Source organism: Microbacterium sp. MEJ108Y (assembly GCF_000834175.1).
GTDB classification, from domain to species: Bacteria; Actinomycetota; Actinomycetes; order Actinomycetales; family Microbacteriaceae; genus Microbacterium; species Microbacterium forte.
In genome coordinates this window covers 1-54888 of the sequence record NZ_JXQX01000015.1, presented here as the reverse complement: position 1 = coordinate 54888, position 54888 = coordinate 1, and the positions used below count along the sequence as shown (strand labels likewise).

At 68.6% G+C, this 54888-nt stretch carries 59 protein-coding genes, 1 tRNA gene and 1 pseudogene (1 of these 61 only partly in view); 30 read left to right on the top strand and 31 right to left on the bottom strand.

Annotated elements, in window-relative coordinates:
* On the bottom strand, positions 1–517 hold the 5' portion of the coding sequence (locus RU09_RS09655) for a WcbI family polysaccharide biosynthesis putative acetyltransferase (RefSeq protein WP_042539997.1). It extends 413 nt beyond the left edge of the window; only the first 517 of its 930 coding nucleotides appear in the window; it begins with the start codon at positions 515–517; its stop codon lies off the left edge, out of view.
* An 85-nt stretch (positions 518–602) separates the two neighbouring features.
* Between RU09_RS09655 and RU09_RS09650 the strand changes: the two genes are divergently transcribed.
* From RU09_RS09650 to RU09_RS09635, 4 genes are read left to right on the top strand one after another with little or no spacing between them, the layout of a single operon-like run.
* The gene (locus tag RU09_RS09650; RefSeq protein ID WP_197065993.1) at positions 603–1715 is read left to right on the top strand and encodes a glycosyltransferase; all 1113 of its coding nucleotides are present in this window, start codon (positions 603–605) and stop codon (positions 1713–1715) included.
* Complete coding sequence (locus tag RU09_RS09645; RefSeq protein ID WP_052492923.1) at positions 1712–2857, top strand: glycosyltransferase; 1146 nt, start codon at positions 1712–1714, stop codon at positions 2855–2857. Before RU09_RS09650 ends, RU09_RS09645 begins: the two co-directional genes overlap by 4 nt.
* The gene (locus tag RU09_RS09640; protein ID WP_042539995.1) at positions 2854–3879 is read left to right on the top strand and encodes a glycosyltransferase; all 1026 of its coding nucleotides are present in this window, start codon (positions 2854–2856) and stop codon (positions 3877–3879) included. The genes RU09_RS09645 and RU09_RS09640 overlap by 4 nt, the downstream gene beginning before the upstream one ends.
* The gene (locus tag RU09_RS09635) at positions 3876–4727 is read left to right on the top strand and encodes a galactosyltransferase-related protein (protein ID WP_231567501.1); all 852 of its coding nucleotides are present in this window, start codon (positions 3876–3878) and stop codon (positions 4725–4727) included. Before RU09_RS09640 ends, RU09_RS09635 begins: the two co-directional genes overlap by 4 nt.
* On the opposite strand, the gene RU09_RS09630 is transcribed toward RU09_RS09635, so the two are convergent.
* Positions 4713–5327, bottom strand: a complete 615-nt coding sequence (locus RU09_RS09630; protein WP_042540139.1) for a cyclodeaminase/cyclohydrolase family protein — start codon at positions 5325–5327, stop codon at positions 4713–4715. The genes RU09_RS09635 and RU09_RS09630 overlap by 15 nt on opposite strands.
* Positions 5328–5345: 18 nt before the next feature.
* Entirely contained in the window at positions 5346–5738 is a 393-nt protein-coding gene (locus tag RU09_RS09625) for a hypothetical protein (protein ID WP_042539993.1), read from the bottom strand.
* Positions 5739–5865: 127 nt separating this feature from the next.
* Between RU09_RS09625 and RU09_RS09620 the strand changes: the two genes are divergently transcribed.
* The 3 genes from RU09_RS09620 to RU09_RS09610 are packed head-to-tail and all read left to right on the top strand — an operon-like array spanning position 5866 to position 7682.
* A complete protein-coding gene (locus tag RU09_RS09620; protein ID WP_042539990.1) occupies positions 5866–6117 on the top strand; it encodes a hypothetical protein in 252 nt (83 codons plus the stop codon).
* Entirely contained in the window at positions 6077–6838 is a 762-nt protein-coding gene (locus RU09_RS09615) for a histidine phosphatase family protein (RefSeq protein ID WP_042539988.1), read from the top strand. The genes RU09_RS09620 and RU09_RS09615 overlap by 41 nt, the downstream gene beginning before the upstream one ends.
* Positions 6822–7682, top strand: coding sequence for an ADP-dependent NAD(P)H-hydrate dehydratase (locus RU09_RS09610; RefSeq protein WP_042539986.1), 861 nt, complete (start codon positions 6822–6824; stop codon positions 7680–7682). The genes RU09_RS09615 and RU09_RS09610 overlap by 17 nt, the downstream gene beginning before the upstream one ends.
* 45 nt (positions 7683–7727) lie before the next feature.
* Here RU09_RS09610 and RU09_RS09605 read toward each other — a convergent pair whose 3' ends face one another.
* The 8 genes from RU09_RS09605 to RU09_RS09570 all read right to left on the bottom strand — a co-directional run bounded on the left by RU09_RS09605 (position 7728) and on the right by RU09_RS09570 (position 14926).
* Complete coding sequence (locus RU09_RS09605) at positions 7728–9392, bottom strand: alpha-amylase family protein (protein ID WP_042539984.1); 1665 nt, start codon at positions 9390–9392, stop codon at positions 7728–7730.
* On the bottom strand, positions 9389–10354 hold the full coding sequence (locus tag RU09_RS09600) for a TIGR03885 family FMN-dependent LLM class oxidoreductase (RefSeq protein ID WP_042539982.1): 966 nt from the start codon (positions 10352–10354) through the stop codon (positions 9389–9391). Before RU09_RS09600 ends, RU09_RS09605 begins: the two co-directional genes overlap by 4 nt.
* Positions 10355–10442: 88 nt before the next feature.
* A complete protein-coding gene (locus RU09_RS09595) occupies positions 10443–11132 on the bottom strand; it encodes a response regulator transcription factor (RefSeq protein ID WP_042539980.1) in 690 nt (229 codons plus the stop codon).
* Positions 11129–12316, bottom strand: coding sequence for a sensor histidine kinase (locus RU09_RS09590; RefSeq protein ID WP_042539978.1), 1188 nt, complete (start codon positions 12314–12316; stop codon positions 11129–11131). Before RU09_RS09590 ends, RU09_RS09595 begins: the two co-directional genes overlap by 4 nt.
* Entirely contained in the window at positions 12313–13155 is an 843-nt protein-coding gene (locus RU09_RS09585) for an ABC transporter permease (protein WP_042539976.1), read from the bottom strand. Before RU09_RS09585 ends, RU09_RS09590 begins: the two co-directional genes overlap by 4 nt.
* Complete coding sequence (locus RU09_RS09580) at positions 13152–14084, bottom strand: ATP-binding cassette domain-containing protein (RefSeq protein WP_042539974.1); 933 nt, start codon at positions 14082–14084, stop codon at positions 13152–13154. Before RU09_RS09580 ends, RU09_RS09585 begins: the two co-directional genes overlap by 4 nt.
* Positions 14085–14267: 183 nt before the next feature.
* A complete protein-coding gene (locus tag RU09_RS09575; protein ID WP_042539972.1) occupies positions 14268–14711 on the bottom strand; it encodes a BLUF domain-containing protein in 444 nt (147 codons plus the stop codon).
* A complete protein-coding gene (locus RU09_RS09570) occupies positions 14708–14926 on the bottom strand; it encodes a hypothetical protein (protein ID WP_042539970.1) in 219 nt (72 codons plus the stop codon). The genes RU09_RS09575 and RU09_RS09570 overlap by 4 nt, the downstream gene beginning before the upstream one ends.
* A gap of 117 nt (positions 14927–15043) precedes the next feature.
* Here RU09_RS09570 and RU09_RS09565 point away from each other — a divergent pair, with 117 nt between their 5' ends.
* Both RU09_RS09565 and RU09_RS09560 read left to right on the top strand, forming a co-directional pair.
* On the top strand, positions 15044–15484 hold the full coding sequence (locus RU09_RS09565) for a hypothetical protein (RefSeq protein ID WP_156145898.1): 441 nt from the start codon (positions 15044–15046) through the stop codon (positions 15482–15484).
* Between the two features lie 38 nt (positions 15485–15522).
* Complete coding sequence (locus RU09_RS09560; RefSeq protein ID WP_042540138.1) at positions 15523–15840, top strand: NIPSNAP family protein; 318 nt, start codon at positions 15523–15525, stop codon at positions 15838–15840.
* 21 nt (positions 15841–15861) lie between these two features.
* On the opposite strand, the gene glsA is transcribed toward RU09_RS09560, so the two are convergent.
* Entirely contained in the window at positions 15862–16794 is a 933-nt protein-coding gene (glsA, locus tag RU09_RS09555) for a glutaminase A (protein WP_042539966.1), read from the bottom strand.
* An 88-nt stretch (positions 16795–16882) separates the two neighbouring features.
* Here glsA and RU09_RS09550 point away from each other — a divergent pair, with 88 nt between their 5' ends.
* A complete protein-coding gene (locus tag RU09_RS09550; RefSeq protein WP_042539964.1) occupies positions 16883–17386 on the top strand; it encodes a hypothetical protein in 504 nt (167 codons plus the stop codon).
* Between the two features lie 79 nt (positions 17387–17465).
* On the opposite strand, the gene RU09_RS09545 is transcribed toward RU09_RS09550, so the two are convergent.
* Positions 17466–18077 (bottom strand): hypothetical protein, encoded by a 612-nt coding sequence (locus tag RU09_RS09545; RefSeq protein WP_042539963.1) that lies wholly within the window; start codon positions 18075–18077, stop codon positions 17466–17468.
* Positions 18078–18298: 221 nt separating this feature from the next.
* Between RU09_RS09545 and RU09_RS09540 the strand changes: the two genes are divergently transcribed.
* Positions 18299–18967 carry a GOLPH3/VPS74 family protein gene (locus RU09_RS09540; protein WP_042539961.1) on the top strand — a complete coding sequence of 223 codons (669 nt, stop codon included), beginning with the start codon at positions 18299–18301 and terminating at the stop codon, positions 18965–18967.
* A gap of 29 nt (positions 18968–18996) precedes the next feature.
* Here RU09_RS09540 and RU09_RS09535 read toward each other — a convergent pair whose 3' ends face one another.
* Positions 18997–19725, bottom strand: coding sequence for a MerR family transcriptional regulator (locus RU09_RS09535; protein WP_042540137.1), 729 nt, complete (start codon positions 19723–19725; stop codon positions 18997–18999).
* A 199-nt stretch (positions 19726–19924) separates the two neighbouring features.
* Between RU09_RS09535 and RU09_RS09530 the strand changes: the two genes are divergently transcribed.
* Both RU09_RS09530 and RU09_RS09525 read left to right on the top strand, forming a co-directional pair.
* A complete protein-coding gene (locus tag RU09_RS09530) occupies positions 19925–20467 on the top strand; it encodes a hypothetical protein (protein WP_042539959.1) in 543 nt (180 codons plus the stop codon).
* 4 nt (positions 20468–20471) lie between these two features.
* Positions 20472–21056: a TetR/AcrR family transcriptional regulator gene (locus RU09_RS09525; RefSeq protein WP_042539957.1), complete on the top strand. Its 585-nt coding sequence runs from the start codon at positions 20472–20474 to the stop codon at positions 21054–21056.
* Between the two features lie 112 nt (positions 21057–21168).
* Here RU09_RS09525 and RU09_RS09520 read toward each other — a convergent pair whose 3' ends face one another.
* Genes RU09_RS09520 through RU09_RS09505 form a run of 4 tightly spaced genes read right to left on the bottom strand, consistent with a single transcriptional unit; the run spans position 21169 to position 26524 of the window.
* Positions 21169–22077: a carbohydrate ABC transporter permease gene (locus tag RU09_RS09520; RefSeq protein WP_042539955.1), complete on the bottom strand. Its 909-nt coding sequence runs from the start codon at positions 22075–22077 to the stop codon at positions 21169–21171.
* Positions 22077–23015, bottom strand: coding sequence for a carbohydrate ABC transporter permease (locus RU09_RS09515; RefSeq protein ID WP_082041078.1), 939 nt, complete (start codon positions 23013–23015; stop codon positions 22077–22079). Before RU09_RS09515 ends, RU09_RS09520 begins: the two co-directional genes overlap by 1 nt.
* A complete protein-coding gene (locus tag RU09_RS09510) occupies positions 23012–24307 on the bottom strand; it encodes an ABC transporter substrate-binding protein (RefSeq protein ID WP_042539952.1) in 1296 nt (431 codons plus the stop codon). Before RU09_RS09510 ends, RU09_RS09515 begins: the two co-directional genes overlap by 4 nt.
* Before the next feature lie 36 nt (positions 24308–24343).
* Positions 24344–26524, bottom strand: a complete 2181-nt coding sequence (locus tag RU09_RS09505; RefSeq protein ID WP_442922299.1) for an alpha-galactosidase — start codon at positions 26522–26524, stop codon at positions 24344–24346.
* 110 nt (positions 26525–26634) lie between these two features.
* Here RU09_RS09505 and RU09_RS09500 point away from each other — a divergent pair, with 110 nt between their 5' ends.
* From RU09_RS09500 to RU09_RS18495, 3 genes and pseudogenes are all read left to right on the top strand, one after another.
* Positions 26635–27750 carry an ROK family protein gene (locus tag RU09_RS09500; protein ID WP_042539948.1) on the top strand — a complete coding sequence of 372 codons (1116 nt, stop codon included), beginning with the start codon at positions 26635–26637 and terminating at the stop codon, positions 27748–27750.
* Between the two features lie 181 nt (positions 27751–27931).
* Entirely contained in the window at positions 27932–28615 is a 684-nt protein-coding gene (locus RU09_RS09495) for an SGNH/GDSL hydrolase family protein (RefSeq protein ID WP_042539946.1), read from the top strand.
* 97 nt (positions 28616–28712) lie between these two features.
* Positions 28713–28987: pseudogene (locus RU09_RS18495) on the top strand (tyrosine-type recombinase/integrase); the annotation flags it as partial.
* Positions 28988–29049: 62 nt separating this feature from the next.
* On the opposite strand, the gene RU09_RS09490 reads toward RU09_RS18495, so the two are convergent.
* A tRNA-Ser gene (locus RU09_RS09490) sits at positions 29050–29140 on the bottom strand.
* A 125-nt stretch (positions 29141–29265) separates the two neighbouring features.
* Between RU09_RS09490 and RU09_RS09485 the strand changes: the two genes are divergently transcribed.
* On the top strand, positions 29266–30042 hold the full coding sequence (locus RU09_RS09485) for a hypothetical protein (protein ID WP_042539944.1): 777 nt from the start codon (positions 29266–29268) through the stop codon (positions 30040–30042).
* A 333-nt stretch (positions 30043–30375) separates the two neighbouring features.
* Here RU09_RS09485 and cydC read toward each other — a convergent pair whose 3' ends face one another.
* The 5 genes from cydC to RU09_RS09460 all read right to left on the bottom strand — a co-directional run bounded on the left by cydC (position 30376) and on the right by RU09_RS09460 (position 37056).
* The gene (gene cydC, locus RU09_RS09480; RefSeq protein WP_042539942.1) at positions 30376–32043 is read right to left on the bottom strand and encodes a thiol reductant ABC exporter subunit CydC; all 1668 of its coding nucleotides are present in this window, start codon (positions 32041–32043) and stop codon (positions 30376–30378) included.
* Complete coding sequence (gene cydD / locus RU09_RS09475) at positions 32040–33608, bottom strand: thiol reductant ABC exporter subunit CydD (RefSeq protein WP_442922305.1); 1569 nt, start codon at positions 33606–33608, stop codon at positions 32040–32042. Before cydD ends, cydC begins: the two co-directional genes overlap by 4 nt.
* Positions 33609–33816: 208 nt before the next feature.
* Positions 33817–34839 carry a cytochrome d ubiquinol oxidase subunit II gene (cydB, locus tag RU09_RS09470; RefSeq protein WP_042539938.1) on the bottom strand — a complete coding sequence of 341 codons (1023 nt, stop codon included), beginning with the start codon at positions 34837–34839 and terminating at the stop codon, positions 33817–33819.
* A gap of 14 nt (positions 34840–34853) precedes the next feature.
* Positions 34854–36269, bottom strand: coding sequence for a cytochrome ubiquinol oxidase subunit I (locus RU09_RS09465; RefSeq protein WP_042539936.1), 1416 nt, complete (start codon positions 36267–36269; stop codon positions 34854–34856).
* A gap of 109 nt (positions 36270–36378) precedes the next feature.
* Positions 36379–37056, bottom strand: coding sequence for a helix-turn-helix transcriptional regulator (locus tag RU09_RS09460; RefSeq protein ID WP_042539934.1), 678 nt, complete (start codon positions 37054–37056; stop codon positions 36379–36381).
* Positions 37057–37156: 100 nt separating this feature from the next.
* Between RU09_RS09460 and radA the strand changes: the two genes are divergently transcribed.
* Entirely contained in the window at positions 37157–38524 is a 1368-nt protein-coding gene (gene radA / locus RU09_RS09455) for a DNA repair protein RadA (protein WP_042539932.1), read from the top strand.
* Between the two features lie 31 nt (positions 38525–38555).
* Here radA and RU09_RS09450 read toward each other — a convergent pair whose 3' ends face one another.
* The 4 genes from RU09_RS09450 to RU09_RS09435 form a co-directional block, all read right to left on the bottom strand.
* A complete protein-coding gene (locus tag RU09_RS09450) occupies positions 38556–38966 on the bottom strand; it encodes a hypothetical protein (protein ID WP_042539930.1) in 411 nt (136 codons plus the stop codon).
* A gap of 279 nt (positions 38967–39245) precedes the next feature.
* Complete coding sequence (locus tag RU09_RS09445; protein ID WP_042539929.1) at positions 39246–39911, bottom strand: hypothetical protein; 666 nt, start codon at positions 39909–39911, stop codon at positions 39246–39248.
* 9 nt (positions 39912–39920) lie between these two features.
* On the bottom strand, positions 39921–40424 hold the full coding sequence (locus tag RU09_RS09440; RefSeq protein ID WP_042539928.1) for an amino-acid N-acetyltransferase: 504 nt from the start codon (positions 40422–40424) through the stop codon (positions 39921–39923).
* A gap of 122 nt (positions 40425–40546) precedes the next feature.
* Complete coding sequence (locus tag RU09_RS09435; protein ID WP_042539926.1) at positions 40547–43072, bottom strand: ATP-dependent Clp protease ATP-binding subunit; 2526 nt, start codon at positions 43070–43072, stop codon at positions 40547–40549.
* A 227-nt stretch (positions 43073–43299) separates the two neighbouring features.
* On the opposite strand from RU09_RS09435, the gene RU09_RS09430 reads away from it, so the two are divergent.
* From RU09_RS09430 to RU09_RS09420, 3 genes are read left to right on the top strand one after another with little or no spacing between them, the layout of a single operon-like run.
* Positions 43300–43920 carry a DUF2975 domain-containing protein gene (locus RU09_RS09430; protein WP_052492921.1) on the top strand — a complete coding sequence of 207 codons (621 nt, stop codon included), beginning with the start codon at positions 43300–43302 and terminating at the stop codon, positions 43918–43920.
* Positions 43920–44555 carry a hypothetical protein gene (locus RU09_RS09425; protein ID WP_042539922.1) on the top strand — a complete coding sequence of 212 codons (636 nt, stop codon included), beginning with the start codon at positions 43920–43922 and terminating at the stop codon, positions 44553–44555. Before RU09_RS09430 ends, RU09_RS09425 begins: the two co-directional genes overlap by 1 nt.
* On the top strand, positions 44552–44782 hold the full coding sequence (locus tag RU09_RS09420) for a helix-turn-helix domain-containing protein (RefSeq protein WP_042539919.1): 231 nt from the start codon (positions 44552–44554) through the stop codon (positions 44780–44782). The genes RU09_RS09425 and RU09_RS09420 overlap by 4 nt, the downstream gene beginning before the upstream one ends.
* 1 nt (position 44783) lies before the next feature.
* Here RU09_RS09420 and RU09_RS09415 read toward each other — a convergent pair whose 3' ends face one another.
* Positions 44784–45155, bottom strand: coding sequence for a YbjQ family protein (locus RU09_RS09415; RefSeq protein ID WP_042539917.1), 372 nt, complete (start codon positions 45153–45155; stop codon positions 44784–44786).
* A gap of 266 nt (positions 45156–45421) precedes the next feature.
* Here RU09_RS09415 and RU09_RS09410 point away from each other — a divergent pair, with 266 nt between their 5' ends.
* On the top strand, positions 45422–46849 hold the full coding sequence (locus RU09_RS09410; protein WP_042539915.1) for a dicarboxylate/amino acid:cation symporter: 1428 nt from the start codon (positions 45422–45424) through the stop codon (positions 46847–46849).
* A 63-nt stretch (positions 46850–46912) separates the two neighbouring features.
* Here the strand turns inward: RU09_RS09410 and RU09_RS09405 are convergent, their stop codons facing one another.
* Positions 46913–48643: a cation:proton antiporter gene (locus RU09_RS09405; protein ID WP_042539913.1), complete on the bottom strand. Its 1731-nt coding sequence runs from the start codon at positions 48641–48643 to the stop codon at positions 46913–46915.
* A gap of 50 nt (positions 48644–48693) precedes the next feature.
* Positions 48694–48978 (bottom strand): MerR family transcriptional regulator, encoded by a 285-nt coding sequence (locus RU09_RS09400; protein ID WP_042539911.1) that lies wholly within the window; start codon positions 48976–48978, stop codon positions 48694–48696.
* A gap of 122 nt (positions 48979–49100) precedes the next feature.
* On the opposite strand from RU09_RS09400, the gene RU09_RS09395 reads away from it, so the two are divergent.
* The 8 genes from RU09_RS09395 to RU09_RS09355 form a co-directional block, all read left to right on the top strand.
* Entirely contained in the window at positions 49101–49523 is a 423-nt protein-coding gene (locus RU09_RS09395; protein ID WP_042539909.1) for an Hsp20/alpha crystallin family protein, read from the top strand.
* A gap of 57 nt (positions 49524–49580) precedes the next feature.
* On the top strand, positions 49581–49817 hold the full coding sequence (locus RU09_RS09390; RefSeq protein ID WP_042539907.1) for a DUF2795 domain-containing protein: 237 nt from the start codon (positions 49581–49583) through the stop codon (positions 49815–49817).
* A gap of 64 nt (positions 49818–49881) precedes the next feature.
* Positions 49882–50922 (top strand): LLM class flavin-dependent oxidoreductase, encoded by a 1041-nt coding sequence (locus tag RU09_RS09385; RefSeq protein WP_042539905.1) that lies wholly within the window; start codon positions 49882–49884, stop codon positions 50920–50922.
* 181 nt (positions 50923–51103) lie between these two features.
* Positions 51104–52108: an endonuclease domain-containing protein gene (locus tag RU09_RS18080; protein WP_197065991.1), complete on the top strand. Its 1005-nt coding sequence runs from the start codon at positions 51104–51106 to the stop codon at positions 52106–52108.
* 308 nt (positions 52109–52416) lie between these two features.
* Entirely contained in the window at positions 52417–52626 is a 210-nt protein-coding gene (locus tag RU09_RS09370) for a methyltransferase (protein WP_042540132.1), read from the top strand.
* Positions 52627–52717: 91 nt separating this feature from the next.
* Complete coding sequence (locus tag RU09_RS09365; protein ID WP_231567500.1) at positions 52718–53983, top strand: molybdopterin molybdotransferase MoeA; 1266 nt, start codon at positions 52718–52720, stop codon at positions 53981–53983.
* On the top strand, positions 53980–54675 hold the full coding sequence (mobA, locus tag RU09_RS09360) for a molybdenum cofactor guanylyltransferase (RefSeq protein ID WP_082041077.1): 696 nt from the start codon (positions 53980–53982) through the stop codon (positions 54673–54675). The genes RU09_RS09365 and mobA overlap by 4 nt, the downstream gene beginning before the upstream one ends.
* Positions 54672–54888 (top strand): DUF6457 domain-containing protein (locus RU09_RS09355; protein ID WP_042539901.1); only part of this gene is annotated, 217 nt, incomplete at its 3' end. The genes mobA and RU09_RS09355, both read left to right, overlap by 4 nt.

Here is a 54888-nt window from a genome sequence, read left to right as displayed (position 1 = left end):
CGGCACGCACCTCGTCGGGTGCGAGCGCGGCGACGACCGGGATGCCTGCGGCGGCAGCGAGCGTGCGGATGTCGTGATAGGCCACGATCGGCGGGTCTCCCTCGACGCCGGGCACGCGGATCGCGGCTTGGAACGGATGCAGGCCCGCGAAGCGCACCGGCGGCACGGTCAGCACGCGGGCATCCGTCGCCGCGGCGATCTGGCGCGTGCCCAACGGCAGATCGCGATAGTCGTCACGGATGGGCTGACTCACGACGGTGTCGGCGGTGCGGACGATCTCGTGCAGGCGCGTGGCGTCGTCGGCGGTCATCTCGTGCACGGCGGGTACGCGCACGAAGCGGTGCTCGGGAGCGTCCATCACCATGCGCAGCGATTCGGCCTGGCAGTTGCCGAGGACGACGCCGTAGCTTTCGGGAAGCGGAGCCAGACCGTAGAACTCCGAGTAGTGTTGGCGGCGCGCTAGCACCAGGGAGCCAGCCGGCGCAACGGCCGTGCGTAGTTCGGGATCATGGCTCATGATTCGAACGTACCCCCTCGATCTCATCAGTCTTGCGTCCCCATTGCAGCGCGGTCTCTCCGTCATCGCGATATACGCACGTCGGGTGCTCAGCCCGCCAACGGAGAACCACATCGTCACCGAACCCGCCTTCATTCGCGTCGCCTCGATCCCGGCCGCCCACCCCTACGTGCGCGCGATCACCGACACACGACGTGTGCGTGTGCTGCCCGACCCTGCTGTTCCGGGCGCGCCGGCCGACGTGTGGTGGCCGCCGGTGGCGCTCACATCGCAGTGGCTCGCGTCACACGGTGCCGACTTCGACGTGCTGCATGTGCACTTCGGGCTCGAGTCGTTCTCTCCCGGCGAGCTGCGCGAGGCTCTCGAGACCGCGCACCGGGTCGGCAGGCCGATCGTCTACACCGTGCACGACCTGGAGAACCCGCAGCTGGTCGATCAGCGGCCCTATCGTGAACTGCTCGACGTGATCATCCCGACAGCCGATCACCTCCTGACGCTCACCTCGACGGCAGCGGACGAGATCGAACGCCGGTGGCACCGCAGCAGTCGGGTGCTGGCTCACCCCACTCTGCTCGACGGTGCCGCCGTGTCCGAGCACGCGGTCGACGAGACCCTGCGGGTCGGAATCCACCTGCGAGACCTGCGCCCCAACATCGCTGCCGAGCGTGCGGTGCGCGCAGCCGTCGATGCTGCCGCGCTGCTCGCACAGACAGGGCGAGCCGTCGAGTTCGAGCTGCTGATGCACGAGCGCGTCCGCGATGACGCGACAGCAGCTCGCGTGACCGCGGTCGCCGAAGAGCACCCCGCCGTGCGCGTGCGGCGCACTCCGCGTCTGAGCGACGCCGGCATCGATGCGTGGATCGGAGGACTCGACCTCTTCGTCCTGCCCTACCTGCATGGCACGCACTCCGGGTGGGTCGAGCTCTGCTACGACCTGGGGGTTCCCGTGGCGGGAACCGACGTCGGGCACATCAAGTCCCAGCATCCCGACGACTTCTTCGTCATCGACCTCGACGACCCGCAGACGCTGGTCGAGGCCGTGGCTCTCGCCTCCGATGCGCGCGCCTCGTCGCCCCGTACGTCGCTGGTCGAGCGGCGACGCTCTGAGAGAGTGGCCGAACGGGAGGCCGTGCGCGACGCGCACGCCCTGCTCTACTCCACCGCACGCGCCGAAATCTCGACGGAGGCACGCGCATGATCGGCCGCGAGCGGTTGCGGGTGATGGTCGTCGCCCCCGAGCGTCATGCCCTCCGCCAACCGCACGCCGGCGGCCTGGAGGCCGTGGTCTGGAACCGCGTGCGCTGGCTGCGCAGCCGTGGCCACGACGTGCAGCTCTGTGCGGCCGAAGGGTCGGACTTCCTGGGCGCCGACATCGATCTGCACCTGCCGAGCCCTCGCTGGCATCAGTCACGGGATGCGTCCGACACCGACTTCCCCGAGGGCCACCGCCGGCTGATGACGGATGCTTTCGCGCGCGTGCGGGATCAGCTCGACGCCCCCGCGACACGCGTCGATGTCATCGACAATCACAGTCTCCACGGGGATCCGATCCTCTGGAGCCGTGACATCGGAGTGCCGGTCGTCACCACGCTGCACACGCCGCCCCTCGCCGACATGGTGATCGCCTCGAACGCGCTCACCGGAACGTCGCCGCACCGATTCCTCGCGGTCAGCCAGTACACGGCGCGGGCCTGGTCGGCCGAGGGCGTCGAGGCGTTCGTCTTCACCAACGGCGTCGACACGGCGCAGTGGAGCCTGGGGCCCGGCGGAGGCGACTGGGTGTGGTTCGGACGGATCGTGCCCGAGAAGGCGCCGCACCTCGCCATCATCGCCGCGCGGCGGGCAGGCGCGCGGCTGAAGCTCGCCGGCCGCGTGGGCGATGCCGCGTACTTCGATCGGGAGGTCCGACCGCTGCTCGGCCACGGCATCGACTATGTCGGAGCCCTGCGTCAGCCCGAGCTCTCGGCCCTCGTCGGGGCAGCATCCGTCGCTCTGGTGACCCCGGTGTGGTCGGAGCCCTTCGGATTGGTGATGGCCGAGGCGCTCATGACCGGCACGCCCGTCGCCGCCTTCGACTCCGGCGGCACCAGCGAAGTGCTGGCCGGGATCCCCGGCACCGCCATCGTGCCCTCCGCCGACACCGATGCACTCGCCCACGCCGCGACGGCGCTGGTCGAGCAGACACGGCTGGGGCTGTCGCGTCGAGTCGTGCGCGAGGCCGCCTCCGCGCGCCACTCGCTCGATCATAGGCACCGCGAGATCGAGCGGGTCCTCACCGTCGCCGCTCAGAGCGCGGTGCCCGCGCACGAGCTCGCCGACGCAGAGGCGGTCGGAGCATGATCGGCTGGTACGTGCATCATCACGGCTGGGGCCACATGACCCGGATGCAAGCGATCCGCCCGCACCTCGGAGACGAGGTGACGGTGTTCTCGAGCCTTCCCGAACCCGCCTCGTTGCCGCCGGAGACCGTATGGGTCCAGCTGCCCTCCGACTCCGACGCCGTCGTGGGGCCCGACGGTGTGAGCCGCGAGGCGCATGAGCTTGGCGATGTCACAGCCCGAGGCACCCTGCACTGGGCGCCGCTCGGGCACCCTGGCCACCAGGCCCGCCTCGCGGCGATCGCGGAATGGGTGGCGATTCACCCGACGTCCGCATTCGTCGTCGACGTCAGCGTCGAGGTCACGATCCTGGCTCGTCTGCTGGGGGTGCCGACGATCTCCGTCGCGCAGCCGGGCGATCGCGCCGACGCTCCGCACCGTCTGGGCTACGACCTCGCCGACCGCATCCTGGCGCCCTGGGCTCCCGGCACGATCCCCGCGAAGGCCCTCATCGGTCGCGAGGACCGCGTGCGATCGGTCGGCGCGATCTCGCGCTACGACGGCCGCGCTTGCACCGAGGCAGACGCAGACGCAGACGCTGACGACGTGCGCCGCGTGCTGTTCCTCGGCCTCGCGCTCGACCCGGTGCGGCTCGCGCAGACGAGGGAGCTGCTGAGCGCAGACGGATGGGTCGTCGAGAGCGCAGGAGCGGGCAGCGACGATCGCATCGACGACGTGTGGCCGCTGCTGCGCCGTGCGACCGTCGTCGTCAGCGCGGCGGGTCAGAACAGCATCGCCGACCTCGCGGCCGCAGACGCCCGAGCTGTCGTCATCGCCCAGGAACGACCCTTCGACGAGCAGAGCGAGATGGCCCGCGTGCTGGCCGCCCACGGGCTCGCCCGGACCGTCGCGGCTGACGCGTCGCCCGCCGAGGTGGTCGACAGCATCCGGCGCGCAGCCGACACCGCTCCCCGCTGGGACGTGTGGCAGGTGTCGGGTTCTGCCGCACGAGCCGCGGCCGCGATCGAGGAGCTGGCACGATGAGCATCCGCGTCGCCGTCATCACCCCGGCATCGATGAACCGTCTCGACCACCTGCAGCGCCAGCGCCAATTCCTCACCGAGGTGCGCACGCCGGGCATCGAGGTCGTGCGTGTCGAGGCGTGGCTCGACGTCGACGCACCGCCCGCAGTGCCGTCAGTTCTGTCCGTGCATGTGCCGCCCGGCCGCGACGGCATGCGCGTCGGTGCGGCGCGCAACGCCGCCGCCGCCCTCGCACTGGATCACGGTGTCGACCTGCTCGTGTTCCTCGATGTCGACTGCCTGCCGGGTCCGGACCTGCTCGAGAGATACGTCGACGCAGCACGGGACCATCCGCACGACCTGCTCTGCGGACCGGTGACCTACCTGCACAGCGTGCAGCGTCCGTCGAGGATGGTCGACCTCGGCACCATGACCCGACCGCATCCGGCTCGTCCCCTGCCACCGGACGGCGACGTGGTGACGGCGACCGATGACGAGTTCGATCTCTTCTGGTCGCTGTCGTTCGCAGTGACCGCTGAGACGTGGACGCGTCTCGGCGGCTTCGACGAGGCGTATGAAGGGTATGGCGCCGAAGACACCGACCTGGGCCGACGGGCTCGGTCTCTCGACATGCGAGTGCAGTGGGTCGGCGGCGCACACGCCTACCACCAGTGGCACCCGGCCGGTTCTCCGCCGTGGCGCCACCTCGACGACATCCTGCGCAACGGCGCCCTGTTCGCCGAGCGCTGGGGCGAGTGGCCGATGCGCGGCTGGATAGACAGCTTCATCGAGGGCGGCGCGGTCGAACCCCACGGCGACGGATATCGCCGGGTCGCATCGGGCACCGGCGTTCGCTCAGTCCAGGCGTGAGGACAGCTCTCGGATGATCTCCCCGACCTCTCGCTCCGCACCCGCGACGCGCTCGACCTCGGCCTCGAGATCGGCGAGCGTCTCGGCGCCGTGACGACGCGCGATCTGCAGGTTCGCGCGAATGTTCATGGCTCCCCCCGACAGTCCGGCACGGAGCGCCTCCGCCGCCACCGCGAGATCGACGACGATATGCGGGTTGCCCGCCTCGACGAGCACGCGCAGGTCGCACAGCATGGCCACGCCGATCACGCCGACCTGCGCCGCTGATCGGGCCGCCTCGACAGCGGCGTTGCGCACGCGCTCGTCGCGGGAGGGGTCGTCGCTCGGCAGAGCGAGCGCCGCCCCGAAGCTCGAAGAGACGACGCCATCCGCCTCGACCGCTCGCAGCGCCTCAGCCCGCTGCCGGGCGAGGCGGTCGACGGTGTCCGCCGCTCGCGGATCGTCATCGGAATACCCGCCGACCATGCTCATCAGAGAGGCGGCGATCGCCAGCATCACACCGGACGCCGCACCTCCCCCGGGAGAACCCGTCGGTCGACTCAGTGCGTCCAACCAGTCATCCAGAGGGGTGGACGGGGGGATGTCGGCGGAGTCCTGCATGAGCGTCACACTATCGAGCTAGGACATCAGCAGCGGCAGCAGCGACACGACGAGTCCCACGAATCCGACTCCGGCGAACACGATCCCCAGGGTCAGGATGACGCGCCGCGTGTGAGGCGGTTCGCCCACCCGCGCACGGGCGGGGTTGTTCGCGCTGACCACTCCGTCGGCCCAGCCGTCATCCGCCGTGGCGGCCTCGTGCCCTCTCAGAGCCCTCTCGTGAAAGTCGCCGCCGGCGAACCAGCGGCCGATCAGAGAGCCCTCGCGCTCGATGACCGCGATCTCGATCGGCAGCCACGCTCCCTCGACGGTGCGGATGAGGAACGCCAGCAGAAGCAGCGGCAGACCGATGCCGAGGCCCACCCAGGAGAGCACCTCACCGACGAGAGCGAGAGTGTCCAAGACCTGCATCACCCCATCGTAGAGAGTGCCGCCCGCGCTCGGCGGCGAAACCGCTAACCACTGCGCGCCCCGGGCGCAAGGCCCTCTGCACACTCGACCGTCTCGCCTAACGTCGCCCACGAGGGGAAGGAGAACCGTGAGAACTCATATTGAGATCGACGGCAGAAGCTTCGTGCTTCAGGACGATCAGCCCCTGAACGAGATCATGGCTGAGATCGAAGCGGCTGCGTCCTCGCCGCCGGCGTTCGTGACCCTGTCTGCCGAAGGGCGCAGCATCAGCGTGCTCATCCGCGCGACGACACGGGTGGTGATCTCGGTCGAGAAAGACGACCACGTCGAGCCGGACCATGGCCCCTGGAGCCTTCCGTTCGACGATTGGGAGCTGTGACGTGGAAGAGCTGTGGCTGGTCAGGCACGGGGAGAGTGTGGGTAACATCGCCGCGACCGCAGCGGAGGCAGCGCGCGCAGAGATGATCGAGCTCGCGAGCCGAGATGCCGACGTGCCGTTGTCGGCGACAGGTGCAGAACAGTCGCGGGCGCTGTCGGCCGCACTGCACGGCGGCGCCATCTCGCCGCAGGTCGCCTGGTTGTCGCCGTACCTGCGTGCACAGCAGACGTTCGCGCTCAGCATGGAAGACGCCCCGGCCGTCGAGCAGGTGCTCACCGACGAGCGACTGCGCGACAGGGAGCTCGGCATCCTCGATCTGCTGACGCGGTGGGGCGTCGCCGCGCGGCACCCCGAGGAGGCCGTTCGTCGCGCGCGTCTGGGCAAGTACTATCACCGGCCACCCGGTGGCGAGTCCTGGGCCGACGTCGCGCTTCGTCTGCGGTCGTTCCTGCACGACGCACTCGATGCGGATGCGCGAGTGGGACTGGTCGTCGCCCACGATGCGGTCGTCGTGCTGCTGATCGCGCTGCTGACCGGGATGGACGAGAAGCGCCTCATGGAGTTCGCGTCCGCGAACACCGTCCTCAACGCCTCCGTGACGCGGCTCCGGTTCGACGGTGAGCAGTGGCGACTCATCGACTTCTCGGATGTGAGCCACCTCGAGCAGCTGGGTGCGGCGGTCACCGTGCACCCAGGGAGCCCCGATGTCCGTCCCGAGTGAGCCGACGACCGTCACGCCGCGGCTGTTGCGGCAGTGGGGACTCCCCGACCCCGGCGACTCGAAGAATTCCCGGGGAACGGCGATGATCATCGGCGGCTCCCCTCTGTCGGCGGGCGCGGTCGTCCTGGCCGCCGAGGCTGCGCTGCGCGTCGGAGCGGGAAAGGTCGCCGTGACGACCGATGCCGCCATCGCCGATGTCGTGCGCATCACCGTGCCCGAAGCAGGGATCTACGAGTCGCCCGGTGCAGACGAGCCGACACCGGATGCCCTGAGCACGGCCTTCGACGGGGCCGATGCGGTCCTGGTCGGGCCGGGGTTGGATGATCCGGAGCATGCCGCCGAGTGGCTGCGGCGGCTGGCAGGCCACGACATCGCCTGCCTCGTCGTCGACGCCTTCGCCGTCGGAGCCGTGAGAGAGGTGCCGCGGTCCGATCTTCCGCGGTCCCTGATCATCAATGCCAACCTCGACGAAGCAGAGCTGCTGCTGGGGCGCCCTGTCGATGACCTCTTCAGCGACCTTCGGCCCCTCGCACGAGAGCTCGATGCCGTGATCCACTGCTACTCCGCGGTCGTCGCGCCGTCGGGTGCGGTGTGGCGCCTCGATGTCGGCGGACCCGGCCTCGGCACCGCCGGTTCGGGAGATGTGGCCGCAGGCACCATCACGGGTTTCGCGGCCCGAGGGCTCGACCCGGAACGCGCTGCGGTGTGGGGGGCCTGGGCACATGCCCGCGCGGGCGACCGGCTGGCCGAGCGGATGGGCCTCGGGTTCCTCGCCCGCGAACTGGCCGGAGAGCTCCCCGCCGTGGTGCTCGAGGTGCAGGGTGCACGCGACGCCGGCGACTGACACGACGATCTGCGGCACCCGGGAGCCGACGAGGTGCGTCGCCGGTCAGGTCACTCGGCCATCACCGGGACGCGATACGCGAAGCCAGCGGTAGCCGTACGCCGGCACCTCCAGCTCGACCCCGCCCTTTGCGTCGAGTGCCAGGCGTGACGCCTCGAGGAGGTCGACGAGAGTCGTGCCCTCCGGCTCGTCGGACAGCCGGAAGGACGTGGTCACCGGCACCTCTGCGAAGTTGTGGAGGGCGATCATCCGGCCGACGTCCGCCGAGAGCGAGTGCACGAGCAGCGACTCGGCAGGCTGGTCGATGACCTCGAGCGTGCCCCATCCGAGTTCCGGCGAGATCCGGTAGCTCGAGGTGAGAGCGCGGATGAAGTACAGCAGTGAGCCGCGGTCGGCCAGCTGGGCGGCGACGTTCACGTGCTCCGGCGCATACCCGTCGGACGGCGGACGGGCGACGAGCCGGCTGGGCGCGGCATCCGAGAATCCTCCGTTGCGATCGTCGGACCACTGCATCGGAGTCCGCACGGCCTCCCTGCCCGGGATCTCGATGTTCTCGCCCATGCCGATCTCCTCACCGTAGAAGAGCACAGGCGTGCCGGGCAGGGTGAATAGCAGGCTGTAGGCCATGCGGATGCGGCGCGGATCGCCGTCGAGCATCGGCGGGAGGCGCCGGGTGATGCCTCGTCCGAACACCCGCTGCCGCTCGTCGGGCGCGAACGCCTCGAACACCTCGTTCCGCTCGCTGTCACTGAGCTTGTCGAGGGTCAGCTCGTCGTGGTTGCGCAGGAAGTTCGCCCACTGCACCTCAGAGCCGAGCACGGGTCGGGCCCGCAGCGCTTCGATCAGACGCGCGGGGTCCTTGCGCGCGAACGACAGGTACAGCGACTGCATCCCGACGAAGTCGAACTGCATCGTGAGCTCGTCGCCGTCGTCACCACCGAAGTACTGCACCTGCTCGTCGTAGGGCAGGTTGACCTCGCCGAGCAGGATCGCCTCGCTCGACCGGCGTTGCAGGAACCGGCGGATGTCGCGCAGCAGATCGTGCGGCTCGGGGATGCCGGCGCCCTCGGGGATCTCGAGGAGGAACGGTACGGCATCGACGCGGAACCCCGAGACGCCCAGCTGCAGCCAGAACCCGATGATCTTCGCGATCTCGTCGCGCACGCGGGGATTGGCGATGTTCAGGTCGGGCTGGTGCTCGTAGAAGCTGTGCTGATACCACTGCCCCGACTTCTCGTCCTTGCCCCAGATGCCGTTCGCCTGGCCGGGGAAGACCTCGTTCTTCTGACCCTTCGGAGGCGCGTCGTCGCGCCAGACGTAATAGTCCCGGTAGGGCGAGTCGACGCTGCGCTTGGCGGCGAGGAACCACGGATGCCGGTCGGAGGTGTGGTTGATGACCAGGTCGACGATCACCCGCATCCCCCGATCGCGCGCGGTGCGGATGACCTCGACGAAGTCGCCGTGGGTGCCGAGGCGCGAGTCGACGCCGTAGAAGTCGCTGACGTCGTAGCCGTCGTCACGGTCGGGGCTCGGATAGAACGGCATCAGCCACAGGCAGGTGACGCCGAGCTGCGACAGGTAGTCGATCCGCTGGGCGAGGCCCTGCAGGTCGCCGACCCCGTCTCCGTTCGAGTCGAGGAAGGTCTCGACATCGAGGCAGTAGACGACCGCGGTCTTCCACCAGAGGTCGCTCGTATCGGTGATCTTCACAGTCGCTCCTTGAGTGCGGGGATGAGCTCGGCTTCTGCGGCGGCGAGGAAGTACGACTGCTCGGTGCCGACGTGGTGCAGATACACGCGATCGAATCCGATCTCCGCGAGATCGGCGATGCGGCCGGCCAACGCCGAGGCGTCATGGTCGATCAGCACGGCCTTTCGCAGCTCGTTCCTGTCGAGGCCGGCCACCGCCGCCTCGAAGTCCTCGGGCTGCTCGAGATCCCAGGTCTGCGGGGGCGAGAGCAGACCGTTGGTCCACTGCTCGCGGGCGATGGCGAACGCCGCCTCGTCGCTCTCCGCGAGGCTGAGGTGCACCTGCAGGATGCAGGGGCCAGAGCCCCCGGCGCCTCGGTAGGCGTCGACGACCCGCTGCAGCGCGGCGGGCTCCTGGATCACGGTCGCGAGACCCTGCGCCCACGAGGCTGCCCACTCCGCGGTCTCGGCGCTCACCGCGGTCGCGAACAGGGGCGGTGGTTCGGCCGGCCTGCTCCACACTCGCGCTTCGTGGACACGCACCAGGCCGTCATGGTCGACCTCTTCGCCCTCGATCAGTCGGCGGATCACGTCGACGCTCTCGCGCAGTCGCTCGTTGCGGACCCGCTTCTCGGGCCAGGCATCGCCGGTCACGTGCTCGTTGACCGCCTCGCCGCTGCCCATCGCCGCCCAGAAGCGACCGGGGAACATCTCCTCGAGAGTCGCGAATGCCTGGGCGATCATCACCGGGTGATAGCGCTGCCCGGGGGCATTGACCATCCCGATCGAGAATTCCGTGCAGGCGAGCGCGGCCGCGATCCAGCTCAGCGCGAAGCCGGACTCGCCCTGGGCTCTGGTCCACGGCGCGAGGTGGTCGGAGCACATGGCTCCGTCGAACCCCGCGCGTTCGGCGCCGATCACCGCGTCGAGAAGCGCGCTGGGTGCGATCTGCTCGTGCGAGGCATGAAAACCGATGAAGACCATGCGCCGAGTCTTGCAACGAACAGGGCCGCACGGCAGTGGTGGACACACCGCAGCGAGTCTGCGAGGATGGGCGGCCTGCGCGGCGGGGCTATCGGCCGGTGGGCCTGACGATGCCGAGCTCGTACGCCAGGATGACCGCCTGCACACGGTGCGGCAGGTCGAGCTTCATGAGGATGCGGCCGAAGTGCGCCTTGACCGTGGATTCGCTCAGGTGCAGGGCCCTCGCGATCTCGTCGTTCGTGAGGCCGCGGCCGACGTGAACGAAGACGTCGCGTTCGCGGTCGGTCAACACCGAGAGAGCGTGGTCCTGAGCCCGAGTGCGGGGAGCCAGGTGCGGCAGGGCGACTTCGATGAGTTTCGAGGTGATCCGCGGAGCGACCACGGCATCGCCCGTCGCAACCGTGCGGATCGCGGCGACGAGTTCGATCGGTCGCGTGTTCTTGAGCAGGAACCCTGCGGCTCCGGCCTGCAGCGCCCCGAAGGCGAACTCGTCGAGGTCGTAGGTGGTCAGCACGAGCACCCGGGTTCGTGGCAGCCGTGCGGTGAGGTCTCGGGTCGCCTCGATGCCGTCCGTGCCGGGCATGCGCACATCCATCAGGATCACGTCGGGCCCCAGCGCGATCGCGGCGTCCACGGCAGACGCCCCGTCGGAGGTTTCGCCCACGACCTGGATGTCGTCCTCGGCCTCGAGCACGAGACGGAGTCCGTAGCGGACCAGCTCCTGATCATCGGCGATCAGCACCCGGATCCGGGCGGCGTGGGCATCGGATGTCGTCATCGTTTCTCCGTCTGCAGTCGTACGAACACGCGCCAGCCTCCGCCCGGCCGGAGCCCGGCCTCGACGTGCCCGTCGTAGAACGCGGCGCGCTCGCGGATGCCGACCAGGCCACGGCCCGGGTCGACGATAGGGAGAGCCTGCGCAGACGTGTCCTCCACGAGGATCGACAGTTCGTCGTCTGCGATGCTGATCTTCACCACGACATCCTGCACGTCGCGTGCGTGCCGGAGGACGTTGGTCAGTGCCTCCTGCACGATGCGATAGACCGTCAGCCCCACCACGGCATCGGCGTCGATGCCGCCCGTCTGCTCGAATCGGACCGGCAGGCCCGCGATCCGCGACTCTTCGACGAGAGACGGGATGCGCTCCATGGACGCCTGCGTCGGCTGACGGTCGACCGTGTCGCCCTCGCCGCGGACAGTCGTCAGCAGGCGACGCATCTCCACGAGAGTCCGGCGTCCGGTCTCGGCGACCTGCCCGATCGCCCGGCGGGACTCCTCTGGTCGAGCGGCGGCGGAGGCCTGCGCGCCGTCGGCGACCGCGACCATCACGGCGAGACTGTGGGCGATCACGTCGTGCATCTCCCGCGCGATCCGCTCGCGTTCGAGCGCGGCAGCGATGTGCGACTCCTGGTCTCGCTCACGGCGCATCTGCTCCGCTCGTTCCACGAGTGCGCGGACCTCGCGCCGCCGGTGGCCGACGTTGAGCCCGACGAGGATGGACATCAGCGAGACCGCGACCACGACGGTGGCGATTCCGAGCCAGTCGAGCGGCCAGGCGTCGAGGTCCACTCGCGGCGCCAGTCCGAGCAGCGGCGGGCCGAGGCGCACGCGCAGCGACAGCACCAGCGCAGCGAGCATGCCCGACGCCACGGCCGCCGCGAACGCCGTCCATGCCTGTCGCGGCCGGAGGTCGACTCCGCACCGGTACAGCGCCGCGACCGCGAGCACCCCTTCGGCGCCTGAACCGCCGGCGAACGACAGCGGGAGAAGGACGAGAACCGCGATGAAGGCCACGAACGGATGCCGACGTGAGACGAGGATCGTCGCGATGCCCGCGACGAACAGCGCCACGAGCGCCCACGCGGGTGTGGTCAGTGACGACTCGAGCGACAGGTAGCCGAGGGCCAGCGAGACCGCCGAGTACGACCCGAGAACCACGAGGTCGGATCGCCGCGGTGTCATACGTCTCTCTTGCGGAGGGCGATCGCGCCTGCAGCGAGCGCGATCGCCGCCCAGAGCGACGCGATCAGCCAGCCGGCACCCACGCTGATGTGACCGCTCCACAGGTCGAGGAACGGACCGCCTTCCGCGCCGACCCGGCTCATCGCATCGCCCGCATTGCCCAGCTGGGCGATGCGCAGAGCGCGGGACAGCAGCCCGTACGGAAGCAGCGACGTCAGCACAGGGAGCAGCAGCGTGGCCAGGAAGACGATGATCGCTCCCGCGGTCGTCGAGCGCACGAGTGCCCCGATGCCCACCCCGAACAGTGCGCAGAGCCCGAGATACCCCGCCGAGCTGAGCAGCGCGAGCACGACCCCGGGTGCGGTGAGCGGTGCCGCGAGGCCGAACTGTGCATAGATCGGCGTGGTGAGCGCCCATGCGCTGAACACGGTGACGAGGGCGGTCGCGGTGACGACGGTGAACGCCACGACCGCCTTCGCGCGCAGGACGCGCAACCGGTCGGGCACCGCGACGAACGTGGGCTGAATCGAGCCCGATGCGTATTCGCCGCCGATCAGCATGACTCCGAGGATACCGGCGATGATCTGGCCGAGCACGACGGTCGGCACCGTGACATCGGCCATGGTGCGCTCGATCAGGAGCACCGACGGCGCGCCCGACGACTCGAGCGTCACCCCGAGGAACAGGCTGCCGCCGACCCCGATGAGGAAGATCGCCGCGAGGGCGAGCACGGAGGAGGGCAGGCTGAACAGCTTGATCCACTCCGACCGCAGCAGGTGGGCGAACGCGGGGCGGCGAGTGCGCGCATCCGCTCGTCGGGGACTCGTGGTGAGGGTCATCGTCCGGCTCCTTCGGTGGCGTCATGCGCGGTCGCGCGGTACTCGGTGTCGTGCGCGGTGAGGGCGAGGTAGGCGTCTTCGAGCGAGCCCTCGACGGCGGCGATCTCGTGCAGCACGATGCCTGCGCCGGCCGCGGCACGCGCAACGTCCTCGGCGGCGAGGCCGTCGATCTCGACCGCGCCATCCGTGTGCGCCGTCACGGCGACCTGTGAGCCCGCGAGGGTGCCGATGAGTCGCTCGACCTCTCTGGTCCGCACGCGCACCACGGATCTGGTGGCACCCGCGACCACGTCGTGCAGGGGACCGTCTGCCAGGATCGTCCCTCGGCCGATGACCAGCAGATGGTCGGCCGTCTGGGTCATCTCGCTCATCAGATGCGACGAGAGCAACACGGTCTTCCCCTCCCCCGCGAGCTGTCGCAGCAGGCCGCGGATCCACAGGATGCCGTCGGGGTCGAGGCCGTTCACCGGCTCGTCGAGGATGATCGTCTGCGGATCGCCGAGCAGAGCCGCGGCGATCCCCAACCGCTGGTTCATGCCGAGCGAGAACCCGCCGACTCGCCTGTCTGCCACAGCACCCAGTCCCGCGATCTCGATCACCTCACGCACGCGGGCGGCGCCGATGGCGTGAGTGGCCGCTATCGCCAGCAGGTGCTTGTAGGCGGTGCGGCGCCTGTGCGCCGAGCGCGCATCGAGCAGAACGCCGACCTCGCGCAGCGGTGCGGGCAGATCCGCGTAGGCCCGACCGTTGACCTCCGCGGTGCCGGCGGTCGGCCGGTCCAAGCCGACGATCATCCTCATGGTGGTGGATTTTCCAGCCCCGTTGGGTCCCAGGAATCCGGTGACCGTGCCCGGTTCGACGGTGAAGTCGATGCCGTTCACGGCCACCCTCTCGCCGTAGTGCTTCGTCAGGGACTGAACTCGAATCATGTCGCGCCTTTCGTTCGCCTTCGACGCTACGAACGACGGCGCGCGGGCACATCGGGCTGCAGTCCTGACCACGGCGACGAGGCAGTACCAGGGTCTATACCCCGAGAACGGGAGCGCGAGCTCGGAGAGCGCGAGCTCGCGGCGCAGCGGGCGGGCGAGCCGCCCGTGCTCACGGGACCGCGTCTACCGCGCGGCGGACTCCCGCACGCGGAACCACAGGGTGAGCTCCATGATCGCGCGGCCGATCATGTCGTGGTCGCCCACGCGGAGGTCGTCGAAGGAATCGCGATATCCCGACAGCATCTTCGGCTCCGCAGCGACCAGGGACTGATACCCCATGGTCCACTCGGCGAAGCGCCGCTCATGCAGCGGCTCCTCGATCAGCACACGCACGTCCTCGTGACGGGGATCCCGGCCGATGATCTCCATCAGGCTCTCCACGTCCGACCTGGCACCCTCGAGGATCTGGACGAACTCGCCGCCCCGGTAGAGCAGCATGCCGGTGATGTCACGAGCGCTGTTCCGGGCCCGGCTCACCGCGAGCAGGTCGGCGAGCTCCTGTTCGCTGAACGGGTGCGTCGCGCTGCTGCAGTAGACGAGCGAGACGAGTGCGTGCTCGGCGGTCATCCGGCATCCTCTCCCCGAGTGGTCACCGCGGCCATCGCGCGGTGGTGGTCTGCATAGTCGCCGATGGAACGCGAGACCGCGTCGAAAGCACGCCACATGCCATCCGCCTGACGGTCGACGTAGCCGAGGAAGGAGCCGTCCCGGCTGCCCACGTAGAAGCCGTCGGCCACGCTCGCCCACAGGGGTCGAGAGGCGAGCGGCGATTGATCACCCATGCCTTCAGCGTACCTTCGCGTTCAGGGGCGGGGTCGGCGCGGGATCATCCTCGAGATGTATGCCGCTACCTCGCTCGCCCGATGTCGACGCCGCTCGGGTCGACCAGTGTGGAACACATGAACGCACGAACGGCCCTCGCCTCCTCCGCCCTGATCGTCGTGGGGCTGATCTCTCTCACCGGATGCTCCGCCTACGACAGCATCGTCCACAAGCAGGCCACATCGACCTTCGACGACGTCGAGGCCTTCGACGACGGGGCCGAGGTCGAGGCCGGCTGGATCCCGGCCGACGCCACCGAGATCACCGTGCGCACGTCGACCATCGAGGACGCCGCGGACGCCGTCGTTCTGCTCTCCAGCGGATCCGCGCTCGGCGACGACTGCACCGAGGTGGAACGGAGTTCGGCGCCGGCCTGGGTGCTCGACGACGCTCCCGATCCGTACACGGCGAAGACCGTCTTCGCGTGCGGCGACTGGAGCGTCATGAGCACTGACGGCGGATGGTTCGGCTGGACCCCGAACTCCGACGAGGAACGGAGCGCCGCCGATGCGGGCTGAGAGCGAGACGACGTTCACCCTCTGAGAGGATGAACGACATGATCACCGTTCACCTGCGCTACGAGATCGACCCCGACAAACTCGACGACTTCACCGAGTACGGGCGCGCATGGATCCGACTGGTGGCCAAGCACGGAGGAACCCACCACGGCTACTTCCTGCCGAGCGAAGGCGACAGCGACGAGGCGTTCGCGCTGTTCACCTTCCCGTCCCTGGCTGAGTACGAGATCTACCGGACGGCCTCGAAGAGCGACCCCGAGTGCATCGAGGCGTTCGAACTGGCGCGGAGAACGCAGTGCATCCGCCGCTACGAACGTCGCTTCCTCAGCCCCGTCTTCTCCCCCGACGCAGACTGAGACACCGGCGGGGCTCGCTCCTCAGTTCGCCGACGTCCCGAACGCGTGCAGGTCGAGCTCGACGCTCAGCGCGTCGCATGCCGCTCTTCCACGCACGCTCGTGCCGAGCTCGTCCAGAGGAGGGCTGACGACGGCGGCGCCGAGGCGTCCGGGCGCCGAGAGCACGATCGCACCCGACACGCTCGACTTCGCCGGGATGCCGACCTCGCGCATCCACCGCCCGGAACCGTCGTACACGCCGCAGGTCGCCATGACAGAGACGACGTCGCGAGCCACGCTCTGCGAGACGACGCGTTCCCCCGACACCGGATTCACCCCGCCACAGGCGAGGGTCGCACCCATGACGGCCAGCGCCTCCGCGTCGACGAGCACGGCGCACGCCCGCGCGTAGACGGCGACGGCATCGTCGGCGCTGACATGCAGCGTTCCCTCTGCCCGCATGAGGTGGGCGAGCGCGTGGTTGCGGTCGCCGAGCAGATGCTCGTTCCGCGCGACGCTCTCGTCGACCTCGAGCCGGCGTCCGGCGAAGGCCGACAGCCCTCGAAGGATCCGCTCCCCGCGCTCGTCCACGGTCGCGCCGTCGACGAGCGATGCCGTGAGCAGCGCACCGGCATTGACCATCGGGTTCGGCGGCCGGCCGGTTCCGCTCTCGAGCTTGATCGCGTCGAAGGCCTCGCCTGTCGGTTCGATGCCCACGAGGTCGAGCGCTTCGCCCTCGGTGTCGAACAGCGCCAGAGCGAAGAGGAACGGCTTGACCGCCGACTGAACACTGAACGGGACCGATGACTGAGCACTGGTGCGGATCGTGCCGTCCGGCAGCACCAGCGCCAGAGCACACAGATCGGCGTCCGCGTCGGCCAGCTCGGGGATGCTGTCATCCACCGCTCCGCCCTGCTCCTGCATGACCCGCTGCCGCAGATCGTCGAGGTCGTAGCTTCGCGCGTCTGGTCTCATCCGTCCACAGTGACACGTGTCGTGTGGAAAGAGGAGATCGGCCGACGGGGTTGACGTGCCGCCCGTCGGGATGAGCAAGACTGTGCCTATGCGCTCCACTCGACTCGCACCTCTCCTGGCTCTGCCTCTCGCCCTCGCCACAGTGGCCGGATGCTCCCCGAGCGCCCCCACCGACGTCGAGCCGCCGAAGTTCGACCAGAGCATGAACGAGGTGAGAGACACTTCGAATGACGTCGTCGACAAGCTCGTCGACGCGTTCCCCGCGGGCGAGCGGTTCGTGGAGGCTGACGCGAACGCGTACGCGTGCCCCGGCGAGGACGACGGCATCGGGCGGTGGGTGTGGGCGCTCGGCATCCCCAGCACCGATGTCGAGGGAACGATCGCCGATCTGCAGGACGAGTACGGCGACGCGGTGACCTCCACCGGCACGTCCTCGCAGGACGTGGAGTACTCCGACGGCACCACCTGGCCGGTGACGGGCGGGCACACGCTCATCGAGGACGAGACCGGCTCGTACCTGCTGAGCTACCCGATGGGAGCAGGTGGCACGGTCATGCTCCGAGTCGAGACCGCCTGCGGCGTCCTCCGCTGACGGTGGACGACTGATCAGGCGATCTCGAGGTCCGTCATCTCCAGGACGACGCCGCATGCTCTCGGGCAGGAGCGCCGCCTCACCAGCCCAGCAGGGCGAGGAGTCCCGTGGCAGCGGCCGCGACAGCTCCCGTCCACAGCACGATCGCGATGATCTGCCACAGGATGACCCATTCCTTGCGCACGCCGGATGCGACGAAGAAGACCGCGGTGAGCATCGTCGGAAGAGCGATCGGTGCCAGGATGCTGGCGCCGGGGACACCGAACCTGACCAGCCAGCGCCGCAGCTTCGCGCGCCCCTTCCCGCGCCGCGTCGTGTCATCGTCGTCGGCTGTCGCTGAGCCGGAGACCCCGCCTGCGTCGGATGCCGTGGCGGTCGCCACCGTCGACGTGACATGCGCCGAGCCACCGACCGCTGAGGGCGAGGCCGCAGCCGATCGCGCCGCGCGGCGCGCGACGACCCCGCCGCGGATCCGCGATCCGAGCAGCACGACCGCGATCACGCAGAGCACATTGCCCGTGATGGCGGCGAGCGCAGCGACGATCGGGTTGATTCCGGCGATGATGCCGAACGCGGCGGCGCCCTCGCCCTCGATGTACGGGATGGCGGCGACGAGCGCGACCATGATCGGCTGCAGGATCTCGGGGACCTGGTTGATGAAGTCCTGCAACCAGGGATAGGGGTTGTCCATCGGTCGTATCTCTCTCTGTCGGATGCCGCGGACGGTGCGTACCGCGGATGTCTGAAGGCAGTCAAGACCGTGTGCCCGGGACAGGGTCAAGCGTGAGCTCTCCGATCGCCGACCCTCTTGACCCTGTGGTCGGAACACCGTCTTGACTATGCGTCTACAGGCGCTCGTGACGACCGTGACGACAGGTCGCGGCCGCGATGCCGAGGACCCGAGGAGCACCCATGTCGGAAGAACCCCTGATCGTCGAAGACACCCTGCTCCTGCTCTTCCAACCCGATTCGGGCACCATCGCCGGCGAGAACATCCTCTTCTACGTGCTCGGCGGCGCCGTGCTGGCCGACCTCGCGCTCGCCGGTCGGGTCGAAGCCGAGGAGCACGGACTGTTCACCCGGGTGCGCGCGGTCGGCGAAGGCGACGCGCCCGACCCGCTTCTCGCATCGGCGCTGACGTCGCTGTCGAAGAAGGCTCAGGACGTGCAGGCCGTTCTCGCCGGCATCGGTCCCCAGCTGCGCGGCCCGGTGCTCGACCGTGTCGTCGCGCGCGGTGATCTGAACCGCGCGGAAGGCAAGGTCCTCGGACTCTTCCCGACGACGAAGCTCACACTCGCCGGCGAACGCCGCTCCGACCTCATCCGCAGAGTGCGAGCCGCGCTCATCGACGGCGACGATCCGGACCCCCGCACCGCGGCGAGCATCGCCCTCCTGTCGGCGAGCGGTACGCTCCCCCAGTTCCACGCCGAGATCCCCTGGGGCAGCGATGTCTACGCGCGGGCGAAGCGGCTCGAGGACGGCGACTGGGGTGCCGCAGCGGCATCGAGCGCGGTGGTGCGCACGATGAACGCCGTCATCATGAACACCGTGATCGCGGCGACGGTGCTGCCGCGTCTGTGAATCGAGGGCGCCCGGAGTCGTGCTCCCGCTCAGCCTGCGGCGATCGTCGCCAGCGCGATCACATGCGCTCGGGCGATCACATCGAGCTGGGCGGGGTTGTAGAGCGCGGCGACCGACTCCGCGACCGCCTCCCATGTCATCTGCGGGCGCCCTCGGTGATGCGCCAGAGGATCCTGCAGCCACGGATAGGTCGTCAGATCATGAGCGAGTCCGACCGCATATCTCTCCGCCATGCGGATCCGCGTCTGCTCGTCGGCATCCGGTGGCAGCGCATCGAAATCGGCGCGCACGTCGGCCGGATCGGATTCGAGCATCACCCGGATATCCCGCATGGCCTCGTCATCGTAGACCTGGGAGTAGATGAGCATCAGCGACCGTTCGGTCTCGGTGAGGCGTGCGGTGAGGTTCTCGAAGCCCCGAGGCAGATCCGTCGTCGTCGCGCCGTCGATGATGGTGCGGATCTCCACCCGAGCCTGCTGCAGCCGCTCGATCGTGACGGCGAGCTCGGCGTCGATGTCCTCCAACGCCGCGAGGGCACGATCGTCCCCGGCGGAGACACGATCGATCTGATCGAGGGGAACCCCGAGTTCGCGCAGACGACGGATGCGGAGCAGCTGCACGAGGTGACTCACCTCATAGCTCTTGTACCCGTTCGACGACCTGCTCGGCTGTTCGAGCAGGCCCACCTGGTGATAGTGCCGCACGGTGTTCACCGTGGTTCCGGCGAGGTCAGCGACCTCTCTCGTGCTCCACGCCATGAAGGGTCCCTTTCCTGCGCGGCCGTCTTCTGACTCATTCTGGCTCGCGGCGGCGCCTGGGGCGACGCCGTGCTCCGTCGAGTGCATGTCGTAGTAGAAACCCTGTGGTCGCCACACACTCAAGTCCTGCGGCGTCCGCACGTCGGGTGGTAGCACAGTCGTGCTAACATAATCGGACCGTCGACCGAGAGGACCGTCCATGATCCTTGTGGCGATCATCGCGTGCGAGGTGGGCTTCTGGGTCGCGATCGGAGCCGGCCTCATCGCCCGCTACGCCTTCGACCTCCCCCGACTCGGCAGGATGCTGCTGCTCGCGGCGCCGGCCATCGACCTGGTTCTGCTGGCGCTCGTCGCCCTCGATCTCATGGGCGGCGGAACGGCCTCGTGGCACCACGGCCTGGCCGCTCTCTACATCGGCATCTCTGTCGCGTACGGCCATCGGATGATCGCGTGGGCGGACGCGAAGTTCGCCTCGCGCTTTCGTGGGGCCGCGCCTCGACCGCGCCTGTCCGGCTCTGCATACACGATCGCCTGCTGGAAGGACGTCGCGCGCACGATGCTGGCCGCCGCGATCGCAGCGGGGCTCCTCGGGGGCCTCATCGGTCTCGTCGGCGACGAGGTTCGGACCTCCGAACTGCTCGGATTCTTCCCGATCCTCGGCATGATCGTGGCGATAGATCTGCTGTGGGCCGTCAGCTACTCGATCTGGCCCCAGCGAGCACCCGCCACTGCACGAGAATGAGGTCATGCCCCGTCTCATAGACCACGACGATCGCAACGACGAGATCGGGGCGGCGGCATTCCGCGTGCTGGTGCGGGATGGCATCACCGGGTTGTCGGTGCGCAAGGTCGCGGAGGAGGCGGAGATCGCCACGGCGTCGCTCCGACGCGCGTTCCCGACGCAGGACGCCCTTCGCCGCTTCTGCTTCGACCGCATCCGACAGTCCGTCGCGGCCCGACTGCGCGCCGTGACGGGCGACGGTCGCGAGAGAGCGATGCAGTGGATGCGGGAACTGCTCCCCCTCGACGACACACGACGCACAGAGCTCGTCGTGCAGCTGCAGCTGAGCCGGCTCGCCCTCACCGACGAGAGCCTGAGGGGAAGCGCAGCCGACCTTCACGACGGCGTCCGCCGAGTGTGCTCATCAGTACTGCGACAGCTCTCAGAGTCGGGAGTGACAGACCCGACTCTCGATCCCGATCTCGAGACGGCACGACTGCACGCCTTGCTCGACGGGCTTGCGCTCCACCTGCTGTGGAACACCTCCGACGACCCCGCCGGTCAGGCCGACCGGGTGCTGCAGCGACACATCGACACCCTCGCGGCCTGAGCCCCCGCGACGACCGAACTCCCAGACTGCGGATGCCCGCGTGCATGGCCCTGTCTGAGGTGACCTCTCCGCCCCGTCACTCGGCGCAGTGCGGCATCTCTCTCGATCACACCTACTTGATGGATCCCCGGGTGACCCCGGAGATGACCCACCGCTGCGAGAAGATGTAGACGATCAGGAGCGGCGCCATCGCCATCAGATACGAGGCGAAGGCGGTCGTGTAGTCGGTGTTGTACTGGCCCTGGAAGACGTACTGCGCCAGCGGGATCGTGCGCGCACCGGGGTCGGTGAGGACGACGAGCGGCATGATGAAGTCGTTCCACGCCCAGACGCAGGTGAGGATGCCGACGGTGGCGTTCATGGGCGTGAGCAGCGGGAACACGATCTGCCAGAACACCCGCCACGTGGATGCTCCATCGACGCGCGCCGCCTCTTCGAGCTCGATCGGGATCGAGCGGATGTAGGCGCTGTAGATGAAGACGTTCAGCGAGATGCCGAAGATCGTGTAGAGCACGATCATGCCGACCTGGTTGTCCAGACCGAGGAGCGACGTCTGCTTGACCAGGGGCAGCATGATGATCGGGAACGGGATGAACAGCGCGGCGAGGAAGTAGAAGAACACCCCCTTGAAGAACGGTCGGTGGCTGTTGCGGGCGAGCGCGTACGCCACCACCGAGCTGGTCAGCAGTGTGAAGACGACCGCTCCGACGGTGATCAGCGCCGTGTTGAGCAGCGCCTGCGGGAACGCGGTCCGCGCCCACGCGTCGGCGAAGTTCTCCCAGCGGATCGGGTTCGGCCATTCGAACCCGTTGCCGGCGGCGAGCTGCTCTGGCGTCTTCAGTGCGACGGCGACCGCGAGGTAGAGCGGGATGAGCACGGTCAGGGAGCAGACGGCGATGAGCGCGGTCGCCCACCAGTTCGTCTTGCGGGTGTCGTCGTTCTCGGAGGCGCGCCTGGCGCGCCATCCGGGGCGAGGTGCCGTCGCCTCGGCTTCGGCGAGGATCGTGGTTGCGGTGGTCATCAGATATCGGCCTCTCTGCGCTGAAGGACCCGGAACTGCAGGAGCGAGACGATCGTGATCACGATGAAGAAGATCACGGCGTTCGCGGTCTGGTAGGCGAACTCTCCGCCGGAGAATCCACCGCGGAAGACGAGCAGGGTGACCGATTCGGTCGACGTGCCCGGCCCTCCATTCGTAAGGGCGACGATCGGGTCGAAGACCTGCAGGAAGCCCTTGAGGCTCAGCACGACGTTGATCGTGAAGAACGCACTGATGAGCGGGAAGGTGATGGATCCGAACTGACGCCACGACGAGGCGCCGTCGAGGGATGCTGCCTCGTACAGCTCGCTCGGAATGGTCTGCAGCCCCGAGAGGTAGATGACGATCGAGAACGCGCAGGCCTGCCAGACCGCCAGTGCGACGATCGCCGTCCACGCCCAGTCGGGGTTGGTGAGGATGTTGTCGCGGAACAGCGGGATGCCCGACAGGATCTTCGGCAGCGAGTTCGAGAACAGGAACTGGAACACGTAGCCGATCACGAGGATCGCGAGCACGTACGGTACGAAGTAGACGCCGCGCCAGAAGTTCCGTGCGCGGATCTTGGCATTGAGCCCCATGGCGATCGAGAGCGAGATCACGTTCGTGAGGATCGTGGCGACGATGGCGAACAGGAACGAGAACCCGTAGGCCTTCAGGACCCTGTCGTCCTTGAAGAGGTTGAGGTAGTTCGAGATGCCGACGAAGTTCCAGTCGCCGTAGCCGGCGTAGTTCGTGAAGCTGAAGAAGATGCCCACGATGACGGGGATGGTGTGGAACGCGGCGAAGGCGATGACGGCGGGCCAGACCATCCAGTAATAGGCGGGCAGCGCGCGGGAGCTCGCGGTGCGGACCCGGCGCGCTCGCTTCGTGCCCTCGGGCCCCGGTGTCGTGGCGCGCACAGCGCTGGTCAGGGTGCTCATTCTTCGTCTCCCGTCACGGGGATGGTGCGGGCGGCGACTTTGCGCCACTCGCTGTCGAGGGTCGACAGCGCCGCATCCGCGTCGCCGTCGAACAGGAACTGCTGCACGATCGCGACCAGCGGGATGCTCGGCGGCACCTGATGATCGATGAAGCCGGTGATCTTCCCCTCGTCGAAGAAGGGCTTGACCGACTGCAGCGCAGGGTCGTCGCTCAGCTCGGCGCCCTCCACCGACGGGATCATGTTCTGAGAAGCGGCGAACTCCTCGATCACTCCGACGTCGAACAGGTACTCGATGAAGCGGAGCGCCTCCTCGCGATGAGGTGTGTCCTTCGCCATGGTCACGACGACGTCGACACCGGAGACCAGCAGACGATCATCAGGATCGTCCGCCGCCGGGTAGGGGAAGATCGCCGCCTTGATGTCGGGGTTGATGGCCTTGACGGGGTTCAGCGCCCAGATGCCCTGCAGCAGCATGGCGGACTCGCCGCGGGCGAAGGCCGCGTTGCCGTCGTCGTAGGTGCGGCCGCGGTATCCCTCCTGCATGTACGAGAAGAGCTCTGCCTGCTGAGCCATCACCTCGGGGAAGTCCTTCTCGAACGAGACGGCCGAATCGGCGCCGACATCCTCACCCTCCGCGCGAAGGTCGTCGAAGAAGCCGCCTTGCGAGGCGTACGCCCCCAGAGCGTTCCATGACGGCATGCCGGTCCACGAGTCCGCGAGGGTGCCGTAGAACGGGGTGATCCCCGCAGCCTCGAGGGCCTCGCACACCGCGATGAACTCGTCCCACGTCTCGGGGACCTCGAGCCCCTGCTCCTCGAAGATGTCCTGGTTGTAGATGACGCCGTTGGCGTTGTTGACGTAGCCGAGCCCGTTCACCTCGTCCTGCTTGGTGCCGAGATCTGAGAGGATCTCCTGCACCGCGGGGTTGATGGTCTCGAGAACCGGCTCATCGGAGAAGTCGTAGAACACCCCGGCTTGAGCGAGGTCCCCGAATCCGCCGTTCGCGTTCAGGGTGATGACGTCTGGCGCCTTGTCCTTGACGAGCAGCGTGCGGATGAGGGTCTCGGAGTCCGCGACCTGATTCTGCACGACGCGGATATCGGGATTCTCGGCCTCGAAGTCCGCGATGATCGCGTTGAAGTCCTCTAGTGCCTCCCCCTTGAACTGGAAGAAGCTGAGGGTGGTGACGCCGTCGTCCGGCGACGACGCGCATCCCCCCAGCGCCACGACGGCGCCGAGTGCAGCCGCCATCGCGACCGCCCTGGCTGTCTGCCGATGTCTGATTCTCATGTGTGCGCCTCCTTGCGCGGAAGAACTGCTCGGTTGTCAGTGCTGTGAAACGATCTCGACGACGGTCGCCTGCTGCGGGAACTGCACGGGCGGGCGGACGCCGATGCTCCCGAGCTCGTGGCCGGTCATCGTCACGGGCTCTTCGGCCCACGCGAGTGGCGACTGCGCAGGGTCGTGCGCGGGACGCGAGAGGATGCGGAGTGCGTACGAGCGGGCAGGGTCGAGCCCCGGGAACCGGACGCGCCCCGCCGGGTAGGCGGCGCTCGTCGCGACCTGCGTGATGGTGAACACCGCGTGCGCGGCATCCTCGGCGACGATCCCGCGCACGTCGATGCCCGGCTCGACACCGTCGACGTGGACGACGGTGCCGTCGGCGATCAGCGGACGCAGCCGCTTGGCGAGGGCGATCCAGGCGGCGACACGACCCCGGGTCTCCTCGTCGGCAGAGGTGAGGTCCCACTCGACACCGAAGTGTCCGAGCAGGGCGACAGCGGCGCTCAGCTCGAGCGAGACCGTGCGACCCGACGAATGCACGACCGGGCTCGTGAGGTGCATGCCCATCATCTCGGGTGGCACGACGAGGCCGGTGTAGCGCTGGTTCTCGAGCCGCTCGATCGGGTCGAGGCTGTCGCTGGTCCAGATGCGGTCGGTGCGGTCGAGGATGCCGAGGTCGACTCGAGCACCGCCCGATGCGCAGCTCTCGATCTCGAGATCGGGGTGGGCCGCCTTCAGCTCATCGAGCAGTCGGTAGAGCGCGAGGGTGTGTTCGCGCACCCGCGGGGATCCGCCGGGACCGCTGCCCGCATCGACGAGATCCCGGTTGTGATCCCACTTGAGGTAGGCGATCGGGTACTCGCCCAGGAGGGCGAGAAGCCGATCGGCGATGTGTCGGTACGCGTCGGGATTCGCGAGGTCCAGCACCTGCTGCTGCCGTGCGGACGGCGGCAGCGACGACCGGCCTTGAAGGATCCAGTCGGGATGCGCGCGGGCGAGGTCGCTGTCGGGGTTCACCATCTCGGGCTCCACCCAGAGCCCGAACTCCATGCCGAGCCCTGTGACCTTGCGGACGAGAGGATGCAGACCCTCGGGCCAGACCTCGGCATCCACCTCCCAGTCGCCGAGCCCTCGGGTGTCGTCGCGTCGCCCCGTGAACCACCCGTCGTCGAGCACGAACCGCTCGATCCCGACGTCCGCTGCCGTATCGGCGAGCGCAGCCAGGCGGTCGAAGTCGTGGTCGAAATAGACGGCCTCCCACGTGTTGAGAGTGATCGGACGCGCACGGCGCGGATGCTGGGGACGGTCGCGCCACTCGGAATGGAAGCGCTGCGCCAGTTGGTTGAGACCGTCGCCCCACGAGCCGATGACCCACGGCGACGACACGGACGCTCCGGGGGCGATCACGACCTCACCGGGGGCGAACAGCTCACCGCCGGCGAGGAAGGCATCGCCCGTCACGACCCGCTCGGCGAGCACGCGATGGTTTCCGCTCCACGCGACGTGGATGCCGTGCACCCGACCGGACTCGAACCCGAAGCCGGGCCGCCCCGCCGCCAGCAACACCGTCGCGTCTGCCCCCGGACGCCCCCTCCGACTCTCGCGCAGGTGTGTGCCCAGAGTGAAGACGTGCCGCTGAGCGCTGCGCTCGCGAAGATGGTGACCGGTCGTGTCGAGCAGTTCCGTGGCATCCCCCGGGGTGGGGAAGGCGAGCTGCAGCGCATCGAGGGAGTAGCCGCCGTCGCCGGTGTTGCTCACGGTCATGCGCTGATGGAGAAGCCCTGCGACGCCGACTTCGACGTCCCACCGAAGGCGGATCCCCGCTTCCGCATCCTCCAGCTCGACGGCGGCCGCGTGGTGATCGACGCGCACCTCGACGACTTCGGGCTTGATGCTGAATCCGACTCCCCCACGGTGCCCCTCGATTGTGGGCGTTCCCAGCCAGCCCGAGGCCTCGGTGGCGACCGCGCTGAGACGTGCCGTGCGGTCGAGACCGCCGGACACCCGCTGCGGACGCGCGGCGACGGCGAGGCTGCGCAGCGTCTCCGGAGTCGAGTCGGCGAGCTCCTCACCCCAGTGGACGATGACGGGCACCTCTTCGGACTCGAGGTCGATGACGACACTCGTCCCGCCGCGGTGAAGGTGGATCACGCGATCGCGGGTGGCCGGGGACTCGAGATCATCCATCACGCTCTCCTGCAGAGCCTCATTGCTGAAATGCATGGATTAGTTCTATCACGAAAATAACTACGAGCCAAGACCCGATTTCGACCCCTCGATTTCAGGGAGGAACCCCGTTTTACTGCCACAATGGAAACAACGAGGAGGTGATCATGCTCACAGAGAGCGAGAACGCGCTCGCCGAGGCGGTCTTGATCCACGGGCCGATCTCGCGCTCGGCCCTGACGAGTCGACTCGGACTCTCGGCAGCGAGCCTGACCCGACTGGCGAAGCCGTTCCTCGACACCGGGCTGCTCATCGAGCTCGACGACGTCGTCGACGGCTCCGTCGGCCGACCGACCAGGCCCCTCGACATCGCCCCTGACCGGGGCTTCTTCGTCGGTATCAAGCTGACCGGCGACACCTTGCACGCGGCTCTGACCGACGTCCGCGCCACTCTCGTCGACTCCTCCACACGCCCCCTCACCGCTTCCGACCCGTCGAGCGTGGTCACAGACATCCGCGCGGCGATCGACGACTTCGACGGCGACATCCGCGGCATCGGCGTGAGCCTCGGCGGCTCCGTCGACGACGGCGTCGTCGAGTTCGCGCCGTTCCTCGACTGGCACGACGTGCCGTTCGCGGCGATGCTCGCCGAAGCGACCGGACTGCCCGTCACCGTCGAGAACGACCTCGTCGCGCTCGCCGAGGCCGAGAGGTGGTTCGGAATGGGCCGCGGCCTGCCCGGATTCTCAGTGATCACCATCGGTGAGGGCATCGGATACGCGGTCGTCGCTCACAACGAGGTCGTGCGCACGCGCGAAGTCGGCGCGGGTCTCGGCGGACACATCCCGCTCGCAGCCAACGGGCCCCTCTGCGACCGAGGACACCGCGGGTGCGCACAGGCGATGCTCACGTCGGGATCGATCACCGCTCAGGTCTCCGGTGCCCTGCGACGCGCGGTCGACTACGAGGAGTTCCTGGCGCTCACCGCAGACGGAGACCCCGCAGCGACTGCGGTGGCGGATGCAGCAGGCGAAGCGCTCGGCCGATTCATCGCCCTCGCAGCGAACCTGACGATGCAGCCCGCCACGGTTCTCGCCGGCGATGGCATCGGTCTGTTCGCGGTCGCTGAACCCGCCATCCGACGCGCGATCGCCGCCGACCGCGACCCGCTCGCGGATCCCATCGAGCTCTATATCGACGAGCCCGGGTTCACCGCCTGGGCGCGCGGAGCCGCCGCGGTGGCGATCCAATCGGCGATCGCGACCCTCTCACTGGCACGCTGACCCGAGATCGCCGCCTCGTCACCGGATCAGCGATGATCATCGCCCGCCGAGGCCGCACTCGACCCGCTCGCGGACCGGGCACCGACCCCCACGTCCCGTTCTGCGGCACCTGACCCTCGCATTCGCCGGACTGCCGCGGAGCCGCAGCCATCCGTCGACGCCTCGGCAACGAACAGAGAGTATGCGCCGCTTCCGATCCCTCGCATCCGTCGTCGCCCTCGCCCTGGGCCTCACGGCCTGCAGCGCCGCGCCCCTACCCGACACGTCGGCATCAGCCGGGAACGGCCCGCTCGTGGCGTTCTACGGAGACTCCTACACGCTCGGCACCGGGGCGAGCGATCCGTCGCTCCGCTGGTCGACGATCATCAGCGAGGAGCGCGGGTGGCGGGAGTTCAACCCGAGCGTCAACGGCCTCGGGTTCGTGAACCATCGAGAGAACTTCGGCGAGGACGACCTGCCGGCGCTCGTCATCGAGCAGAAGCCCGACATCGTCTTCGTCACGATGGGCCTGAACGACACCTTCAGCTACGACCGTCGTGCAGACCTCATCCGCGACACGATCAGCGGCGATCTCACCCGCATCCGCGAGGCCCTGCCTTCCGCACGGATCGTCGTCGTCGAGCCGTTCTGGTACACCGAGCAGCGCCCGGCGTCCCTCGAACAGATCATCGTCTGGGTCGAGTCTGCCGCGGCCGAGATCGGCGCGGACTGGATCCCTGGCGCGAGTCGCTGGCTCGACGGGCACCACGCGGGGTCGGAAGACAGCTGGATGGCGTCCGACGGACTGCATCCGTCCAACGTCGGCTACGCGCACATGGCCGAGCAGATGGATGCTGCGCTGAAACGCCTCGATCCGGCGCTCTGAGAACGGCGCACGCTCGTCACACGTCGTCGGAGAGCAATCCGCGCACTCGCGGGATCAGCGCGAGGTAGGCGTTCATATACGAAATCCGAACTCTCGCGACGGATGGTTCGCGGCGTCGGTGAAACGAGCTCAGGCGGAAGATCCAAAGTCCCCCGCGTCACGCCTCACACCCTGCGTCACACTGCTGCATCGCTCGCGGTTTCTGCCGGGGCGATCGTGAAAGCCGTGCAACGGATGCTCGGCCACGCGTCCGCGGCCATGACACTCGATACCTACGCCGATCTCCTCGACGACGATCTCAACTCAGTGGGAGTTGCCCTCGATCAAGCCCGGTCAAGAGTGAATGTGTCCACAGATGTGTCCACGGGCTGAATTTGGCAAAGAAAAAGCCCCGCATTCCCAATGAAACGAAGGGAAGCGGGGCTTTTCATAAATGGCGGTGACGGTGGGATTTGAACCCACGGTAGGGGGTTACCCTACACAACTTTTCGAGAGTTGCACCTTCGGCCGCTCGGACACGTCACCGCGGACTAGCTTACGACAACCCGGGCCACGGCGCGAATCGGCGGGGTTTTCCCCGGCCGCGCCTCGGTCGGCCGCCATGTCCCCTGGTTAGGATGGCCTAAGGAATCAGGCACGGAGGGGACGCAATGGGCTTCATCAGGTCAGAGGCGCTGGCAGAGACCGGCTACGTCGTGCTCGACGACCACGACCAGGCATCCGACCCCGCCGAGTGGCTCGATCTCGAGTACATCGGGTGGCGCTCGTCGGGCGTCACGCGCTTCGCCCCGCTCGCGAGCTATGCCGGCGCGATCGAGTGCAACGGATTCTGGAACCACACCCCTCCTCGCACCGATAAAGACGGCGTGTGGGTCGAGTCGCAGGTCGCGATCGCCCCGACCCTGCAACGCCGCGCCCTCGAACCCGGTGCCGGAGTCGGCCGCTGCCGCGTCATCGAGCTGCAGCCCAACGAATACGCCGACGCCGTCTACAACCTGCACCAGGACGACAACAACCGCCTCAACGAAGACGGCACCGGCTGGGTCGTGCGCGGCTACTACAACCTCTCCGACGACACCGACTCGCTGCTGCTCCTGCGCTCCGACCGGTTCGACCCGGCGACCGAGATCCGCCTGCCGCTGCGCGAGGGCTCGCGCATCATCGTCGACACGCAGCGCTTCTGGCATGCGGTCTGGCACCGCGGCACGACTCCGCGCTATGCCCTGATCACGTCGTGGACGTCCGGCCCCGAGCTCGATGCCTACATCGAGGCGAACCACGGCGACCCGCACCCCGCGACGGTCGATCTCGATCCGCAGCTCGTCGACGACGCGCAGGTCGAGCTGCACCGACGCATCGAAGAGCGCCGCCGCGTCTTCGAAGCCCAGGGCATCGTGATGGAGCCCCGGGCCGACCTGAGCGTCTGACGGAGACGCTCACCGCGTTTCGTCTCGTCGCTGCGCTCCTCGGTCACCGACCGGGCCGCACCGGCCACCCCCCGAACCGCCACCCCGGGGACCGTCCACACGTACCGATCGCAGGACCGAGGCACATCTGCAGGATCAGAAGCCGGGTCTCGAGAGGGCATCCGTGCCTGCGTCCTGCACACGGACGAGGTACGGAGATCCGCACCGCGCCAGCGCGCACACCTTGGGACGCAGAGACCGACACACCGCACGAGACGACGGATGCCACGGTGCCGCGCCCGTCATGCGACGCTGTGCCCGCGGGCCGGCACCGCGGACACGGATGACCGGCGGCTACCCCGATACGGTGCGCCCCTCTTCCAACCTGACGACCCGGTCGACGGTTCCTGCCGGAGGAGCGACGTGCGAGATCAGCAGCACCGACTGCTCCCCCGCCGCCTGAAGCAGGTCGCGCAGCAGGGCATCGGATGCGTCGGGATCGACCCCCGCGGTCGGCTCGTCGAGCACGAGCACCGGGAATCCCCGCAGGAGCGCTCGAGCCAGGGCGATGCGCTGCGCCTGACCGCCCGACACGAGGCCGCCCCGGTCGCCGACCCGTGCATCCAGTCCCCCGCGCTCGCGCACCCACGACCCGAGTCCGACCCGGTCGAGCACGGCGAGCAGCTCATCATCGGTCGCATCGTCGCGGGCGAACAGCAGGTTCTGCCGGATGTCCTCGTCGAACAGCTGGGGGCTCTGCTCGCACAGCCCGATCGTGCGGCGGAGCGCCGGACCCGACAGCGCCGCAGCATCCATGCCGCCCACGGAATACTCGCCCTCGACCCGCAGGAATCCGACGAGCGCGGCAGCCAGAGAGCTCTTGCCCGCCCCACTCGGCCCCGACACGAGCACGCGCTCGCCCGGATGCAGATCGAGATCCACTCCACGCAACGCCGGCGCCCCACCAGGCCACCACGCCTGCACGCCCCGCAGCCTCAGCGCCGGGACGCCGTCGATCTCGGCATCCTCGCCGTCGTCCGACCGCAGTTCGCACGGCACCTCGGAGGGCAGCACGTCGACGATGCGCTCGGCGCTCGACCGCACGCTCCGCCAGGATGCCGCCGCGATCGGCACCGCGCCGAAGACCTCGAACACGACCATGGGCACCAGCACAGCGACAGCCAGCCAGGGCCCGTCGATCGCACCGGTCTGCAGACCCGGCGCGGTCGCCGCCAGTGCCCACACCGATGCGGCACCCGCCACCGCAGACACGACCCCGGCGGCGATCGCCTGCGCGAGCGAGGCGGTGCTCACGGCGCGACGCAGCTCGGCATCCGCCTGTCGCACGCGCTCGCGGGCCTGCGGCTCAGCTCCATAGGCGAGCAGCACGTCGAGCGAGCCGAAGTAGTCGATGAGCGCGGCGGACAGATCTCCGCGGCGACTCGACACGGCTGCCTCGGCGCGGGAGCCGAACAACCAGCCCAGACCGATCGCCGCAGCGGCCGCGATGACCAGACATGCTGCGAGGGTGAGAGCCGCGGGCACCGAGACGAACGCGAGGAATCCGACGGCGCCGAGCGCCACGAGCCCCGACACGGCGAGCGGCTGCACCACCCGCAGCGGCAGGTTCTGCAGGTTCTCGACATCGTCGACCAGGGCCGACAGCACCCGGCCGTGGTCGGTGCGCCCGAGCCCCGCAGGCGACAGCGGAGTCAGCCGCCGCACCATGTCGGCGCGGGTCGACGCGAGCTGACGCAGCGCCGCATCGTGTCCGCTCAGACGCTCGAGGTAGCGCGTCACGGCACGCGATACCGCGAAGAACCGCACGCCCACCACCGCGATCGACAGCGGCACGAGCGAGTCCACGATCGATGCGCTGACGATCAGCCAGCCGCTGACCGCGAGCAGGCTCACCGCGGCTCCAGCCGAGAGGAAGCCCCAGATCAGGCCGGGGAGGAAGCGACGAACAGGCGGCTGCGCCAGGCGAAGGATGCCGCGGATGCGACCGGAGTCGGCGCTCATGCGCTCACCCCCAGCTCCACGACGTGGTCGGAGATGTCTCTCGCCGACCGGCGGTGCGAGACGAGCAGCACCGTCGCGCCGGCATCCGCGCGCGCACGCAGCGACACCCAGAGCCGCGCTTCGGTCTCGGGATCCAGCGCGCTGGACGGCTCGTCGAGCGCCAGCACCGCGTCGAGGCGACCGGCCTGCCGATACAGCGCCCGTGCCACCGCGACCCGCTGCGCCTGGCCACCCGACAGCCCGCTGCCCTGCACGCCGAGTTCGAACGTCGGATCCAGTTCCTGCGCGCACGCATCGTCGAGTGCGCGGCGGATGCGGTCGGCATCCGGGTCCGCATCCCCCAGCGCCACATTCGCGGCGATCGTGCCTCGGCTCAGCTGAGGGCGCTGCCCGCTCCACGCCAGCCACTCCGACGGCGCGAGCTCGCGCACATCGACACCGCCGATCGCAGCCGAACCCTCGAACTCGACCGCACCGCGCAGAGCCGCGAGCAGACTCGACTTGCCCGCGCCGCTCGGTCCTTCGATCAGCGTGATGGTTCCAGGAACGGCTGTGAACGAGACCGGCGGCAGATCGCGCACGCGCAGATCCGAGACGACGAGGTCTCGCGCGTTACCCGTTCGCAATTCAGCATGAACACGGCCGAAACCAGCGCTCAGCTCTTCTTCCGGCACCGTGCCACGGTTCCGTGCTGAATTGTGAACGCCGACGACGCGAGCCTCGGCCGCGTCGAGCACCTCGAACACGTCCTCCGTCGCCGCGACCCCCTCGGACGCGGCATGGAACTGCACGCCGACCTGGCGGATCGGCAGGAAGGCCTCGGGCGCGAGCAGCAGCACGAACAGCCCGACCTCGAGCGACAGGTCGCCCGACAGCAGCCGGAATCCGACGGCCACCGCGATGAGCGCCACGGCGAGTGACGCCAGCAGCTCCATCGCGAAACCGGACAGGAACGAGAACCGCAGCACCTTCATGGTCTCGCGGCGGTACTCGTCGGCCGTGGCCTCGATCTGCGCGGCGGCCCGCCGCTCGCGACCGAACAGGCGCAGCGTCGAGAGACCCTGCACCGTGTCGGCGAACCGGGCCGCGAGTCGCTGCAGAGTCTGCCACTGCGTGCGCTGCACGGTGCGGGTCGCGATGCCGATCAGGATCAGGAAGAGCGGGATCAGCGGGAGCGTGATGATCGCGGTGAGTCCGCTCGGCCAGTCCTGCCACCACATGACCGCCACCAGCACCGGCGTCGCGATGACCGTGAGCACCAGCTGCGGGATGTATCGCGCGAAGTACGCGTCGAGTGCCTCGAGCCCATGCCCCGCCGTGACGGCGAGCCCCGCCTGATTGCGCTGCGCGAGCCAGCCGGGCCCGAGACGCCCGACTGCCGCGATCAGCGCAGCGCGCAGCTGCATGCCCGTCTTCGCCGCGGCACGGGTGCCAGCGGCATCCGAGGCGGCGATCAGCACGCCCCGCAGCGCTGCCAAGCCGAGCAGCCACAGGAGAGATGCCGTGACATCGCGCCCCGCGAGCACGCCGGTGACGGCCTGCGTCAGCATCCACGCGAACGCCACTGTGACCGCCGTCTGCACGACCCCGATCGCGCCGGACAGCAGCAGGAATCCGCGCGCGGCACTCGCATACCGCAGCAGGCGGATGTCGACCGGCTTCACGAGCGCACCTCCCGCGCCACAGACACGAGCGAAGACACTCCGATCGCAGTTCGTGCCGCGCCCCGAACAGGGATGCGGCACGAACTGCGATCGGAACAGGAGTCAGCTCTCACGCGTGCGCCGGAGCCCCCTCGATCGAGCTGCGGGTGACGCGTTTGCGGAAGATCCAGTAGGTCCACGTCTGGTACGCCAGCACGAGCGGCAGGGCGATCAGGGCGGTCCAGCTCATGATGGTCAGCGTATACGGCGTGCTCGATGCGTTCTCGATCGTGAGGCTGAAGGCCGGGTCGATGGTCGACGGCATGACGTAGGGGAACAGCGCCGCGAACAGCATCACGACAGCGGATGCCACAGTGACAGCGCCCGCCGTGAACGCCCGCCCGTCGCGTCCGCGCAGCGAGAACAGGACCGAAGCGATGAGCGCCAGCGCTGCAAGGAGCCCGCAGCCGACCACCATGAGCATCAGTGGAGACTGGCGCCCCCAGGCGATGCCGATTGTCCAGATCACGGTTCCCGCGGCGGCGAGCACCGTCGGGCCGGCGGCGAGCTTCACCAGTCGACGAGCATCCGCGTGCACCTGTCCGTCGGTCTTGAGCGAGACGAACAGCACGCCGTGCAGGAAGAACAGCAGCAGCGTCGTGACGCCGACCAGCAGCGCATACGGGTTCAACAGGGCGAAGAAGCCGCCGACGTAGATGTGGTTCTCGTCGATCGCCACCCCCTGCACGATGTTGCCGAAGGCGACGCCCCACAGCAGCGCGGGCACGGCCGAGCCGATCACGATCATCCGGTCGAAGCCGCGCTTCCAGGCCGCGCTCTCGCGCTGGTGCCGGTACTCGAACGACACGCCTCGCAGGATGAGCGCGAGCAGGATCAGCAGCAGCGGCAGGTAGAACCCGCTGAACAGCGTCGCGTACCACTCGGGGAACGACGCGAACAGGCAGGCGCCGGCGACGATGACCCAGGTCTCGTTGAGATCCCAGATCGGGCCGATCGTGTTGATCACCTGGCGACGCGAGACGTCGTTCTTGCCGAGGAACGGCAGCGACATGCCCACGCCGAAGTCGAACCCGTCGAGCACGAAGTAGCCGACGAAGAGGAAGGCGACGATCCAGAACCACATGTATTCCATGACTGATCCCTTTCTCAGTACACGACGGACGGCAGCTGGGCCGTCTCCTCGTGGGGCTGCTCTTCGGTGTCCGGGCCCTTCTGGGCTGCGCGGATGATGAGGCGGATCTCGACCACGGCGAGCGCGGCGTAGATCGCGGTGAAGGCGATCAGCGAGATGAGGACCTCGACGCCGCTCACACCCGGCGAGACGCCGTCCTGCGTGGTCATCAGGCCGAACACGATCCAGGGCTGCCTGCCCATCTCGGTGAAGACCCAGCCCATGATGTTGGCGACGAGCGCGAGCGGGAACGACCAGATCGCGAGCTTCCACATCCACGGCGCCGGCGGGTTCTTGGCGCCCTTGCGGGTGACCCAGAGGCCGACCACGGCGACGAGGGCTGCGGCCATGCCGAGGCCGATCATCCAGCGGAACGCCCAGTACGTGACCCACAGGATCGGGGCGAACTCGGTGAGGCCGGTGTCGGCGAACGTCGTGGCGTATTCGGCGTTGAGGTCGTTGATGCCGTGCACGCAGGCGTCGAAGGTGTGCGTCGACAGCAGCGACAGCAGGTACGGAACACGGATCGAGAACAGCTCGGAGCTGCCGTCGGGGGTGCCGAGCGTGAACAGGCTGAACGAGGCATCAGGCCCGCAGACCGTGTTGAACGTGGCTTCGGCCGCGGCCATCTTCATCGGCTGTGCGGCGTACATCGCGAGGCCCAGCTGGTCGCCGGTGAGCACGACGCCGGCGGTGGAGACGATCATCGCCCAGAGCCCGAACTTGAGCGAGATGCGCATGGTGTCGAAGTGCTGGCCGCGAGCCAGGTGCCAGGCCGAGACCGAGATCACGACGCCGGCGGCGAACATCAGCGCACCGAAGATCGTGTGGGGGAAGGCGGCGAGCGCGACCGGGTTCGTCAGCAGCGCCCAGAAGTCGGTGAGCTCGGCGCGGTTGGTCTCGGGGTTGAAGACGTAGCCGACCGGATTCTGCATGAACGCGTTCGCCGCGATGATGAAGTACGCCGAGAGGATGCTGCCGATCGAGACGCACCAGATCGTGGCGAGGTGCAGCTTCTGCGGGAGCTTGTCCCATCCGAAGATCCAGAGGCCGATGAACGTCGCCTCGAAGAAGAACGCGAGCAGGCCCTCGAAGGCCAGCGGGGCGCCGAAGACGTCACCGACGAAGCGGGAGTAGTCCGACCAGTTCATGCCGAACTGGAACTCCTGCACGATGCCGGTGACGACGCCCATGGCGAAGTTGATCAGGAAGATCTTGCCGAAGAACCGTGTGAGGTGCAGGTACTGCACCTTGCCGGTGCGCACCCACGCGGTCTGGAAGATGGCTGCGACGAGCGCCATGCCGATCGTCAGCGGCACGAACAGGTAGTGGTAGACGGTCGTCAGACCGAACTGCCATCGAGACAGGACCAGCGGGTCGAGCCATTCCATGAGCCACTCCTTCTTCCGTGCCCGTGTTCTTCCGTGCCCCGTGTGCCACGCTAACGACGTGCCCGCTGCCCTCGCGGGGCCGCAGACCGTGAATAAGACAGATGCTCGCCTAGGCGGCGGTCATCTCCGTCAGGCGCAGCTGCACCACGCACTCAGCAGGCACAGCGCAGTCCGCCGCGAGGGCGGGGGTGCGCACGGCCTCGGCAGCGAGCGGTCCACCGGCTTCGGTGAGCACCCCCTGCATGAGGCCGAGGTGCACGGAGCACAGCATCGGACGGTCTTCGGCGCGACCCGCGGCGTGCGGGCACGGGCTGAGATCGACGGTGAGCTGCTCGTCATCGACGACGGGCTCGAAGCCGCTCTCCTCCAAGTGTTCGATCAGCGCATCCAGCTGATAGGTCGCATCGCGACCCAGAGCGGATGCCGAAGCAGGAAGGAGTCGGCGCAGCAGATCGCCGCGGACGGCGGCCGCCTTCGCCTTGTTGCGGGCGATGGGGCTGGAGGCATCCGCTGCGCCCGTCACCGCACTGTAGAGCGTGCGCGGGCGACCGCGGGTGGTGCGGTGCTCGCTGGCCTGGATGACGTAGCCGCCCTCGATCAGACGCTGCAGGTGCTCGCGCACCGTGTTGGGGTGCAGCCCGGTCGCCTCGCAGAGCTCGCCGATCGTTCGCTCCGCGCGCGTCCGCGTGCCGTCGTTCTGCGCCGAGCCGCCCTCGAACAGCGCGTGCAGGATCCGCACTCGCGAGAAGGTCGAGATCGGCCCGCAGACGGGCCCGCCGTTGGCCATGACTCCAGTATTCCGTGGCCGCTGCGCGACATCGAGGGGTTGGGCCGTGAATAATGCCCGAACCGATAGGGATGTCTGATCCCGGCGATAGCCTGGCTGCATGGCCACCCGAAAACCTGCCCCTCCCGCGTACGTCTGCACCGAATGCGGGTGGACGACGGCCAAGTGGGTGGGTCGGTGCGCCGAGTGCCAGCAGTGGGGCACCGTGCAGGAGCAGGGCGTGCAGACCGGCATCCTGAGCCGCATCACCCCGCTCGCGCCGACGGCGGCGAAGGCCGCCCGCCCGATCACGCAGATCACCACCGAAGACGCCCCGCGCCGCACGAGCGGTGTCGGCGAGTTCGACCGCGTCCTCGGCGGGGGAATCGTGCCCGGTGCGGCGATCCTGCTCAGCGGCGAACCGGGTGTCGGCAAATCGACGCTGTTGCTCGAGGTCGCAGCGCAGGCGGCTCGCGCGGGGCGTCGCGTGCTCTACGCGAGCGCCGAGGAGTCTCCCGCCCAGGTGCGCCTGCGCGCGGAGCGCACCGGTGCCCTGCACGACGAGCTCTACCTGGCGAGCGAGACCGATCTCGCGACGATCCTCGGCCACATCGACGAAGTGGCACCGCAGCTGGTCATCGTCGACTCGGTGCAGACGGTGTCGTCGTCGCTCATCGACGGCGCGGCCGGTCAGCCGAGTCAGGTGCGCGAGGTGGCGGCGACTCTCATCCGCGTCGCGAAAGACCGCAGCCTGCCCATCATCCTGGTCGGCCATGTCACGAAAGACGGCACGGTCGCCGGCCCCCGAGTGCTCGAGCACCTGGTCGACGTCGTCTGCCACTTCGAGGGCGACCGACAGACCTCACTGCGCTTCATTCGAGCGCTGAAGAACCGCTTCGGGCCCACCGACGAGGTCGGCTGCTTCGAGATGACGGGTGCGGGCATCTCCGAGGTGCCCGACCCCTCGGGCCTCTTCCTCTCGCAGGGCGCGACGGAGCCGGGCACGTGCGTCGCCATCTCGCTCGAAGGTCGACGGGCGCTGCCCGTCGAGGTGCAGGCGCTCACCATCAACACGACCGCACCCAACCCCCGTCGTGTCGTGCACGGACTCGACTCCTCCCGCGTGGCGATGGTGCTGGCGATCCTCGAACGCCGGGCGGGAATCAAGACCAGCACCCTCGACGTCTACGTCTCGACCGTGGGCGGGGTGCGCTTCACCGAACCGGCCGCCGACCTGGCGATCGCGATCGCCGTGGCAGGGTCCATCCAGCAGATCTCCGTGCCGCGCACGGTCGCCGCCGTCGGGGAGCTCAGCCTCGCGGGCGAGATCCGCCCGGTGACCCAGTCGGCGCAGCGCCGGTCGGAGGCCGCGCGGCTCGGCTACGACCAGGTGGTCGACGATCGCTCGAAGACTCTGCGCGCGGCACTGAACGACGTGCGCGCCCGAAACACCACCCGGCGCAGCGACGCAGACATCCCGCCGTTCTGAGCGCGCGATCCCACCGCAGCGCCGCCGGGTCTCAGGCGTCGAGCGCCTTGAGCAGCTCGTCGGGCGCGGCCTGCATCGGATGCGGCCCGGCGATGTCGAGGAAGACGGTGGTGATCGGGTGCGCGGCGAGGAACTTGCGCAGCCAGTCCGCGGTGTAGATCCCCACCCCCGGGGGCAGGTTCGCCGGCTTGTTCTTGGCGTCGCTGAACAGCAGCAGCGCCAGATCGCCCGACTTCGGGTCGCGATAGGTCCAGACCTCTCCGCTGTCGAGCGGATTGTCGCGAGCACCGGGCTTCACGAGCGGCACGACCGTGGTGCCGTGGCGCAGCGCCAGAGCGACCGCAGCGATGTCCTGCTTCTCCAGCGCCTGAGCGAGGGCATCCGACCGGAAATCCTCGGGTGCGGGTGCGCTCTTCGCTGATCTCGACTTCTTCGCTGCCATGCATCCAGCATATTGAGCGGATGGCGATGCGCGTCCCGAAACGGGAGGAGAGATGGAAAGGGGCCCTCTCGAGTCATCCATTGGGGACTGGGGTACTCGAGAGGGCCCTCGGACCCTCGGGCGGCATGTCGAAGCGCTGGGGACGCTGTGCTCGACGCCACTGGGGATGGCATGCGCCGCAAGTCTGCGAGGGTCACTTCAATGGTATCCCAAAGAACGACCAGTGTCACCCGAAACTGAGTGCAGGACTGTATTCGAGACGTTTGGCCAGTTTCGGCGTCAATAGAGCAGGATCTGCTTCGTGGTCGTGCCCTTGAAGCCACCGATCTCGACGGCGACGTGGTACGACGCTCCGCCGCCGGGTGCACGCGGACGATTCTCGTCGGCGCATGTCTCGACGCTCGAGCGGGTGCGATCCCAGGTGACCGGCACCTTGCTCGTCACGGTCGCGCCGGCCGGAAGCGTGGCGACCATGCTGCTCGGATTCTCCTGGCAGTCGGTCGACGTCCACCAGACGTCGGATCCGCTCGACACCGTGAGCCTCTGGGTCGTCGACCCCACGTCGATCGCACAGTCGGTCGAACCGCGGTTGGTCAGCGAGATCGACAGCTGCGGCATGACCCCGGGGTCGTATGCGTCAGCATCGGTGACAGCAGCCACCTCGACGTCTCTGGCTTCGCACGCGACGATCCCCGGAGTCTCCTCGGCCGACGACTCAGGCGCGGGCGACTCGGCTGCGGGCGACTCGCCCGCGGTGGGATCGGGTGTCGGCGACTCCGGCGCAGACGCCGATGCGCTGGGCGATGGCGTCGCCTCGGCGGCATTCGCCCACGGACGAGCCACGAGCAGCCATACCGCCACGCCGACGACCGCGGCCACGAGGATCGCCGCGACGAGGGTCACCAATCTCCGGCGACGATACACGGCGGCGGAGTGACGAGGCATTAGTTCAGGTTAGTTGAGGCTCTTCAGCATCCTGGTGTTGCCGAGCGTGTTCGGCTTGACGTGCGCGAGATCGAGGAACTCCTCGACACCCGCGTCGCCGCTGCGCAGCAGCTGCGAGTACACGTCGGGGTCGACGACCTGTTCGCCGATGATCGAATAGCCGCGCCGGCCGAAGAAGTCGACTTCGAAGGTGAGGCAGAACAGTCGGCTGAGGCCGAGCTCGCGCGCCTGCTCTTCGAGCGCGCCGACGATGGCACCGCCCACGCCATGGTGCAGCCAGTCACCGCGGACCATGAGGGTGCGCACCTCGCCGAGGTCCTCCCAGAACACGTGAAGCGCGCCGCATCCGATCAGCTCGCCGTCGGCTTCGGCGACGACGAACTCCTGCACCGCGCCATAGAGCACTGCCAGGTCTTTGCCGAGCAGGATGCGCTGCTCGACCATCGGCTGCAGCAGGTTGCGGATGCCGATGATGTCAGCGCTGCGCGCCGGCCGGACGATGTACTCGCTCACACGTCAAGCCTAGAACCCGTCACCTCCCGAGACCCTGAGCGGACGCGGAATGCCGGAGTGCTGGATCACCCGGACACGCAGAAGGGGCGGATGCCGCAGCATCCGCCCCTTCTGTGATCAGGTCACTCCCCGCTGGCGACCGCCAGGTCAGGGGTGCCGGAGATCGCTCCGCCGGTGTTCACGCCGACCGCGACCTTCTCGCCGCGGGGGCCGTGCTCGAAGAGGAACTCGCCGTCCTTCGAGTCGACCTTCACGTGGTCGCCCGGGTTGAGCTCGCCGTGCAGGATCTTCTCGGACAGACGGTCCTCGACCTCGTGCTGCATCGCGCGACGCAGGGGGCGGGCACCGAGTGCCGGGTCGAACCCGATCTCGATGAGACGCTCCTTGGCGGCCTGAGACAGCTCGATCGTCATGTCGCGGTCGAGCAGACGCTCGCCGAGGCGCTTGGTGAACAGATCGACGATCTGCACGAGCTCCTCCTTCGACAGCTGCGGGAACACGATGATGTCGTCGACGCGGTTGAGGAACTCGGGCTTGAAGTTGCGCTTGAGCTCTTCGTTGACCTTGCCCTTCATCCGCTCGTAGTTCGTCGAGTTGACGCCCTCGATCTGGAATCCGACCGGACCACCGGCGATGTCACGAGCACCGAGGTTGGTGGTCATGATGATGACGGTGTTCTTGAAGTCGATCACGCGGCCCTGACCATCGGTCAGCCGACCCTCTTCGAGGATCTGCAGCAGCGAGTTGAAGATGTCCGGGTGGGCCTTCTCGATCTCGTCGAACAGCACCACGCTGAACGGCTTGCGGCGCACCTTCTCGGTGAGCTGGCCGCCCTCTTCGAATCCGACGAATCCGGGAGGAGCACCGAACAGACGCGAGACGGTGTGCTTCTCACCGAACTCGCTCATGTCGAGCGAGATGAGAGCAGCTTCGTCGTCGAACAGGAACTCGGCGAGCGCCTTGGCCAGCTCGGTCTTTCCGACACCCGTGGGGCCGGCGAAGATGAACGAACCGGAGGGACGCTTCGGGTCCTTGAGGCCGGCACGCTGACGACGGATCGTCTTGGAGAGCGCCGCGATGGCCTCCTCCTGACCGATGACGCGCTGGTGCAGAGCCTTCTCCATGAAGACGAGTCGCGAGGACTCCTCTTCCGTCAGCTTGAAGACCGGGATGCCGGTGGCCTGTGCGAGCACCTCGGCGATCAGGCCCTCGTCGACGACCGCCTGGGTCGCGACGTCACCCGAACGCCACTGCTTCTCGAGGCGCAGGCGCTCGGCGAGGAGGCTCTTCTCCTCGTCGCGCAGCGATGCGGCCTTCTCGAAGTCCTGGTCCTCGGACGCGACTTCCTTCTGCTCGCGCACCTTGGCGATCTTCTCGTCGAACTCGCGCAGCTCGGGCGGGCTCGACAGGATGCTGAGGCGCAGGCGTGCACCCGCCTCGTCGATCAGGTCGATGGCCTTGTCGGGCAGGAACCGGTCGGAGACGTAGCGGTCGGCGAGGTTCGATGCCGCGACGATCGCGCCGTCGGTGATCTGCACCTTGTGGTGCGCTTCGTACCGGTCGCGGAGTCCCTTGAGGATGTTGATCGTGTGAGGGAGGCTCGGCTCGTTCACCTGGATCGACTGGAAGCGACGCTCGAGAGCGGCATCCTTCTCGAAGTGCTTGCGGTACTCGTCGAGCGTGGTGGCACCGATGGTCTGGAGCTCTCCACGAGCGAGGAGGGGCTTCAGGATGCTGGCCGCGTCGATCGCGCCCTCGGCGGCACCCGCACCCACGAGGGTGTGGATCTCGTCGATGAAGACGATGATGTCGCCGCGCGTGCGGATCTCCTTGGTGACCTTCTTCAGGCGCTCCTCGAAGTCACCGCGGTAGCGGGAGCCGGCGATGAGAGAACCGAGGTCGAGCGAGTAGAGCTGCTTGTCCTTCAGCGTCTCGGGCACATCGCCCTTGACGATCGCCTGGGCGAGGCCCTCGACGACGGCGGTCTTGCCGACGCCGGGCTCACCGATCAGCACGGGGTTGTTCTTGGAGCGGCGAGACAGGATCTGCATGACCCGCTCGATCTCCTTCTCGCGCCCGATGACCGGGTCGAGCTTGTTGTCGCGCGCGGCCTGCGTCAGGTTGCGACCGAACTGGTCGAGCACCTGCGAGCCGCCCTGGGCGCTCGGGGTGTCGTTCGACTGCGCGCCGACGGCTGCCGGCTCGCGTCCGGGAGCACCCGACAGGAGCTGGATGACCTGCTGGCGGACCTTGTTGAGGTCGGCGCCGAGCTTGACGAGCACCTGGGCTGCGACACCCTCGCCCTCGCGGATGAGGCCGAGCAGGATGTGCTCGGTTCCGATGTAGTTGTGGCCGAGCTGCAGAGCCTCACGGAGGCTGAGCTCGAGCACCTTCTTGGCGCGCGGCGTGAACGGGATGTGACCGGTGGGCTGCTGCTGGCCCTGACCGATGATGTCCTGCACCTGCTCGCGGACGGCGTCAAGGGAGATACCGAGGCTTTCGAGCGCCTTGGCTGCGACACCCTCACCCTCGTGGATGAGGCCGAGCAGGATGTGCTCAGTGCCGATGTAGTTGTGGTTGAGCATCTTCGCCTCTTCTTGGGCGAGGACGACCACTCGACGGGCTCGGTCCGTGAATCTCTCGAACATGCTGTGACTCCTTATTCGCACGGGGCGAAGCGCTGAGTCCTCGACGGGTCTCCGCGCCTGTACATCGAGAGTAACCACCGTGCGGATGCTGTATGCCCGTGTTCGCCGTCGGCATAGCGCCGTGACGGTCGGTGACGGCGCTCTCGTGCGGCCGGGGTTGACTCACTTATCGACAGTCGTTATGTTAACGATTATCGGTAATAACGACTCTCGATAAGGAGTGGATGATGACCTCGACGAAGAACCGGACGATCTCCCGAGGCGACCGCGGAGCCCTGGTCGGCTTCTGCATCTCGGGCGCGCTGATCGCCGCCTACATCACCGTCTTCTCGGTCATGCGGATCATCGAACTCGCCCGGGGCGTCGACGTGCCGGTGCTGATCGAGCTCATCGGCTCGCAGACGCCGGTCGACCTGCCGCTGAGCAACGGCACCAGCATCTCCGTCGGCGTCGACAGCGCTGTGATCACCGCGCCTCAGCTGCCGGCGATCGCCGCAGTGCCGGGCATCATCGGCCAAGTGGCGCAGATCCTCACGATCGTCATCGTGATCGGATGCCTGATCCTGCTGGCACGGAGCGTGCTGACCGACCGCGTGTTCAGCCGACGCAACACCGCTCTCGTCGCGACAGCCGGCATCGCCGGACTCGTCGGTTTCGCCACTGTGCGCTTCTTCGACAACATGCTCGCGAATGCCACGGTGGCACAGATCACCGACAACGGCATCGACAACGCCGTGATCAGCGTCGAACCGTTCACCTTCATCCTCGGGGCGTTCGTCATCGCCCTCATCTGCACGGTGTTCTCCATCGGCGACCGCCTGCAGCGCGACACGGACGGGCTCGTCTGATGAGCACCGTGACCGCGACACGTTCCCAGACCGCCGATGCGATCACCGTGATCCTCTTCGGCGCCGCCGCTCTGGTGGTGACCGCGATCAGCACCGTCCTGCGCGTGCTCGGAACCTTCCGAGACCAGGGCATCGCGTGGTCCATCCCCATCGACGAGCAGCCGATCGACGCGACCGTCGGCTCAGGAGCCGCGTCGGTCGAGGGGATCGCTCAGGAGGCGATGGTGTTCGCCACCGGAGTGGATGCCGCCGCGACCGCGGCGATCATCGGCTCGCTCGTGCTGTGGGCGCTCGCCCCGTTGATCGTCATCGTCGGCGTGATGCTCGTCGCCTGGAACTTCCTCCGCGGACGCTTCTTCGTGCGGAGCAACGCGCGGGCCTTCGACGCGATCGGCTGGACTCTCGTGCTCGCTCCGATGTTCATCGTGCTGCTCGAGAAGCTGGGGCTGAACGGGGTGTCCGCTGCGGTGGGCCTCGGCTCCGGCGAGCCCGTGCATCCGATCGAGTTCTGGTCGATCGTCCCGATCTTCGCGACCGGCGTCGCGGTGGGACTCATCGCAGCAGCGTTCCGGCAGGGCATCCGCCTGCAGCGCACGAACGCGGCCCTCGAGGACGAGACGAGGGGACTCGTATGACCCCGGCCGAGAACGACGACGAACTCACCGGCATCCACTGCCGCCTCGACGAGCTGCTCGCGGAGCGCGGCATGACTCTGACCGAGCTGAGCGCGCGCGTCGGCGTGAGCATCGTCAACCTGTCGGTGCTGAAGAACGACCGGGCGCGAGCGATCAGGTACTCGACGTTGCGGGCGATCTGCGACGCCCTCGGGTGCGAGGTCGGCGACCTGCTGGTGCTGGCGTAGGTCAGGCCTGCGGCGGCTGCGGGGCCTGCGGCGGTTGCGGCGGCTGCGCGACCGGCGCGAGAGGTTCGACGACCACGGCGGTGCCGTAGGCGCAGATCTCGGTGAAGTTCTGGATCGACCCGGCGTCGAAGCGCATCGCGACGATCGCGTTGCCACCGCGCTGCTGCGCCTCGGCCCACATGCGGCCCATCACGACCTGCCGCGCCTCGTACATCACTTGCGTGTATTCGGGGATCTCGCCGCCGCCGAGCGAGCGGAACCCGGCGGCGAAACCCTGCCCGAAGTCGGTCGATCGCACCGTCAGGCCCATGACCTCCCCCAGCACCTGGGTGATGCGGTAGCCGGGGATGTCGTTCGTGGTCACCATGAACATGAGGCCATCGTGGCAGAACACAGCCGACGCGACCAGGCGGCGAGGACAAGCAGTCGAGCGAAGAGGACAAGGCTCTGACCACGCAGATCCTGACCGACAACCTCGAGAAGTGCGCGGCCTGACCCGCCGGGTCGCCTGACGAAGGATGACGGATGCCGCGGCATCCGTCATCCTTCGTCATCTCAGCCTCGGAATTCACTCGCCCTCATAGCGTTGGGCGTTATAGCGCGCACACGGCGCGCACCGATTCTGGAGTCCCCAATCCAATGAGCACCACCGCCCGCCCCACGAAGGCGCCTGACACCCGCGGTCCCGTCCGGAAGCTGCTGACCTCGTTCGGCTTCCAGATCCTCGCGGCCCTCGTCCTCGGCATCGCCGCCGGCCTGATCGCCCGCCAGCTGGGCGCCACCGCCGACAGCCCGAACGGCCTCTCGGCCACCCTCGACACGATCGGCAGCTCGTACGTGACACTGCTGCGCGCCGCCGTCGTGCCGCTGATCTTCACCGCGATCGTCGCCAGCATCTCGAATCTGCGCCGAGTGCAGAACGCCGCGCGCCTCGCGGGCCAGACCCTGCTGTGGTTCGCGATCACCGCATTCATCGCCGTGATCATCGGAATCACGCTCGGCCTGGTCATCCAGCCGGGAAACCGCGCCGGTGAGGGCCTCGAGCCCGGCGACCCGTACACGGTCGGCACGTGGTGGAACTTCCTGCTGGGTCTGATCCCGCAGAACTTCCTCGGGCTCAGCGTCAGCACGAACCCGGGAGCCACCGACGGCACGTTCTCGTCGAGCGTGAACTTCAACATCCTGCAGGTCATCGTGATCGCGGTCGCCGTCGGCATCGCCGCTCTCAAGGCCGGCAAGAAGGCCGAGCCGTTCCTCGCGTTCACCGAGTCGCTTCTGAAGGTCATCCAGCGCGTGCTGTGGTGGATCATCCGCATCGCCCCGCTCGGCACGTTCGGCCTCATCGGCGCCGCGGTGGTCAAATACGGCTGGGAGAAGCTGGCGTCGCTCGGCTGGTTCGCGATCGCCGTCTACGTCGGCCTGGCTCTCGTGCTCTTCGTCGTCTACCCGATCCTGGTGAAGACGCACGGACTCTCGATCAAGCAGTATTTCTCGGGCGTCTGGCCCGCCGTGCAGCTGGCGTTCGTCAGCCGCTCGTCGATCGGCACCCTGCCCCTCACCGAGCGCGTGACCGAGCGCAACCTCGGCGTGCCCCGCTCGTACGCCTCGTTCGCCGTGCCGTTCGGTGCGACCACGAAGATGGACGGCTGCGCCGCGATCTACCCCGCCATCGCCGCGATCTTCGTCGCACAGTTCTTCGGCATCGAACTGAACCTCGTGCAGTACCTGCTGATCGTGCTCGTCTCGGTCGTCGGCTCCGCCGCCACCGCCGGCACCACCGGAGCGACCGTCATGCTCACGCTGACGCTGTCGACGCTGGGCCTGCCGCTCGAGGGCGTCGGACTGCTGCTCGCCATCGACCCGATCCTCGACATGGGCCGCACCGCGGTCAACGTCGCGGGCCAGGCGCTCGTGCCGACCATCGTCGCGAAGCGCGAGGGCATCCTCGACGAGGAGCTCTACAACGCACCGCGCGAGGGCCTGCCGTTCGCCGACGACTCGGCCGACGACGAGGCACCCGAGGCGGATGCCGCAGCATCCGAGAAGGAGCCGGCCGGCACCCGCTGACCCTTCGCCGCACCGACCGAGCGCCTCGCCCCACTCAGGGGCGGGGCGCTCGTCTGTCTCCCGCTACGCGCGACCCTGCAGACGCGTGGCGGCGCGGGTGTCGAGGGCGAGCTCCTCAGCATCCATCGCGGCCATCAGCTCGCGCATGACCTCCTCGTCGAGGTTGCCGGCGTCTCGCTCTGCGAGGAGGATGTCACGGCGCACCTGCAGCCACCCGCGGGTGAGCGCTGCGAGGTCTTCGTACGAGGGGCGGGTCACCGCCTCCTCGACCTCCTGCGCCTCGTCTGCGGCCTTCTCGACCCTGGTCATGCGCTTGGTGAAGGCATCGAAGACGCCGATGTCGACGCTGCCGTACTTGTCGACCCACTCGTCGCGCTTCTCGGCGAGGAAGGCCTTGCCCGCCTCGCGGCTCTTGGCCTTGACGTCGGCGATAGCGCGCTCGTCCTCTTCGTCATCGACGTCGCTGGCGATGCCGAGACTGCGGATCAGCAGCGGCAGGGTCAGGCCCTGCAGCAGCAGCGTGCCGAGGGTCACGACGTAGGCGACGACGACGATCGCGTGCGACGGCTCGGTGTCGAGAGCAGCGAGATCGGCTGCGGCGAGCGCGGTCGCCAGCGTCACCACACCGCGCATGCCCGCCCACGAGATGACGGCGTTGTCCTTCCAGGTCAGCTGCAGCCCCGCCATGCGGTCGCGCACGATCTTGGAGCGCAGCTCTTCTGCGCTGTACTGCTTCCAGCGTTTCGAGTCGCGGCGGCGCTCGTCGAAGGCTCCGGATTCGACCGTTCGATCCCAGCGTTCCAACCGTTTGCGGTCTTGGAAGTTCGCCCAGAGATTCGTCGGGTACACGTAGAGCGGCCGCACGAACAAGACGACGAGCAGCACGACACCCGACAGCATCAGGATGCGACCGACCTCCTCGCCCCCGAGGTCGCTGAGCACGCGCGGGAACTGCAGGCCGATGTAGGCGAACACGAAGCTCTCGAGCAGCAGGTCGGCCGAGAGCCAGAGGGGCGCCTCCTGCTGACGGGTCGTGTAGTCGGTGCGAGGCGAGTTGTATCCGACATACAGTCCCATCGCGACGACCGCGAGCACGCCCGAGCCGAGCAGGTGCTCGGCGATCGCATATGCGCCGAACGGTGCGAGCAGCCCGAAGGTGCCGATCACGACCGGGTCGCTGATGCGCATGCGCAGCTGGTGCAGCACGATGCCGAAGACGAGTCCGACCGCGACGCCGACGCCGACCGCGAGCAGGAACTGCCAGATGCCGTCCCAGACGGTCAGGGTCGCCCCCGCGATGATCGCCGCGAACACGCGATAGAGGGTCAGCGAGGTCGCATCGTTGATCAGGCTCTCCCCCGACAGCACCGTCATGATGCGGCGCGGAAGCCCGAGCTTGCGGCCGATGGCCGCGGCCGAGACCGCATCGGGCGGTGCCACGATGGCGCCGAGCAGCAGCGCGCCCGGCAGGGTCAGCGACGGCAGGATCCACCACGCCACCAGCCCCACGGCGACAGCCGTGAGCAGCACGAGGGTGACGCCGAGTCGCCGGATCTGCGGCAGGCTGCGCTTGAAGCCCACGAACGACACGTCGAGCGCCGCCGAGTACAGCAGCGGCGGCAGCACGAGGTTCAGCAGCAGGTGCCCGTCGATCTCGACCTCGGGAACGAACGGCAGGAAGGATGCCGCGAGCGCGACCACCGTGACGAGCAGCGGAGCCGGCCATCCGCGCCATCGGGCGATCGCCGCCACGACCACAGCACCGACGAGCACGTAGAAGATCTCGGCATCCATGCCCCTAAAGTACTGCCCTGCCGCGCCGCCGCCGGGCGGTTCCGACGGGGTCAGGGACGATCGTCCGCGAGTTCGTCGCGGAGTCCGGCGTTCTCGTCCTCCAGATCGAGGACTCGTCGGATGCCGACGATGTTGATGCCCTCGACACGCAGGCCCGTCACCCGACGGATGCGGGCGAGATCGTCGTCGCTGTATCGGCGCGTGCCTCCGTCGCTGCGCGCAGGCGTGACCAGGCCCTTCGCCTCGAAGAGCCGCAGACTCGCTTCGGGGACGCCGCTGAGCTGGGCGGCGACGGCGATGCCGTACACCGGCATGCTCGGATCACGCTCATCCATCGGCAGCTCCTTCTCGTGGCACTTGCATTCTATTCGATGTTGTTCTATAACAAATCTATAGCAACAGATGCAGATAATCTGCATCCACAACGCCCACCCGGGCCACACGAAAGGAGACACTCATGGCCATGTCCTTCGATCCGTTCAGTCAGCTCGACCGCTTCGCTGCGAGCGTGCTGGACTCCGTCCGCGCACCGCGTCTCATGCCGGTGGACCTCTACCGCGACGGCGACAAGTACGTCCTGCACGCCGATCTTCCCGGCATCGATCCGGGGTCCATCGACGTCGACCTCGACGGCGGCCAGCTCACGATCCGCGCGCAGCGCACGGCCGACGGTCGCGAAGGCGTCCGCTGGCTCGCCCGCGAACGCGGAGCAGGCTCGTTCCTCCGTCAGTTCTCGCTCGGCGACGGAGTGGACCTCGACGCGATCAGCGCCTCGTACGAGAGCGGCGTGCTCTCGGTGATCATCCCCGTCAGCGAGAGGGCGAAGCCGCGCAAGATCGAGGTCGAGTCGAGCGACAGCCGACAGTCGATCGCTGCCTGACAGCACGGGGGCCGGGGCGCACCCGGCCCCCGCTTCCTCCTCTGGAAAGGACGACCCATGCACGACTCCGCTGCACTCGACCGCTTCCTGCGCGGGATGGAGTACCCGGCGACGCGCGACGACCTGTTGCGCGAAGCAGCCCGCGACGGTCTCGGCTCCGACGATAGAGCGGTGCTCGCTCGGCTTCCCGAGCAGAGCTTCAGCGCGGCCTGGCACATCCGCTACCACCTCGCGCGCCACGCTCTGGCCGAGGAGTTCTCGCCGTCGGCATCCTCCGCCCTCGCCGCAGCGTGACGACCCACCGGCGACGATGGGGCGGGCGGGAATTCCCCGCCCGCCCCCGCCGTTGCATTCGGGGATGACTTCCACCGCGCTCTCCGTCCTCGACCTCGTCCCCGTTCGCACCGGCCAGACCAGTGCCGAGGCGATCTCCTCCTCCCTCGATCTCGCCGCGACCGCCGACCGCCTCGGCTATCGCCGCTACTGGTTCGCCGAGCACCACAACATGCCGGCCGTGGCGTCCACCACTCCCCCGGTGCTGATCGCCGCCGCCGCGATGCGCACGACGAAGATCCGTCTGGGATCCGGCGGCGTCATGCTGCCCAACCACGCCCCGCTCATCGTCGCCGAGCAGTTCGCCGCGCTGGAGGCGATCGCGCCAGGACGCATCGACCTCGGCCTCGGCCGCGCTCCCGGCAGCGACCCGGTCATCACCCAGCTGCTGCGCGGATCGGGCACGACGAGCGACGTCGAACAGTTCCCCCGCAACGTGCAGGACATCGCTGCGCTTCTCTCGAGCGACGGCGCCACCGTGCGCTTCACGTCGGGTGGCGAGTACACGGTGCACGCGACGCCCGCCGCCGGCGGAAGCCCCGAGGTCTGGCTGCTCGGGTCGAGCGACTACTCGGCGCAGCTCGCCGCATCGCACGGGCTGCCCTATGTCTTCGCGAACCACTTCTCGGGCCAGGGTCTCGAACGAGCACTCGACCTCTACCGCACCGGCTACCAGCCGAGCGAAGAGCACCCCGAGCCCCGCACGTTCCTCACGGTCAACGTCGTCGCCTCGCCGACGCAGGAGGAGGCCGAGGCCCGTGCCCTGCCGCAGCTGCGCATGATGTCGCGCCTGCGGCTGAACAAGCCGCTCATCGCGCTCGAGACCGTCGAAGAGGCGCTCGCCGCCGAGTCGGATCCCGCGACCGACCAGGTCGTCGAAGCAGCCCGCTCGCGGTGGTTCGTCGGCACGGGAGAGTCCGTCGCCGAAGAGGTGCGTGCGTTCGCGACGAAGTACGGCGTCGACGAGGTCATGCTCTCGCCCGTCGCCGGGGCCTACGAGTCCGAGCCGCGCGCCGCCGCCGCCGGCCGCGCGCAGACGCTCGAGCTCATCGCCGCCGCTCTCTAGTCGCGGTCCCCGCGCGTCCCGCCCGCGGGCATGGATGGTCAAAAGCGCACGCCTGAGGGCCGCGTGGGATGCGTTTTTGACCACGCTCCTCCGCACCGATGCTCTTTCGACCATCCATCGGCGCACGGGCGACCTCGCTGACGCGACGACGGCCTGAATAACTCCTCCACCACTGCGGCGGGTGAGACCGACTTATGCACAGCTCCCGGCCCGCAACGCGCAGCTCTCCGAATGGCGCTTCCCGGACGCGGATGCTGGGGAGATGCGTCGTCGATCTGTGCTGCCGCCCACACTCGGAGCCACCTTCACCGTTCGAGCGGCAGCGGCAGCGGGGGTGGGACGCGGACGTGCGGCAGCCGCCGACCTGCACCGCCCCTTCCACGGTGTGCGATCGCTCACGCCTCACACGACACCTCTGCACAGAGTGTTCGCGCTCGCCTCGCGACTGAGACCGGGACAGCTGATCGGGGGCGCGACCGCGATGCGCGTGTGGGGCTATCCCGTTCCGGGCTCTTGGAAGGTCACCGACGAGATCGACGTCGTCGTGGCGACGGATGCCGTCCGGCCGCGCACGCGGGGTGTGAGGAGCCGAAGGCTCGCAACCGGCAGAGCACAGCTGTGGTGGATCGGCCGCGTCCCCGTCGTCGATCCTCTGACCGCCCTCTTCCTCTGCGTCGCGTCGTTCACCGACGACGAGCTCGTGGTGGCCCTCGACGCTCTCGTCACGACCGCAGACAACTACCCGGGGCTGCGCGCCGACCGCCCCCTGCACACGGTCGAGGAGATCGATCAACGCCTGCGCCACTGGGGGCGCTTCGCCGGGTGCGCGCGCGTGCGAGCTGCGCTGCCCGCGGTGCGTGCGTCCGTCGAGTCCCCGAAGGAGACCGAGACGCGGCTGCTGCTCGTCGCGGCAGGCCTGCCCGAGCCCGTGGTCCAGCACGAGATCCGTCGCGACGGCGTGATCATCGCGAGAAGCGACCTCGCGTATCCCGAGCTCCGAATCGCCGTCGAATACGAGGGCGACGGACACCGAACCGACCGCGACCAGTGGCGCCGTGACATTCAGCGGCAGCGAGAACTCGAGGACATCGGCTGGATCGTCATCCGAGTGACGCAACTCGACCTCGACGACGGAGGACGGATGCTGCTCGACCGCATCCGCCGTGCGATCGCGTCGCGCTCCTGACATCGCCCCCCGCCCCTGCGCCCGTGCCCGCGCCCGCCCCTGCGCCCGTGCCCGCCCCCGCGCCCGCGCCCGTGCCTGCTCCTGCCCACGCTCTCCTCACGTGCGCACGACCGCCCGCACGACCGACGCGCTGAGTGGTCAATAACGCATCCCCACCGGCCCGTAGCCGTGCCTTTTCGACCACCCACCGACTGAACGCTGCGCTTTTGACCACGCGCCGCCGCACCGGCGCCCGCGCACCCTCCGACAGGGGCTGGTATTCCGGTGCGCCGGGGCGTACCCTCACCAGCAACGGAAGGGGTTCGATGATGAGCACGACCAAGACTCTGGCCCTCTGGGTGGCGTACGGCACGAACGGCGTCGTCGGCAGCATCCGACACGATGACGGGGGATACACCGTCGTCATGGCCGGAGCGGATGCCGCGACGGGCACGTATCCGACCCTGGAATCGGCCAAGGGTGCGCTGCATTCGCACATGCTGCCGGGCAGCGGCTGGCCGATGTTCCGCGAGCACTGACTCGAGAGCGCTGACACCAGAACGGGGAAACAAGGGGAAGAGGGGCGGCGCGGTCGCGGGGACACCCCCGCGACCGTCGTACGCTGACTGCATGCACCACGCCACCTCCCTCGCTCCTCGTGCCATGCTGACGGTCGAGGAGCAGCAGGCGAAGGTGTCGGCCGCCGCCCGGCCGCTCCGCGCAGAGGCGGTGCCGATCGCACTGGCAGCCGGTCGCACCCTCGCGGACGACGTGCGCGCCCGGGTCGATGTACCGCTGTTCGACAACTCCGCGATGGACGGATATGCCGTCATCTTCGCCGACGTCGAGGCAGCGACGGCCGAGCACCCTGTCGAACTACGCGTCATCGCCGACCTGCCGGCGGGGTCGTCCGAGGAGCCCGAGCTGCGTCCAGGGCTGGCCGCTCGGATCATGACCGGCGCTCCCGTGCCCCGCACGGCGACCGTCGTCGTGCCCTTCGAGCACACCCGTGACGGGCTGCAGGCCTGGGATGCCCCGGCCATCGTGACCACGGCTCCTGCCCGCGAGGGCGCTCACATCCGCCGCCGTGCAGAGGAACTGCGCGCCGGCGAGGTCGTCGCGCCGGCGGGCACCGTGCTCGGGCCGCTGCAGCTGACGGCCATCGCGGCCACGGGCATCGACACCGTGCAGGTGCGTCGTCGCCCCCGGGTCGCCGTGATCTCGACGGGCACCGAGCTCGCCGCCCCCGGGGCAGACCTCGACCGAGGGCAGATCCCCGAGTCGAACTCGGTGCTGCTCGCGTCGATGTGCGCCGAGGCGGGCGCCGACGTCATCTCGGTCGACACGGTGACCGACGAAGATGCCGCCTTCACAGCCCTCGTCGACCGCGCGCTGCACGCCGGCCGCGTCGATGTCGTGGTCACCTCGGGCGGCGTCAGCGCCGGCGCCCACGAGGTCGTCAAGAACGTGCTGCGCGATCGCATCGAGTTCGTCGCGGTCGCCATGCAGCCCGGCAGACCGCAGGCCTTCGGACGAATAGACGACGCGCTGATCTTCGGCCTGCCTGGCAACCCCGCCAGCGTCGCCGCCTCGTTCGAGGCGTTCGTGCGCCCGGCACTGCTCGCTCTCCAGGGGCGTGAGCCGCTGCAGCGCCCGATGATCCGTCTCACGACCACCGCCGGGTGGCGCAGCCCGGCAGGACGACAGCAGTATGTGCCGGTCGCTCTCGACCGATCCGACCCCGCCGCCTGGGCGGTGCACCCGGCAGCCGCCGACGGGTCGTCCGGCGCGCACCTCGCCGCAGGACTCGCCAGAGCGGATGCCTACGCCGTCGTGCCCGCCGAGGTATCGGCGGTGGCCGCCGGCGACCTCGTCGACGTGATGCTGCTCTCGTGACCGCGGCAAGCGCCGCCGACGCGAGCGCCGCCGACACGAGCGGCGCAACCGCGGCGATCGTCCTTGCGGGCGGGCGGGCGTCTCGACTCGACGGTGCCGCCAAGCCGCTGCTCGACGTCGGCGGTCGCACGCTGCTCGATCGGGCGGTCGCGGCCGTCGCAGGCTGCGACCCGATCATCGTCGTCGGCCCGCCCGCGCCCGTGCAGGGCGAGGTCGTCTGGACTCGCGAGACCCCCGAGTTCGGCGGCCCCGTCGCCGGCATCGCGGCCGGACTCGCACGCACCGAGAACGCTGACGTGTTCGTGCTGGCGGCCGACCTGCCGAACGCCGAAGAGGCGGTCGCGCTGCTGCGTCGGCATCCGCCCCTCGCCGGCGGCGAAGACGGCGTCTGCCTGGCCGACGACTCCGGGCGGATGCAGTGGCTGATCGGGCTCTATCGCACCGACGCGCTGCGCCGAGCTGTCGCCACCCTCCCCGACGGCGGCCGAGACGCATCCATCCGTTCACTGCTCGCGGGCCTCACCATCAGCGTTCTGCCCGCGGGAGCCCTGGCGGCCGACGTCGACACGTGGGACGATCTCGAACGAGCCCGCGCCACCGTGCAGGCACCCACCCGCGACGGCACAGACGCCGACCACGACAACGGCACAGACGCCCCGCGTGGCAGCGCACCGAACGAGGAGACGACATGACCGACCAGCCGCAGCATCTTCCGGTCGAGGCCCTCGACGACTGGACCTCCGCCGCCTGCGCCGCCCTCGGGATCGACCGCGCGTCCGTCGACATCGGCCTGCTCCTCGATCTCGCCCGCGACGTCGCGCACGGCGTCGCGCGCCCCGCCGCCCCGCTCAGCGCCTACCTCGCCGGCCTCGCGGCAGGTCGCGCGGGCGGCAGCCGCGAGACCG

Bases quoted from the DNA above. Each gene is read 5' to 3' on its own strand.
- RU09_RS09645 (WP_052492923.1), top strand. From the start codon at position 1,712: ATGATCGGCCGCGAGCGGTTGCGGGTGATGGTCGTCGCCCCCGAGCGT.
- RU09_RS09640 (WP_042539995.1), top strand. From the start codon at position 2,854: ATGATCGGCTGGTACGTGCATCATCACGGCTGGGGCCACATGACCCGG.
- RU09_RS09635 (WP_231567501.1), top strand. From the start codon at position 3,876: ATGAGCATCCGCGTCGCCGTCATCACCCCGGCATCGATGAACCGTCTC.
- RU09_RS09630 (WP_042540139.1), bottom strand. From the start codon at position 5,327: ATGCAGGACTCCGCCGACATCCCCCCGTCCACCCCTCTGGATGACTGG.
- RU09_RS09625 (WP_042539993.1), bottom strand. From the start codon at position 5,738: ATGCAGGTCTTGGACACTCTCGCTCTCGTCGGTGAGGTGCTCTCCTGG.
- RU09_RS09615 (WP_042539988.1), top strand. From the start codon at position 6,077: ATGGCCCCTGGAGCCTTCCGTTCGACGATTGGGAGCTGTGACGTGGAA.
- RU09_RS09610 (WP_042539986.1), top strand. From the start codon at position 6,822: ATGTCCGTCCCGAGTGAGCCGACGACCGTCACGCCGCGGCTGTTGCGG.
- RU09_RS09600 (WP_042539982.1), bottom strand. From the start codon at position 10,354: ATGGTCTTCATCGGTTTTCATGCCTCGCACGAGCAGATCGCACCCAGC.
- RU09_RS09595 (WP_042539980.1), bottom strand. From the start codon at position 11,132: ATGACGACATCCGATGCCCACGCCGCCCGGATCCGGGTGCTGATCGCC.
- RU09_RS09590 (WP_042539978.1), bottom strand. From the start codon at position 12,316: ATGACACCGCGGCGATCCGACCTCGTGGTTCTCGGGTCGTACTCGGCG.
- RU09_RS09585 (WP_042539976.1), bottom strand. From the start codon at position 13,155: ATGACCCTCACCACGAGTCCCCGACGAGCGGATGCGCGCACTCGCCGC.
- RU09_RS09580 (WP_042539974.1), bottom strand. From the start codon at position 14,084: ATGATTCGAGTTCAGTCCCTGACGAAGCACTACGGCGAGAGGGTGGCC.
- RU09_RS09575 (WP_042539972.1), bottom strand. From the start codon at position 14,711: ATGACCGCCGAGCACGCACTCGTCTCGCTCGTCTACTGCAGCAGCGCG.
- RU09_RS09570 (WP_042539970.1), bottom strand. From the start codon at position 14,926: ATGGGTGATCAATCGCCGCTCGCCTCTCGACCCCTGTGGGCGAGCGTG.
- RU09_RS09565 (WP_156145898.1), top strand. From the start codon at position 15,044: ATGAACGCACGAACGGCCCTCGCCTCCTCCGCCCTGATCGTCGTGGGG.
- RU09_RS09560 (WP_042540138.1), top strand. From the start codon at position 15,523: ATGATCACCGTTCACCTGCGCTACGAGATCGACCCCGACAAACTCGAC.
- glsA (WP_042539966.1), bottom strand. From the start codon at position 16,794: ATGAGACCAGACGCGCGAAGCTACGACCTCGACGATCTGCGGCAGCGG.
- RU09_RS09550 (WP_042539964.1), top strand. From the start codon at position 16,883: ATGCGCTCCACTCGACTCGCACCTCTCCTGGCTCTGCCTCTCGCCCTC.
- RU09_RS09545 (WP_042539963.1), bottom strand. From the start codon at position 18,077: ATGGACAACCCCTATCCCTGGTTGCAGGACTTCATCAACCAGGTCCCC.
- RU09_RS09540 (WP_042539961.1), top strand. From the start codon at position 18,299: ATGTCGGAAGAACCCCTGATCGTCGAAGACACCCTGCTCCTGCTCTTC.
- RU09_RS09535 (WP_042540137.1), bottom strand. From the start codon at position 19,725: ATGGCGTGGAGCACGAGAGAGGTCGCTGACCTCGCCGGAACCACGGTG.
- RU09_RS09530 (WP_042539959.1), top strand. From the start codon at position 19,925: ATGATCCTTGTGGCGATCATCGCGTGCGAGGTGGGCTTCTGGGTCGCG.
- RU09_RS09525 (WP_042539957.1), top strand. From the start codon at position 20,472: ATGCCCCGTCTCATAGACCACGACGATCGCAACGACGAGATCGGGGCG.
- RU09_RS09520 (WP_042539955.1), bottom strand. From the start codon at position 22,077: ATGACCACCGCAACCACGATCCTCGCCGAAGCCGAGGCGACGGCACCT.
- RU09_RS09515 (WP_082041078.1), bottom strand. From the start codon at position 23,015: ATGAGCACCCTGACCAGCGCTGTGCGCGCCACGACACCGGGGCCCGAG.
- RU09_RS09510 (WP_042539952.1), bottom strand. From the start codon at position 24,307: ATGAGAATCAGACATCGGCAGACAGCCAGGGCGGTCGCGATGGCGGCT.
- RU09_RS09505 (WP_442922299.1), bottom strand. From the start codon at position 26,524: ATGCATTTCAGCAATGAGGCTCTGCAGGAGAGCGTGATGGATGATCTC.
- RU09_RS09500 (WP_042539948.1), top strand. From the start codon at position 26,635: ATGCTCACAGAGAGCGAGAACGCGCTCGCCGAGGCGGTCTTGATCCAC.
- RU09_RS09495 (WP_042539946.1), top strand. From the start codon at position 27,932: ATGCGCCGCTTCCGATCCCTCGCATCCGTCGTCGCCCTCGCCCTGGGC.
- RU09_RS09485 (WP_042539944.1), top strand. From the start codon at position 29,266: ATGGGCTTCATCAGGTCAGAGGCGCTGGCAGAGACCGGCTACGTCGTG.
- cydC (WP_042539942.1), bottom strand. From the start codon at position 32,043: ATGAGCGCCGACTCCGGTCGCATCCGCGGCATCCTTCGCCTGGCGCAG.
- cydB (WP_042539938.1), bottom strand. From the start codon at position 34,839: ATGGAATACATGTGGTTCTGGATCGTCGCCTTCCTCTTCGTCGGCTAC.
- RU09_RS09465 (WP_042539936.1), bottom strand. From the start codon at position 36,269: ATGGAATGGCTCGACCCGCTGGTCCTGTCTCGATGGCAGTTCGGTCTG.
- RU09_RS09460 (WP_042539934.1), bottom strand. From the start codon at position 37,056: ATGGCCAACGGCGGGCCCGTCTGCGGGCCGATCTCGACCTTCTCGCGA.
- radA (WP_042539932.1), top strand. From the start codon at position 37,157: ATGGCCACCCGAAAACCTGCCCCTCCCGCGTACGTCTGCACCGAATGC.
- RU09_RS09450 (WP_042539930.1), bottom strand. From the start codon at position 38,966: ATGGCAGCGAAGAAGTCGAGATCAGCGAAGAGCGCACCCGCACCCGAG.
- RU09_RS09445 (WP_042539929.1), bottom strand. From the start codon at position 39,911: ATGCCTCGTCACTCCGCCGCCGTGTATCGTCGCCGGAGATTGGTGACC.
- RU09_RS09435 (WP_042539926.1), bottom strand. From the start codon at position 43,072: ATGTTCGAGAGATTCACGGACCGAGCCCGTCGAGTGGTCGTCCTCGCC.
- RU09_RS09430 (WP_052492921.1), top strand. From the start codon at position 43,300: ATGACCTCGACGAAGAACCGGACGATCTCCCGAGGCGACCGCGGAGCC.
- RU09_RS09425 (WP_042539922.1), top strand. From the start codon at position 43,920: ATGAGCACCGTGACCGCGACACGTTCCCAGACCGCCGATGCGATCACC.
- RU09_RS09420 (WP_042539919.1), top strand. From the start codon at position 44,552: ATGACCCCGGCCGAGAACGACGACGAACTCACCGGCATCCACTGCCGC.
- RU09_RS09415 (WP_042539917.1), bottom strand. From the start codon at position 45,155: ATGTTCATGGTGACCACGAACGACATCCCCGGCTACCGCATCACCCAG.
- RU09_RS09410 (WP_042539915.1), top strand. From the start codon at position 45,422: ATGAGCACCACCGCCCGCCCCACGAAGGCGCCTGACACCCGCGGTCCC.
- RU09_RS09405 (WP_042539913.1), bottom strand. From the start codon at position 48,643: ATGGATGCCGAGATCTTCTACGTGCTCGTCGGTGCTGTGGTCGTGGCG.
- RU09_RS09400 (WP_042539911.1), bottom strand. From the start codon at position 48,978: ATGGATGAGCGTGATCCGAGCATGCCGGTGTACGGCATCGCCGTCGCC.
- RU09_RS09395 (WP_042539909.1), top strand. From the start codon at position 49,101: ATGGCCATGTCCTTCGATCCGTTCAGTCAGCTCGACCGCTTCGCTGCG.
- RU09_RS09390 (WP_042539907.1), top strand. From the start codon at position 49,581: ATGCACGACTCCGCTGCACTCGACCGCTTCCTGCGCGGGATGGAGTAC.
- RU09_RS09385 (WP_042539905.1), top strand. From the start codon at position 49,882: ATGACTTCCACCGCGCTCTCCGTCCTCGACCTCGTCCCCGTTCGCACC.
- RU09_RS09370 (WP_042540132.1), top strand. From the start codon at position 52,417: ATGAGCACGACCAAGACTCTGGCCCTCTGGGTGGCGTACGGCACGAAC.
- RU09_RS09365 (WP_231567500.1), top strand. From the start codon at position 52,718: ATGCACCACGCCACCTCCCTCGCTCCTCGTGCCATGCTGACGGTCGAG.